Here is a 57,671-nt window from a genome sequence, read left to right on the forward strand (position 1 = left end):
AAATCAATAACGCCGCATATAAGCCTTTAAAACTCGCCCTTTGGGAATGCATGGGCAACATGATAACTGCACAAAATAAGCTTAATGTAGAACAACTATATCTACACTTATTTCGTTTGTTCTAATGTCGCCCATGTCATTCTAAGTGGGCAATTCTTTATGCGGATTGGTATAACAACAATAACCTCGAACAGCAACCTCAGAATAATAAAAGGATTTTGCATTGCATTTAGTTCAATTCTTAAAGAATGGCCTTTATTGGTTACTCGTCTTACTTTTCACTTTAGTACATGTAGTTTCAGTGCAAGCGGCCGATAATGAACAGTTCATTCAGGCGACACCCGAGTGGGTTGAAATTCGTCAACCCGAATTGTCAAAAGATATCCCTGTTGATGAGATAAGTAATGGCGTGTTTTACCATTTAATTGACTTGCAGTTCAAAGTTACTCAAACAGGAGAGCGAGCGATTTATTCGCGTTATGTTGAAGAGGTCATAAACCAAACAGGTGTTGACTATAATTCTCAGCTGAATTTGTCTTTCGACCCTAGTTATCAACAAGTTTGGTTAAACTCCTTGTACTTGATACGTGACGGGCAAAAAATTGATAAGCTCAACACTGCGAAAATTACGCAACTAAACAACGAGAATGAATTAAACGCACAGATATATCACGGAAACTTGACGCTAAATGTACTAATTGATGATTTACGTGAAGGCGATGTGCTTGATTACAGCTACTCCAGAGTAGGTGTAAACCCAATTTATCAAGGCGTTTTTTCGTATTCTCGTACGTTAAATTGGTCTGTGCCCGTTGCTGAGCAATACGTGAGAATATTGTGGGGCAAAAATAACCCTTTATTTGTTAGTGGACGCAATTTTGAACCCAATGTTAGCCAAACCCAGCTTGGGCAATTTCAGGAGTATAGTCTTTACGTAAACAACCCTGACACCATTAGGATCCCAAGCGAAACACCTAATTGGTATTCGCCATATAACACCGTTTATTTTACTGAACTTTCAAGTTGGAGGCAGGTAGTAGATTGGGCGCAACCGCTGTATCACGTTGATGAAATCGTTCCTGAGGTTCAAGCCGTAGCTAACGATATTAAAGCAAGTTATGGTACTAAAAGTGAACAAATTTCAGCGGCGTTAAAGTACGTGCAAAACGAGATAAGATACGTTGCCTTGCAAAATGGTATCAATTCTCATTTGCCAACACCTGCGAGTGAAACCTTGGCACTAAGGTATGGTGATTGCAAAGACAAGGCTATTTTATTTATTTCGATTCTTAAAGGGCTTGGCGTAAATGCGTATCCAGCATTGGTGGATACCGAAGAAACCTTGTTACTAAACGAAAAACCACCAGCGCAAAACCGTTTTGACCATGTGTTGGTGACACTTGAACACGATAACCAAAGGTATTGGTTAGACCCTACAATAAGGCGTCAGGAAGGTCAGTTAGACGCATTATATCAGCCTGACTACGGCTATGCGCTGATTCTCGCTGCTGATCAAACAGCGTTAACGTCAATGAAGCAAGCAACAGTTAACTCTTACTTGCATGTTAACGAGCAATATTCAATCCCTGCTATTGCTACCGAAGCGGTAGAATTTACAGTGGTCAGTGAGTACTTGGGTGATGAGGCGTTAGCCAAAAGAAATCAAATTGAAGAAAAAGGTCGTGCTAAATTAGCCAGAGATTACGAAGTCTTTTATCAAAAGCAATACCCTGAATTGAAAGCGACGTCTGAATTAACTGTGGTGAATAATGAAGATTCTGGTGTCTTGTCGTTAACTGAGCACTACTCAATTAATAACTTTTGGTCTAAAGAAGAGAAGGATTTTAGTGCCAGATTCTACCCAACCGATATCCGTAACGCAGTTTTCAAGCCTGAAGAAGTTACGCGAAATGCACCATTGCGTTTAACTTTTCCCGATAAAATCAAAATGGTAACGCAATTAACGTTTGCTGAAGATGGCTGGACGTTTGAAAATGAAACTTTCACGGAAGATAATGACTTTTTCTATTTTAAAAAGAATGTCGTTTTTGAAGGCAGCACGTTGACGCTAACGTATGACTATCAAGCCAAGGCCAATCACGTGCCCGTTGCTCAGATACAAGAGTACTTAGATGCACGCATCAGGCTTAGAGACGAAGCCTACTTTGGTATCATCAAATACGGAGATCATGAAGAAGTTGTTGCAAGCCCAAAAGAAAGTTTTAACTATTCGTCATGGGTTGAAATAGGTAGCGTTGTATTTTTATGCGCCATTGGTTTTATCATCATCAGTTGGCGTCTTGAATCAAACGCTCGTCCGAGATTTGAAGGTGCCAGCTATTATCCCATTTCCTTAGCCAAGTTCTTAACTTTATCAATTGCTACCTTTGGTTTTTATATTGCTTATTGGATGTATAGAAACTGGAAAGCCGTTAAGCAGCAACAAGGCTCGACTATTATGCCAATAGCGCGTGGCATATTTTCAGTATTTTGGTTTTATCCGCTATTTAACCAGCTAAAAACAGACAGCATGGCGCGGTTTGGCGACAATCGTGTAATGATGACTACGTTAGCCATCCTATTTGCTTTGGTTTACTTTGTTTTTGCTGTTGGTTCTAATTATGTAGATTCTATGGCGGTAAGCATGGTTTATTTGCTGCTTCCCTTACTGTTCATTCCCTTGGTTAGCTACATAAATTTAATTAATCAGTCTGCGCTTGAAGCTTACCGCTATAATTCGAAATGGCATTTGCGTCATATTGTTGCGATTATGGTTTATTTACCATTGCTGGTATTTACCTTAGCAGATGAGAGTTCGCTGTTGCCGAGTGATCAAGTGGTCACACAGGAACAAATTCTACAAGGTGATATTCAATTCTTACAACGCAAAAAGCTGATCCTGCCAAATGAAACCATTAACTATTTCTATAGTGACGCCATTTTTTCCGTACGTGATGACGGTAATGGCTTTACTGACAATCGCATCTTCTCGTATTGGCTGAATGAAGCGGATGAATTTCAAAGTGAAGTTGTTTCTTTCACTGAAGTAAAAGACATTAAAGTCGACTTTGCACCAAATGATAACGCGAACACTGTGATTACGGTGGTTAGAAAAGATGATTCTGAATTCATGTTATTTGTTGCACCACTTGAAGGTAAAGACAGACTATTTGTCAATAAGCTGAAAAGCTTGTGGCGAAAACAGAAGATGTCAGAGTCATAGTGGTTGCGAGCTGGAAGTATGAATTATATGTCTATGCTTTCAGCCGTCTTTTTCTCTTTTTCATATAAGCCGGCTTTTGGCTTGATTTGATGCCTTTTAAGGCAACGGGAAGTTGGTTAGACGCTAATGCAACTAATTCAGTTAATGTGTGAGTTAACGGTGTCATAAAGCCTTGATAATTGGCTTTTTGTTCACTAATTTGATTGAGCGTAGCTTCCCAGTGGGCGGTCATATCTGGTTTCGTGCACTGTTCCGGTAAGGCGGCAATCAGGCCTTTTCCTGCATCAGTGGCGTGAATCGATTTTCCTGCACGTTGTAAAAAGCCGCGTTTAAATAGAAGCTCTATGATATTCGCTCTGGTAGCTTCAGTGCCTAATCCATCTGTATCTTTTAACACGCTTTTAAGGTGTTTATCGGCGACATAACGGTTAATACCCGTCATTGCTGCCAGCAATGTTGCATCGGTAAATGCTTTTGGCGGTTGGGTGAGTTTTTCTAGCAATCGTCCCTGAATACAATGTAATACATCACCTTTGCTGACCTCTGGCAAAAAATCTGATGCTTCATTTTCTGAATCCTCATGTTCTTTGGACCTATGCTTGTTAAAGAGTTGCTTCCAACCAATTTGAACTGGAACGTTGGCTGTAGCAGTGAATAACCCTCCGGAAATCGTGAGCGATAATTTAGTATGGTTGTATGTGTAGGCAGGAAAAAATTGTGCAACATATTGGCGAGCAATAAGCTGATAAACGTTTTTCTCTAAATTATTCAGCGTTGCACTGTTGAGTGGTTTTTCCGTAGGAATTATGGCGTGGTGTGCGGTTACCTTGCTGTTATTCCATGCTTTGCTTTTAAGCGCTGCGTTAGCGCCAACTATTTCATCAGATATCGGTAGTTGTGCTGACGCTAGGTTAGCTAATATTGTACGTGCTTGCTCATGGTGTTCTAGCGGTAAATAACGGCAATCTGAGCGTGGATAAGTAATCAATTGATGCTTTTCATATAGGCTCTGACAAACGTCTAATACGAGTTTCGCATTCATCGACAATTGATTTGCTGCGGCGATTTGCAATGCAGACAAATTAAAAGGCAAGGGGGGATTTTGCTGCTTATTTTCCTTCTTTATATCAGTTACAGTTGCTGGCTGATCAGAGATGCGGCCAATAACATTTTCAGCGAGCTTTTTGTTGAGTACGCGACCATCTTCATCCATATACGGTTGACACGCTTCGCTGGGTTGCCACATAGCTGAAAACGTCTCGTTCGTCTTAGTTGTTACGTCAGCAGCCACTTGAAAATAAGGTTTTTCAACAAATTCAGCAATTTCTTTGTCACGATTTACTACAAGCCCCAGCACAGGCGTTTGCACTCTCCCTACCGATAGCACGCCAGAATAGCCAACTTTGTTGCCTTGTATCGTATAAGCTCTTGTTAAGTTAATGCCGTATAGCCAGTCTGCTCGGCTTCTGGCAAGTGCTGAAACAGAAAGCGGAACAAAGCTTAGGTTTGGTTTCAATTGATTTAAGGCACGCTTTACCGCAGGCGTGTTCAGGTCGCTTATAAGCAGACGCTGAATTTGTTTTTTCTTGGCGTCACTCACTTTGAGAAAATCGATGACTTCATCTATTAGCAATTGGCCTTCGCGGTCAGGGTCGCCCGCATGGATTATCTGGCTTGCTTGCTTAACCAGTTTTCGAATAACGCTAAGTTGGCTCTTGGTCTTGAACTTGGGTTTGAGTTGCCACGCTTGTGGAATGATTGGTAAGTGATCAAGTTGCCACTTCTTGTATTTTTCATCATATGCGTCTGGATCGGCTTGTTCTAGAATGTGTCCGATACACCAAGTGACGACATCACCGTTGCCAACTTCTATAAAGCCTTGTTGTTTTTTATGTGGTTTTGGCAGTGCAGCAGCGATGGCGCGCCCTAAACTAGGTTTTTCGGCGATATATACTTTCATTCAAATTTGCGTCAATAGATAGAACGACTAAGTGTAAAAGATAACTGTCTTTATATCCAGTGTTTAAGTGCTGGCGTTAATGTCAATCGCCACGCGTTGTTAATGAATCTTATAAGAAAAATAGTGACGCTAATAGAACGCAGATAGTAGAATATGTGCATCATTTACCAAAATAATTAAACGGCCATGACAATACTTTCGATGATTGTTGCACATGCGAACGATCGCATTATCGGTAAAGACAACGACATGCCTTGGCATTTGCCAGCGGATCTCGCTTACTTCAAAAAGACGACACTGGGTAAGCCAGTGGTGATGGGACGTAAAACCTATGAATCTATCGGCCGACCATTGCCTGGACGTCAAAACATCGTAATTTCTCGTGATCCTAATTATTACGCTGAAGGAATTGAGGTCGTTACTTCGGTAGACGCAGCGATTGTTAAAGCAGGCGATGTAGAAGAAGTGATGGTGATAGGCGGTGGTGCAATTTACGCCCATTGCTTACCTGCTGCTCAACGACTTTATATCACGCATATACAGGCAAGCATTGACGGAGATACGCAATTTCCTAGCTATGACTTAAATGAATGGCATAAAATCAACAGCGAGAGCTACAAGGCTGATGAAAAGAATGCCTATGACTTAGAGTTTGCGGTTTACGAAAAACGCTAGAAATAAATTACTCCATCGCGACATCGGCTAATAATTGTCTAAGAATTCCCCAAAATTTGTTTGCAACTTTTGGGGAACACTGATGAATTTCACTTCATTTACTCGCCTTTGGTTTTGTGTTTATACGTCGTAGGCACTTTTAGCTGATTCTGAAACGCTAGTCATTTATCGCTTTGGCTATGCGCCTTTCTTAATAATACTTTTTCGTTTGGCAAACCAATCGGTAAGCAATAAGCGAAATAACCAATAAAGCATTACTACGATTACTAGAAATATTGGTAAATTTTCGTCAATAAATTCGGGCCATTTTCCTGATGTATTGGCAACAAGTGAGAGAACCGCGCCTAACAGGGCGTAACACATGCGCCATAAGTGTCTGGCAATACGGTGAGCGCCAGAAATGCCTTTTTGTATAATCAATTTCAAATCAAGCATTGCGGCGAGCAATGCAATACTGCCAAATAGATAATACATTGTTGTCATAAAGCCGGCCGGTGACGTTGTTGCCACATAAAAGTATCTGGCGCATACGATGGTAATTGTAAAAAATGCGATAATTTCAAACTTTCCCGATTTCTTTTCTGGCCGACGGATGGTTACCCATGCGGTTGATACAAAGTAGATTGACGCAATAGCGATTACTGGGTCATCAGCCAAGTAAGTGGCACTTCCTGCCATCAAAATAAATGTAATAAAGAATGCGTTTCCGGTATTGCGATGTATTTTACTTCCTTTGCCTGATAACAACGCTCCGATACCAGACAGTAATACTAATGCACCTGCAAATATGTGAAAAGTTAGCATTATCAAACTCCTTTTAGTGTATATGTTAATTGATTGGCTTAATAAGAAGCCTGTGTGTTCAACTCTACAAAGCAACACGATAATTTTGAGTTGAGTAACTGTCAGCGCATGAACTTTGTATGCATTGCCACAGCACAATTTCGCGTTTGGCCAAGTAGTTGATAGATTATGGAAAGAATGTCTCAATTCAAAGGCCAGTTATGTGCTAACAATTTGCCAATTACGCTTCGCATGTGCCAACTACGTGTCAACTTTGAGTGAAATTTGTACAGTGATGGTTGGTTGATAGCCAAGATGTTGGTTTTACGAATTGAATTAACTATTTGATCAATACAAAGATTTGTCAGAGAAATTATCACTCTCCTGACTGGTTACTAAGGATGAATTAAATAGGCTCATATGCGGCAACAGTAATGATAACCAGGTTATCATATAGCTTTAGGGACGTAGGTTTGCTTTGGAGCTAACTGTTGATAAATATTGTTCTTTGGTATTAATACAGCTAAAGCAGAGTTTGCAGATTGAATAATCACCAAACAAAAATGCCGCAATAATAATTGCGGCATTTTTCGTATAGTGGATTGTAACTGGCGTTACAACTTAAACTCTTGCACTGATTGTTGCAGTTCTTCGGCCAATCTCGCGACTTCACTGCTTGACGAAGCCGTTTGCTGAGAGCCTGCAGTAGTTTGTTCGGCAATTGTCACAATTGACTCTAAGTTTTCGCTAATTTCATGTGCCACAACACTTTGTTCTTCTGCCGCGGTCGCAATTTGTGAAGAGCGATCGTAGGCTTCGTGTACGGCGTGGGTAATGGTTTCAAGCGCCTTATCGGCTTCTTCACTTTGCTCAACACAGTCTGATGCTTGTTTTTTACCGGTTTCCATTACAGCTACAGCTTTCTCAGCACCCGTTTGCAGTACTTCAATCATGTTCTGAATTTCTTGTGTAGACTCTTGAGTACGGCTGGCCAACGTTCTTACTTCATCAGCAACAACGGCAAAGCCACGGCCTTGTTCACCAGCACGTGCCGCCTCAATGGCTGCGTTTAGTGCTAGTAGGTTGGTTTGCTCTGCAATACCGCGAATTACATCCAAGATTCCACCAATAGAAGCACTGTCTTGTTGCAACTTATTGATAACCTGCGAAGCAGACTCAACTTCAGCGGCCAATTGTTCAATAGTGTTACGGTTACGGCTAGAGATAATCTTAATACGCTCTGCTTCGTCATCTGCTTGTTTGATTTCACCTAATGCATCGTTAGCACTTGAAAGTACGCTTTGTGAAGTGCTACTCATCTCTGTGGTTGCTGAAGCGGCTTGTTCAACTTGATTACGTTGTTCTTCAATTGCCGTTGTACTTTGAGCTGTTACCGCAGAAGTTTGCTCTGCAGCAGTTGCGAGCTGCGTTGAACGGCTCACAATGCTTTGAATTAAGCTACGTAGACTATCAATTAATAAATTACAGTTACGAGATAATTGTGCGAATTCGTCTTTACCACTTTCATCAAGTTTTCTTGATAGATCACCAGAGGCAACAACATTCAGCATATCGTTAACACGAGCAAGTGGACGAGTAATACTGATTAATGTGGCATAGGCTATACCTATTGCGATTAGGATGGATACTACTAATATCGACAGTGTTAACGTAGTACCTTCCGATACTGCAGACCTAACCAATTGAGAAGTAGTTGCGGATGTTTTATTCGCCAGCTCAACTTGTTTAGATAAGATCTCATTGGCTTTTTTAATGTTGTTATCTGTTTCTGTGAGTTCTTTCGTTGCATTAGCAATAGCGCTCAACTCACGGCTCTTATTGGTGAACATACTATTGTCACCAGACACTAGGCTTTCAACTTCGCTGAGTGATTCAACAATGTCTGACGCAATATCATCAACGCCATTCGCATTGAGTTCGTTCAACACTTCTTTGATTGAACGATTAAGTTCGTTCATTGTGTTAGTTAACTCTGTCTCAACAAGGCTAGCTGATTGAGGGTTTTTGATTTCTCTGTATTCAAAACCAAGCGTTACCATTGAATTTAGTAACGACTCAATCATTTCACTTAGGCTAACGGCACGTTGCAACTTAGAGCTCGCAAGGTCGTGATCGGCCATATCTAATAATATAGTCGCCGCGTCGTCTGCTTTTTCTTCTAACGTGTCAATTTTGTCAACAAGTGTCGCTTTTTGCTCGATGCTGGTGCGACGGCTTTCGATGACTTGGGTAATGTGTGTTTGCAGTAACGTAAATTCTTCATCTATTTTTCGTAGATTACCAATCAAGTTTGGCTCTTTTTGCACGATTGATTTTAGACTCTTTATTTCTGCTAAAAAGTCCTTCTCACTTGTTTTATAAGCACTTAAGTTACTTTCTAATGGCGCTAATTCACTTTGGTAATAAGCTCGCAAGGCTAGATTACCAATTTGGCTTAACTCCGTTGCCAGTTTATTACTTCCTTTCAAGGTTGGTATTGCTAGCTCACTCTGTTGCTGAGTAGATTCTTGAATCGTGCTTAAATTACTATAAGAAATTATGCTGGTTAAAATTAAAAGAATGGAAATAATGGTAAAACCACCAATTATTTTCGATGCTACAGTCAAATTCATTTAAACCACCAGTTTATTGTTTGAAATACGAAAAATAGACTAAATTCAATTGCTTCTAAGCGCTGTTTTAACTTTAGTCATAGCTTTAGTTATCGACAGATTGCACAAATGGTTTAGCCTTAACGCATAGTATAACAATCAATAACATATTTTCACCTTTAGTTATTGCTTTATCTTTGTTTTTTTATGCGCTGGCTCGACAAAGTACTGCTTGTCGTCCCATCTTAGCAATGTCAGGCTACCGCCCCACACGCAGCCAGTATCAAGTGGATAGGTGTTTGGTACAGGACAATTCCCCATGAGAGCCGCCCAATGGCCAAATATCCACTGATTGTTTTTAAGTACATCTGTACTTAAAAAGTACCAAGGTTTTATATTAGGAGGCGCTTCACTCGGTCCCTGCTTACAGGCGAATTCGAGTGTTAAATCATCATAACAATATCGCATACGCGTGAATGCATTGATGGTATAGCGAAACTTTTCAGTTTTCGTTCTAACTTGATGCCAATCGTTTGGCATCTCACCGTACATTCTTGATAACCATTTTACGAGATGTTTTGATTGTAACTTCTCTTCGGCAAATCTCGCGCTGGCAGTTGCTTCATCAATTGTCCATTGTGGTGCTATGCCTGCGTGCGACATATAGACATTTTCATTTGGCAATTTGCGTAACAGCGGCTGATGAACTAACCAATGTACAATACTTTCAAGCTCAGATGATGCCAATAGCGCTGAGAGTTTGTCTTGTTTCTTTTCAGGTTTTAAGCCATGAATGACTGACAATAAATGAAGGTCGTGATTTCCGAGAACGGATTTAACGCTGTCGCCAAGAGACATTAAATATTGTAGGGTTTCCAAAGATTGTGGCCCTCTGGCCACCATGTCTCCAGCTACCCAGAGTTCATCTGTTGCTGGTGAGAATGCCACTCGTTCCATTAACGCTCGTAATTCTGAGTAACACCCTTGAATGTCGCCAATAAAATAGGTGGCCATTATTTAGTTTAAAATTCCCGGTACCGCGAGCCTGAAAACGGGGATATGCACTTTATAACTTTGTTTTTCGGCGTCAATCATCAGGTAGTAGCCCTCCATAGTCCCTACAGGAGTTTCAAGTGCACAACCACTTGAATACTTATATTTCTTACCAGTAGCAATTAGTGGCTTTTCTCCAATGACACCTTCGCCTACGACGGTACTGATTTTGGCGTTACCGTCTGTGATAAGCCAATAACGTGATAGTAGCTGAAGGTCAAATTCACTTTGATTATCTATAGTGATGGTATAGCTGAAGATATAATGATCTTTATCGCCGTCTTGTTGCACGCCAATAAATTCAGTTTCCACTGTTACAATGACATCATCGTTATCGATAACCGCGCTATCATCCATGGTTATTGCTCTATCGGGTTCTTAGTTAAAAAGTTAGCTAAATCAATGTAGTTGTCAATGGACAAGTTTTCCGGACGCAAGCTTGCATCAATACCTAGCGCTTCAATATGCTCAACAGCTATGAGCTTCTTGAAAGTGTTGCGTATGGTTTTACGGCGTTGATTGAATGCCGTAAGACATACGGTATTTAAATCTTTTAATGACATCGCTGGCTTTGCTATTTCTTGCTTAGGGATTAGCCTGACAATAGCAGAGTCTACTTTAGGTGGTGGCTGAAATGCTTCAGGGCCGATTTCCATCACAGGCATAACCTGACATTGATACTGCGTCATTATCGACAAACGTCCATAGGCTTTACAGTTTGGGCCTGCCGCCATACGCTCTACGACTTCTTTTTGCAGCATGAAATGCATGTCTTGCACCTTGTCTTTAAAGGTTAGCAAGTGAAAGATGAGTGGCGTTGAAATGTTGTATGGCAAATTGCCGAAAATTCGTAATGGCTGCCCTTCGCGATATAGTTGACCGAAGTCAAACTTGAGAGCATCGACTTCATGTATTGTAAGCTTTGGCGCTAAGAAAGGATGATGACGCAAGCGTTCAGCGAGATCTCTATCTAATTCAACAACAGACAAGTTACCAGCGCGTTCAACTACTGGTTCTGTTAATGCGCCAAGTCCAGGGCCAATTTCTACCAGATTTTCATTAGGCTCTGGATTTATCGCATCTACAATTTGGCTGATAATTGCGTCATTGTGTAAAAAGTTTTGGCCAAAACGCTTTTTGGCTTGGTGACCCAAGTGAGAATTTTTACTCATAGTGTTTCAATAATATCGCATTATTTTGTTTGGTTATTGGCTAAATGGATCGCCGTATTAAGCGCTTCATAGAAGCTACCTGGATCCGCTTGATTGGTACCAGCCAAATCGAGAGCTGTGCCATGATCAACAGAGGTACGAATAAATGGCAGGCCAAGTGTAATATTAACTGATGAACCAAATCCTTTATATTTTAGTACAGGTAGCCCTTGATCGTGATACATGCTTAAAATTGCATCAGCTTGTGCTAAGTATTTCTCTTGAAATATGGTGTCTGCTGGAAGAGGCCCTATAAGGTTCATGCCTTCTGCGCGCAATTCGTCGAGCGCAGGGTTCATCACCTCAATTTCTTCTTTTCCTAAATGGCCATCTTCACCTGCATGTGGGTTAATTCCACAGATGTAAATACTCGGAGAGGCTATACCAAATTTAGTTCGCAAGTCTTGGTGGAGAATACGGGTAACTTTTTGTAATCGTTCAAAAGTAATCGCTTTTGAGACATATGCCAATGGTATGTGAGTGGTAACTAATGCCACTCTTAACCCTTCAGTTGCTAACATCATGACAACATCACTGCAGTTAGCTTGATGGGCAAAATATTCGGTGTGGCCGCTAAATGCGATGCCGGCTTGGTTGATCAATCCTTTGTGCACGGGACCGGTAACAATGGCGTCAAACTCACCGTTAATATTTTTCTCGCTTGCAATGCGCAAGGTTTCAACAACGTAATGCCCGTTGTCGACATTAAGTTCGCCAGCGATGCATTCACCGCCCAGTTCAACGGGTAAAATGGTCAAAGTACCCGCTGCTTGCGGTGTAGCGGGTTTACTTGAGTCATACTCCTGCAACTGGATGGGGAGACCTAACAATTTTGCGCGCTCGCGCATTAATTGTGGTGAAGCAACAACCACTAATTGCACTGGCCAAGCTTGTTGAGCTATAGCAATTGTTAAGTCCGGCCCGATACCTGCTGGTTCACCCGGTGTAATTACGACGCGCTTTATTGAACCCATTGTCAATTTACTCTACTACCTCGATGAAGGCTTGGTCGCGAATTTCTTTTAACCATCGTGCTTCTTCCATACCGTACTTACGACGATACAGTAATTGATAGGCTTTATTCTCATTCATTTGTTCGGTTGCGTCCAGCGTTCTGCGCCCTGTTAGTTGCACTAAATGCCAGCCAAAAGACGATCTAAACGGTTCGTGATATTTATCAACATCTAAACGTGCGAGTGCATCACTAAATGCTGGATCATATTTATTTGGATCAGCCCAGCCTAGGTCGCCGCCTCTTACAGCTGTCGGTCCATCTGAGTGTTCTTTTGCCAATTCTTCAAAATCTGCTTCGCCTGCTTCAAGCTGTCGTTTAAACTCTTTAAGCATTTCTTCGGCCTTGGCTTCACTTAGAATGATTGATGGTTTAATCAAAATATGACGTGAGCGGACTTCTTCAACTTCAACTACTTCTCTACCGCGAATATCTTGGACTTTCACGATGCTGAAACCTAAACCTGAACGAATAGGCCCTAGCACTGTGCCTTTATCTTTGCCGTCGATGATTTCAGAAAACAGCGTAGGTAATTCGTTGATACTTTTCCAACCTAAATCACCCCCTTCAAGTGCGTTAGCGCCACCCGATGAAGCAATGGCGATCTCTGCAAAATTGCCACCTTCATTAAGAAGTTCGATTACTCTGTCTGCACGCGTTTTTGCAGCGTTAATATCTGCTTGGGTTGGCTCAGCTGGAAATTCGATTAAGATGTGGCCTAAACGGTACTCTATGTCATCGCTTTTTTGTTCTTTCAACATCGACATTAAATTAGCAACTTCTTGCGGTGAAATGTAGATACGACGGCGCATAGCGTTTCGTTTAACTTCACCCGTAATTAGCTCTGTACGAACAGACTCGCGGTATTTTTCGTAGTCAATGCCTTGTGAAACAAGCGAAGCTCTGAAAGCTTCAATGCTCTGATTATTTCCTCTGGCCATATTATTAATGGTGTCATCAAGCTGAGCATCACCAACTTGAATGCCCATGCGCTCACCTAATTGCATGATTAGGTTGTCATTGATGAGCTTCTCTGTGACTTGAACACGCAATGCTTTATCTGACGGCAAGTTTTGATTATTCTGAGCCGCTTGTGCTTTGATATTTTTTAATAGCTCTTGAATTTCTGACTCAAGCACCACGCCACTATCGACAATTGCTGCTACACGGTCAAGTTCTACTTCTTCGGCAATTGTTATAGTATTCACTGCTAAAGCCGCTAATACAGCGAATATTTTAAATGTTTTGTTCATAAAACTTAGTTTCTATTTCTAGTTATTTAAATAGTATGGGCGTTTATAGCCGAATATACTGTCGTTAAACATATCTTGGGTACTAATAGATGACATATTACCGTTTAGCCCTTTGAAGACAAACTCTAACATGAAACCACTATCAAATTCATCGCGCTTTTCAATAGAAGATGTTTGATCATCTAAATTAGAGCTAATATGTCGATGGTAGGCAACACGTACCGCCCAACAACAACTTTCATATTGCAATCCCAAGTACGATTCTAAATTACGTTTTTCTTGCAAATCTTCAGTCACACGAGCAACTAACTGCCAATTTTCGTTAATAGCGATATTGCCCAAAATAGAGGCTTGCTCAAGTGTAGTACCTGAGACATCTTCACTGTATCGATGGTTCAATTGAATTGACTGATTATTTTCAAATTGGTAATCAAGCGTACTTTGACTGCGATTGGTATTGTTGTTTTTGGTATTGTATTGGATGTCGCTCGAAAACTGCCAATTTCTGCTTAGCCTAAATGCAACTTCCGAAGCGAGTACCGATTCGTCGGCTAATGCGCTGTCGCTTGCTGATTGGACATCATTGATGTCGTCGACATAAACAATACGACCTAGGCTGAGGCGGAAACGTTCGCTATTGTTTTCATCGAGAATGCGCGTGGTTATACCCCATGAATATTGATTGGCTTCGGCAATTCTGTCTAAGCCACTAAAACGACGGTCACGAAATAGGCCGGCAAAATCGTCTTGTAAGCTAGTGGTGTCGTATAGCCCGATATTGCTTTGATCTTTGTTTGGTATGTAAAGGTATTGTAGCTGTGGCTCTAGTGTTTGTGTGTAACCTGACTTCCAGTTACTCATGTCACGGTCAAAGTTAATTCCGCCATGCAATCTTATTTTAGGCAACGTACGGCTAACATCTTCTTCCAGTGAACTCATTGGTGCAATACGTTCTTGTTCATAATTTGTTTGTAGTAATCTGAATTCAGACGTTAAAAACCAGGCTGGTGTAGAAATAGGGAAAATGGCACCGGCTTCTACATGGTAGCGATTTGCCTCAGGCTGCGATAAATCATCAGTTTTAAATTGAGTAAGTTCAGAGTAAATATCAAACTGACCATTGGCGAATGGAATGTCGATAAATTTCGCCAATTCAATATGTGGCACTGTCTTATAACTTGATTGATGGTCACCGAGTACTTCAAAATCTTGCGCTTTGATGCTGGCCTGCCAATCCTCACCAAAATAGGCTAGCTCGCCAATTTGGTATAAATACGTGTCATTGGTATTGTATTGGCTACTGTCGAGGTCAATAAGGTAGTTATCATCACTAATCGTTGTGTAATCAACATGGGCGCGAAAGTTTTCAGAAAATGTCCCTGTATGTTCTAAGCGTACTAAATAGCGTGGATCATTATTACTAACGAGTTCTTTATCTTCATTGAGATATTCAATATTTAATTCGCCTGATTGTTCGCCACTTAAGTACCTGAATTCGGTATTAAGTTGTAAACCCCTTTTACTCATTAGTCTCGGCGTAATGGTGGCGTCCATGTTCTCGGCAATATTCCAGTAATACGGCACTTCTATTTCTAAGCCAGACTTTCCAGATGAACTAATGGTAGGGTAAAGGACACCAGATTTACGTTCATTGGTGACTGGAAAAGAGAAATACGGCACGTAAAGAATTGGCATACCAAACAATTCAAATCTAGCGTTGTAGGCTTCCCCGTGGTTTTCCTCCACTGAAATATTGATTTCGCTCGCTAACATTTGCCAGTCGGGCACTTCGCCATAACAAGTTGTAAAACTTGATTGTCTGAGGCTAATAACGCCGTCTGCGGAAACAAAGATTTCGCTAGCACTACCGTGCCCAGGATTATGGTTTAGCTGATAAGAACTGTCTAATAACTGTGTTGATTTTGACGCTTTACTGGCACTTAATTGCGAGGCAAAAATATTAATGCCTTTATTTTGAAAATGAATATTGCCATCGGCACTGATTTCTGAGGTGACTCTGTTCACCATTAGGCTGTCAGCGGTAATTGTTCTGTCTTTGCCAAATAGCTTTACTTCACCCGTAAAGTTGGCAATTTCATTTTTGATGGCATCGGCTGTATTGGAATAAATACGGTAGTCTTGTTTACTGTTTAGCGCTCGTTCAGGTGTAATGGTTGGATGAACTGGTACGGGACACACTAAGGTATTATCAGCAGATGATGTAGTTTCAACCGTGTCGTTAACATTGGTTGACTGCCCCAATACGGACCAAGGAAGTGCACTACATAATAAAAGTATCAAATGTTGACTGGAAAATGGCATCAAATGTCCGGAAAAGTCGAATTATTCAGCTATGAAAATTTTTTGCGTATTCTAACGCTTAATACCGCAATAATATAGCAATTTTATTTGAAGTGCGAATTGGTTATATTTAACGATTCTGTATAATTTGCGGGTGCGCAGTGAGCGCCATTTTTATTAAGACTTATTTTGAGGAAATGCATTGCTAGATTTGCGGCTTGATGCGCTTTTACAGTGGCTAAATAAACAATTTGATACAGATAATATCGACATCGAAGCACTTGATGGTGATGCTGGCTTTAGACGGTATTTTCGCATTCATGTGAATGGTAAGTGCTATATTGCGGTTGACGCGCCACCTGACACATGTAACAACCCCTCATTTGTCGACATAGCACAACGCATGCGCGCAGTTGGGGTGAAAACACCTGCAATTCATCATGTTGATAAGGATAAGGGGTGGTTTTGCCTTGAAGACTTTGGCAATGAGCTGTTAATTCAGTCTTTAAACGAGGCGTCACTTGCACCAGTTTATCAGGATGCGTTTGGCCCGTTGTTGCAGTTTTCTCGCATAGATACACAGCAACTACCATATTTTGACGAGGCGTTTATTGTTCGCGAATTGGACATTTTTTCTGAGTGGCTTTTAGATAAACATCTCGGTATTTCGCTAACTGCATTACAAGATAGCGCATGGCAACAATGTCAATCTTTGCTTGTAACATCGGCGCTGGCGCAACCACAACAATTCATGCACAGAGACTACCATAGCCGTAATATTATGCGCTGTGCTGACAGCTCGCTTGGTATCATAGATTTTCAAGATGCAGTGCTAGGGCCTATTACCTATGACATTGTCTCGTTACTGAAAGATTGTTATGTGAAATGGCCGCGACAACAGGTGCTCGATTTGTATAGCACTTATCTTGAGCAACTTGATAGTGAACTGGTGGCGAACTACAGCAAGCAGCAATGGATTAAGTGGTTTGATTTAATGGGGATGCAGCGCCACCTGAAAGCGAGTGGGATTTTTGCACGGTTGCATCATCGTGACAATAAATCGCACTATCTAAAAGATATTCCTTTAACGCTCTCTTATATTGTTGAAACAGCAGACTTGTACAGTGAGTTTGCATTTTTAAGTGAACTGATTAGCACTGAGGTGCTACCAAAAATACACCAAGTGGGTAGTAAGTGATGATAAAAGTCATGATTTTGGCCGCAGGGCGAGGCGAGCGCATGCGCCCGTTAACGGATAGCTGCCCTAAGCCAATGCTGAAAGTTAAGGGCATACCGCTGATTGAACACCATATTAATAAACTGGTTGCGCAAGGGCTTTGTGATATTGTGATTAACTGTGCTTGGTTAGGTGAACAGATTATTGATTATTTTGGTGATGGCAAACGTTGGGGCGCTCGCATTCAATATAGTGAAGAGCGAGACGGCGCCCTAGAAACCGCGGGCGGCATTGTCAACGCATTGCCAATAATAGGTGAGGGTGAGTACTTACTTGTTGTTAATGGTGATATTTATTGTGATTATGATTTTTCTACGCTGCCTAAAGTTGATGAGAATATCGATATCCATTTATGGTTGACCGACAATCCTGCACATAATTGCAGTGGAGATTTTTCATTGGTTAATGGCGAAGTGCTTCCTTTATGCCAGCAGGGTGATGCATTAACTTATAGCGGTATTAGCTTGTTTCGATTAGATTATTTCAAGCAACTAAAACAACAGCCAAAAATATTGCCTCTGGGGCCGTTATTACGGGAAGCGAGCGCACAAAGACGTGTGTCAGGAAGTAAACTAGCAGGGCAATGGACCGATGTGGGAACGCCAGAGCGCTTAGCTGCGTTAAATAAATAGCATCTGCTTGAGTGATAAATACAGACTAGAGACATAAAACGAAATGCGAATTTGGGGAAAGATATTTGGTTTCTTGTTTGGCTTCATGCTAACCAGAAACATTTTTGGCGGGTTACTCGGGCTGTGGCTTGGGCACTTCTTTGATAAAGGCACGGCAATCAATTTTGACGGTTTGTACCAAGGAAAAGAAGCCGATCGGCAAGCAGCCTTTTTCTACTGCACGTTCTCTGTTATGGGTTATGTCGCAAAAGCAAAAGGGCGGGTTACTGAACACGAAATAGCATTTGCTAATGCATATATGGATAGATTAGGACTGAGAGGAGAGTTACGTCGTGAAGCACAAGAGGCATTTCGCGATGGCAAAACTTCTGGCTTTCCACTGGAAGCGCGACTAGCAAAGTTTAAAGAAAGCTGCCGAGGCCGTAATGATTTATTACTGTTGTTTTTGGAAATTCAAATTCAAGTTGCCTTTGCTGACGGCAATCTTGAAAATATCGAACGAGAAGTTTTACACAAAATAGCTGGTTCGCTTGGCTTTTCGGCACGGGAGCTTGATCAACTGTTTGACATGATCATAGCAGGTGCCAAATTTCATCAACACCAAGGACAAGGCGCAGCCTCTCCAGAAAGCAGTGAAAAGCAGATTTCTCGTGCCTATCGTTTACTGGGAGTGAAAGCTTCTGACAGTGACAAAGACATCAAAAAAGCTTATCGCAAATTAATGGCGCAACATCACCCAGACAAATTGGTTGCTAAAGGCTTACCTAAACAAATGATGGAACAGGCAAAACAAAAGGCGCAAGACATTCAATCAGCCTATGAAATGGTGCAGGCCGCGAGAAAGTAGCTGGGTTGATGTGGAGCGTCGCATTTGCTTAATAAATGGCGCGCGTTGAATGCGCGCTTTTGCTTAACTATTAGGTGAACCATAAAATCTTGTTATTCACCGATGTCTACGCTCATAACTAACACATTGATACCTTTATAATTGACGCGCTCAATAGGCTTAAACCCGTGATTTAAATACAAGCCACCGGTTAAATCTTCTGTTTGTAGGTATAACTTTTCCACGCCTATTTTATGCGCTAATGATAGTATCTTTTTTACAAGTTTTGAGGCAACGCCGTGCCCTCTGGCTTGTTTAGTCACGTAAACGCCCCCAAGCCAATATTCATACTCAGGGTATAAGTCCATCTCTCTTATTTTTAGCTGTGCAGAGCCAACTAGGTTGCCGTCAATTTTTCCGGTGATAAGAATAGGGGCAACGTCACGATTGACAGCTGCTGATACTTTTTCAACGATTTCATTGAAAGTAAAACGCCCGCTGTCACTACACCATTCATCGAAATACCATTTAGCTACAGTGTTTACTGATGATGGATCATCGGCAAGTAATGAAATGTCCATTTTTCTCCTTAGATGTATCGACGCTAATATACAGCGAAAAACAGCTAAATAAAATTAGCTAACAAGGGGCAGATACCAACTGTTATTTGCTTTTTTAAATGACTGGCAACAACTCAATTTATCTAGCGAAGTGGAACTGTGCCAAGCTTTAACAGTCCCGTATTTCATTGGCTTTTGATAGACACTAGTCTCGTAATTGAGCTGTTATAGCGTCTTGAATTGATTTTTCGTATTCATCATCACTAACCAAATCAAGGCATAATTCTTTCGTGCAATAAGAAACAAACTTGATTGGTTTATTCTCTGTATTTTTAGCCGTCAATTCATAAAGTGTATAAGACTTAAACTGGCTTTCATTAACTACAACATCAGTTGAATCTTTTTTAAATTCAGTGGCCAAATCAACATTATTCAAACGGAAATTATAGAAATACATTGTATTTTGAGAGTCTCTGCAAGCGTATAGAATTGAAAACTCTTTAGATTGTATATCAGCCCTTGCTACACAACTGCTTGATAGCACTAATTCATCAGGAAGAATATGTACAACAACTCCATTTTTGCTAAATGCAGACACTTGAAAAGTAACTAATAGAACTAATATGCTTAAAAATTTCATTGATCCATCCTTTGTATTTATAACGTTTAAAAATTGGAAAATCATAGGCTCCACTGCTATTACGCGGCAAGGCTATGATGTTATTTCTGTATTCATTACCTTGTTGTGTTCATCAACTCTCTGCTTCGAATATAGGTAAAACGCCTCGGCATCTGCTAATTCAGATTCAGGAAATATAAATGCATTTGCTGTATCAATAAAAAGCATAACCAAACCATGAGATCTCACAATTCTTTTAAATAGGAACCATGAGTGTTCTGAAGTATAACCGTCTGATTTAGCGATTATAGATTCATCAGTTAGCCTAAAATAATGCGTACCACAAAATGAACCTTCAATATCTGGTGCAAATGAGGCAAGTAGTACACGAGGTCGATTAATTAAGTGGTTAACAATAATTAGTAAAAAAAGAACACATACAGTTATTGCTGTAGGCCAGTGAAATGAGCTAATGGTGTCAACTGTAGCCATCACAATAACAACCCCTAAAAACCAAACCACTGCATTTATTAGCGTTAACCACCAACCACTATAGTACTTTCTCGGAGCCTCTGAGCCTAAAAATGATTGATAAGATTCCCAGTCCTTTACAGATAATTTGATTTTTACTTCCATACTTTCCTTTGAATACAACGCCAGCATATGTGGCGTTAAAATACTTTGCTAAAACTAGCGGTTCACGTGTAAAAGCCATTTGCTTTCGTCCATTAAGTTGTCTTGTAAGTAGCTACTTTACTCTATTAAATTAACCAACTGATTTTTTGTTAGAGAACCACTTTTTCTAACTAACTCATCACCATTTTTAAACACTAAAACGGTTGGCAAACCTCTTACACCATATAATTTGCTTAAGGTAGAGTTGAGTGACACATCAACTTTAATTACCGTCAGTTTATCAGAGTACTCTTGTGCAATAGTGCTAATAGTTTTATCCATTAATAAACAAGGTCCGCACCACTCGGCCCAAAAGTCGACCAAAACAACGCTATTATCTGCAACTATTTGTTTAAGTTCATTATCTGAACGTACGTTAATAGGTTCACCTAAAGCAGGGGGCTTTTTATTGAGTTTTTTGGAAAGAGCAGATATTGGCCATTTTCCTATTGCTATAAAATTAGTGACAACTAAAGCAATGAGCAATATCATCCAACCTAAAACTTTCACAGGGAATAAATAGACTGATGTGTTTTCGATGAACTCTTCTAAGCTATTCAACTTTCCTGTTATTTTATTTCCTAGACTCAATTGAAACTCCTATAGGGGTAAAGCCTCAATCAGAGGCAAAAAGTTGTTCGCTAAAATTAGCGAAGAATGAACAAAAGCCAACTGTTTTGTTAATCTTGAGCACTTTGTTAGGTTTTATCCTTCACCTTAATGAACTGCCGACTGAATAACGTACCAGATTCCGTTTTTCTTATATATGCCAAGTTCAATCACTGCATCCCGCTTTTCATAGATACCTTTCCAAACGAACCTGAAAATATCTAAGCTTTCGAATCTAGAATTCCTTAACGCACCAAGAAACTCGTAGTCTGTATTCATGCCGTTCCTTTCACGCATACATTTGATGTCATCTAAAAACTGCTCTTTTGAAAAGTTAACAAGGTACTTTTCTTCGTAACGCTTTGTATATAACTCGAAGTTCTTCGTGTTATCTGCTTCCAGTATTTCATTTAAATATTTTTCAGCAATTGCTAGTTCTTCAGAAGAATCAGTCATACTTTTATCCTTGTGTTCGATTTGCTTTTCTCCATGTCTACCATCACACTTTTTTGCCTAACGCTAGCATACGTAGCGTTATAATGCTTGGCTAAAATCAGTAAGGTATGAACGCAAGCCAAGTGTTTTGCGTTCAATACCTAATGCTCATGTATGGACAGTTAATCGCCAAGCTTAAAATCTAGTTGTACTGCAATCATCTTTTGAACTACAGGTTTACCATTTACAACTTGAGGCTCATATTTCCATTTAGAAACAGCCAAAATTGCTTGCTTACTAAATACGTTTTCTGGAATTTCATCAACAACTTTAATGTTGGCTGTTTCTCCACTTTCATTAATATCAAATGATAATTTTACGTACCCTTCAACCTTATCGCGCGCAGCTTGAATAGGATACTTTGGATTGACTCGTTCGATAATTTGAGTTTGAGCGTTGTTATATTTCACTTCTTCTGAACATGCAGTGATAAAAAGTGTAGATAATAGAACTAATGTTAAAAGCTTCATAAAACCTCTTTGTAATGCTAATGTTTTAATATGGAGTGGGAGTTGTTTGCGTGTTCCTGTCCAACTTTTTGGGCGAACACAAAAATTTACTTGCTAGCTTTAAACACACTTAGCAATTGTTGATAAAGCATCTTTCCAAGCCGTCCCAGAATCAAAGTTTTCAACCAACCCGTCTTTAGTGCTTTGACCTATAAATGCTCCCATGCCATGTTCAATCATATAAGTTGGCTGGTATGCTGGTGCTCCTAAGGTCGTTAGGCTCCTACAAATAGCAGTACTATTAGTAGTGATAGTGCTAAGCGCCGCTTGCAGTTTATCCAATACTTCTTTGGGTTGGACACCAAACAAATTCATACGCAGCACACTAATCGCTTGGTGTGCAGTTTTATCGGACACACGTTTAGTGTCAAAAAAGCCATAAGACATACCAGCAAAATATAGTTCGGCAGCACTCGAATAGTCGCTTTTGGTTAAGCAGCTATTTAGTCCAGTAAATATATCAACTGGGTTGTGTTTATTAGTTAATTCATCTACTGAAACACATCCGGCAGGTTTGGGAGACTTTAAATTACCAGTCGCCTCATAATTTGAGATATTACTTTTTGACGTGGAATTGCAGGCTGACAGTAACAGAGCAGAGACGGTAGCCAATATTATTTTTCTATCCATGAGCTAGAAGCCCTCCTTTAAAGCTAACGCTTCAATATTGTGTGACGTAGTTTGGTAATTTTATTGCGCTGTTTGTAACTAAGAATGACAAACTATGGCGAATCACGATTCATTCTTTTGATATATCTTAGCTGTGCCGCATAATTGCATCAGTTATTGCCCAAACGACAAAGGCAACTCCAACGATTGCCTTACCCACTTTAAGCTTGTAATTAGATTGCTTTGCTGTCGACCAAAAGAACAAACTTGTTGGTACTATTACGCCAAAATAGTAAATACCTGGGGCAATTGTACCAATAGAATAATGATTAGCGTAAAACAGAAAGAACATCGCTACGATGCACCCAATAGTAAATAAACCAGATGCAGACTCTGTGAACTCTATAAATCGTTCTACTTTACTTGATGATAATGAACTCAAAATGTACTCCTTTACTTGAGTTTTATTGATGTAGCTAACGCTTCAATAATGTGCGAGTGTAGTTTGACAATTTTAATGCGCTGTTTGCAACTAAAAATGACAAACTATGGCGAATCACGATTAGTTTTCTTGTTAGCTGCCGCCGACTCAATAGTGATAACGACACGAAATGATTGTTAAATAAGTATCAGACACAGCATATACCAAGCGATGTGTTTCATCGATACGCCTAGACCAGAAACCAGATAAATTCTCTTTTAACGGTTCTGGCTTACCAATACCCTCAAATGGGGCGCGTTTTGTATCATTTATCAATTTATTAATTCGTTTTAATGTTTTTTTATCTTGTCCTTGCCAGTAGACATAATCGTTCCAAGCTTCATCTGTCCATGCAAGCTGCCTACTCATCAATTATATCTCGTTCTATTGCTCTACCTGATTTGTATTGTTCAATTGATTTAGCTAAATGAGCAGCATTGGCTGGAGATTTTAGCAAATGAACCGTTTCCATTAAGCTATTAAAATGCTCTAAAGACATTACTACCGCGTCTTCAGCATCCCTACGAGTAATAACAGTATGATCTACATCATTGACTACTTGATCTAATACAGATTTAAGACTATTTCTAGCTTCTGTGAATGAAACCACTCTCATACATCACCTTTGACATGTACTATAAATAAGACAAGTATAGTTTGGTTTTATGATGTGTCCAATATATTGGACATGTATGTGTTTTGAAAGACAGCTAACGCTTCAATAATGTGTGAGTGTAGTTTGACAATTTTATTGTGCTGTTTGCAACTAAAAATGACAAACTACAGCGAATCACGGTTCATTCTCTTGTTTGCTGAATTTTACTCTTTGCCAATATCTTTAGATGATCTACTTTTTACAATACCTATAGAGAGCAAAGCCACAGAAAATACAAGAAATATCACAGCCCCGACAATATCTTGCTCAAATATATTAAAAACTACGCCTAGTGAAATTACTAAAGATGCCCAATAGTATATGTTTGATTTTGATGAAGAGCTTTCCCCCTCTGGCAGAATAGTTGTCACTGTTAAAATTTAACCAGTTATGGGCGGTAAATAGAGTAATAATGCCTCGTTATTCACAAGAAAGAAAAGAAGCTATATTAAAAAAGCTACTACCACCACATTCATTATCTGTAGCGAAAGTTGCAAAAGAAGAAGGTATCAGTGAGCAAACATTGTATTATTGGCGCAAAGTATTAAGAAATTCAGGAAATGTTGTGCCAGATTCAAAGTCTACTTCTGTGCAGTGGTCAGCTCAAACTAAATTAGCAATTGTCGCTGAAACTTATTCGATGACGGAAAATGAGTTAAGCCAATATTGTCGAGAAAAAGGATTATATCCTGACCAAATAAAAGAGTGGCGCAACGAATGTATGTTGGGCTTCAAATCAACTAAAGAACAACAGGCTGAAGCTAAAAAACAAGCCAGAGCTGACAAACAAGAAATCAAAGAACTTAAGAAAGAGCTGCGCCATAAAGAGAAAGCGTTGGCAGAAACAGCAGCTTTACTGGTACTAAGAAAAAAGCTCAGAGCCTTTTACGGGGAAGAATCAGAGGAAGATTGACCTCAACTGATGAAAGGCAAACATTAATCACTTTAATTCAAGCTGCTTGGCAGAATGGCTGTCGGTTAGAGCAAGCCTGTAATGAAGCTGAAATCGATTTACGGACTTATCGTCGCTGGTACAGAAACGGTAAAATACTGGAAGATAAGCGGCCAATATCTTTACGACCAGCGCCAGTTAACAGATTAACAGAGCAGGAACGACAAACGATTATCGATATCAGTAATCAACCAGAATATGCTAATTTGCCACCCACTCACAACTTGAGCCTAAAATTAACTGGACACATAAAATGAAACCAGCCTCCTTGAGTAGCGCCTTGATTGGGTTAACCGATAAATGTCTAGTGCCCCTGCTTTATCAAAAGGACGAGAGGCAAGGCAGGCCGTGATGAGATCACAATAAGAGAGCCTCTATATGTGTTTGCCGTAAGCAACTTGCTTAACGACCACATCGACAGACGAAGTAAACGAGCTTGCTTATTGATTTAACCTTGCCCGTCACTGACTTGAAACGGGCAAAAAAAACACTATTGCTTATTGACAGAGTTACGGCTCATATGTGTTAGGTGTTTTGAAACCTTTGAATTAGATATATACCACCAACGATTGTGCCGAAGGGAACACTTAACAAAATAATGATAGATACTGGCAATGCAATTTTATGAACAGCTTCATTTTGCTTTAATAGATATATCCCACAAAGCAACGCTAGAAAATTAATAGCCAACAATATACTGCTTAACAAAAAAATTGAAGTTGGTAATGATTGAATACTAGGAATTTGTGTTACACCAAATATATAAGCAAATAAAAATGCTAAAACTGCACACGCTCCATAAATGGTAAGTCCAATACCAGAAACCTTAAATTGATTATCCATACTTCTAATTTACCTCCATCCTTTAGAAACACCTAACGCTTTAATAATAGGCAGAAAATTATAGGCTACACTGCCGCCCCGCGGCAAGCCTATGATTTTATGCCCTTATTGATTGACTTATGTTTACATTTTATATATGTGCAATTAATCCATTACTTATAGAGTGAACTATGCTTGTAAAAATATAAGCTTTGTTTTCGCCGTATTTTTTATGTTGCTTGTTATAGCAGTGCGCCAAGATAAGCCCAACAACAAAAGTATAAGTAAGAGTATACCAACCTGCGCCTTCTCGGAATAAATGATAAGAAGAAAACAACAAAGCACTTATAAGAATAAAGTAATAATTAGTTATCTTTACTTTTTTACATATACGAAAGACTATTACACAAAAAATTAATGTTTCAAATAATGGAGCGAAAATAATAGGTGAAATTAGGGTTTCTAAGTTTTTAATAACATTTTGATTTCTAAAAACTAAAGAGTATGACCATTGCTCCGACACCATGGTATTGTGAATAAATATATAGGAAGCTTTTATTATTTTAGTTGTAATAAAAGCTAACAAAGCATAAAACGGCAATTCCTTTATGAGTATACCTCGATAGTTGAGCATAACTTCCTTGTAAACATAACGCCCCAATAGTAAGTGAACCAAGTGCTGGCGGGCGATTTGCTCAGCAAATGGCATGACATGCCTTGGTGAATCTGATTTATTGGCTTGTTAGAAGTTTTTTACACCATGTAGTTACACAATGAACACTTCCACTCACCGAATTTACGAAAGTTCTGAGGTAACTCACTTAAGTAAATAGCTTTAAATTTAGTTGTACAATTTGGACAAGTTGGTTTATCCGGATCAATTTTGGCCGTTACCCCAAAATTAGAGTTACCCGATTCACAATTCGATTTCCACTTTTGAATTGCGCCATTCAAAGCAGGATCCATAGACCAAGTAGCAGAACTAAAGTCGACTTCATGTACAAAGGCATTCATAACACCGCGATCAAATACACCGCGAGAAACACCTTGGTGATGAAACATAATAATTGGAATACCTTTAGAGTAAGCTAAAGCTGCTTCGATATGGTTCCATTCAGTAGGTAGAACAAGTTCAGCTTCAATTTCAGAGTCTTTTATTTTTCCTTCTGAAATGACTAATTGAGGGTAACCAAGAACAATAGCTCCTTCGCACTCATCCATGATCTCAATAACTTCATCAAGAGGAGCTTTACTAGGGTAATCACTACTTCCAAGAGTTCTAGGTGTTAAACCCAAATTACTCAATGACGTTAAAAAAACTTCTAGGCCTGCGTCAAATTCAGGAGAAACCCACGTAGGCCGACTTACGAATATTTGCACAAAACTCTCCTAAACTTCTAACAATTTAATCAGAGGAGTCATGCCTGTTTTACTTCCAACGGCGTTTCCTCTTTATCTACTTGGCGTATTAATACCAAATTATCAAACATCATACTAGATAATGTGTACAGCTTTTTGAATTGAATAGAAAAAAAGGGTGCAGATTGGCATTATTCCTGATTTCTTGACTTGGGAGGAAAGTCGATGGGTCTGTGTATTTTTACAGTTTAATTTGGATGGATGATGAAGACGAAAAGGGATGGTGAACAACAGTTCCTTGTTGGTGGTTGCTAAGGTAGCACTACCACCCGATAGAGCGTAGCCAGCCTTTAATTTCTTTAATCATTATCTCATTAGGATAATAACCTGTAGTGACATTATGCAGCTCACGTTGGCGATAGCCCGGTGTGAGTTCTTGTGTGGTTAACTTGCGGCGTAGTTTGGCAGTATTAGCCACTAAGTAATTGTCACGCTTTAAATGTAAGTCCAGAATTGGCACGTTGGATTGTGAAATTTGTTGTGCGCCATTCGATGCAATTTCATCGGTAATGCCATAGGCGCTCAGCATTATCATAGCAGCGGGAGCTTCTAGTGATCCGTCATTAATTAATTCAGGTAACAATAGAGCATGGTTGCCTTGCGAAAGCACGACAATAACGCCAGGGTGGCGCTTAGCTTGTTCGTATAGCTGCTCTAATAATGCCACTAGAAATGTTTTGTAGGACGTTAATACTTCAGTGTTGTCTGTTGTTCTTTGTTGCGCGTCAATGGCAACAGATGGAAAGTTTTGTGGAGCGTTAGGTGGCGTAACAGCAATAGTTGTCCATCCTATGGCTGGTAGTTGCTTACGTAGGTAATTTATTGCATGTGGATTAGTTAGCGCTTGTTGCCAGTCAGGCAAAAGGATCATTGTGCCTTTATTTTGCGGCGTTTCGTGGGTGGCTGTTGTGATCTTAAAGCTTTGAGTTTGCACTAAAATGTCGGTAAGTTGTTCAGTAGTGAGGTAGTGGCTGAGATCGCTTTTTTGTTGTTCCAGTTCATCAACGGGGGCCACAATTTCTGGGCGGTTGGCTGAACTACTGTCTTGTGTTGTTGTCGGTTCTGTCGTTTTATCTTCTGATTGTTGAGTCAGAGGGTCTACTTTAGTCGCTTCTTCGTTAGCCGTTTGTTCGTTTGCGGTTTCATTTTGTTGTTCTTGCTGTGCAAATAGTGTGGTTGTTGACAGGCACAACCAACTTATCACTAAAATAATGCGCAACATAACACTCATATAAATTTGTTCACTCTGACCAACTCAAACACACTACGCTATCGGCAAATAATTGATTTACTTTAGTCAATACTAAACGGGCACGGTGCTTTGAACTGAATGTCCTGCTTAGTCACCGGATGGTTAATACGCAAGTTGAGTGCATGTAATTGCAATCGTTCACTGAGCTCTAGCGCTTGATCATGCGCGTATAAGCGGTCGCCAAGAATAGGGTGTCCTAAATGTAACATGTGCACACGTAATTGGTGCGAACGTCCGGTAATTGGTGTTAATTCAACAGTTGATGACTCACCATTGGTGTTTAACACTCGATAGTGTGTAAGGGATTTTTTACCATGCTGAAAGTCGACTTTTTGCTTCGGACGATTTGGCCAGTCGCAAATAAGTGGCACGTCAACTTCACCACTTGATTCTTTGGGCGTACCGTATATGCGTGCAACGTATGATTTTTGGGTTTGTCGCTTTTCAAACTGGCGGCTAATGTCAACATGAGCGGCTTTATTTAACGCCATTAGTAAAATACCTGACGTTGCCATGTCGAGCCGATGAACGATGGTTGCCGTTGGCAGCACGCGTTGTACGCGGTGCTGCAAACAGTCTTGATGCTCAGGAAGCCTGCCAGGTACGGTGAGTAGGCCGCTCGGTTTGTTTAACACAACGAGGTCATCATCTTGGTATACAATTTCCAAATAAGGAGACATAGGTGGACGATAGATGAAATCGGGATTGGCGGCCATATGCTCTCCTAGTTACTCACTACGATGAGTCGAATCGCTTCGAACTTTAACTGTGCTTTGTCAATGTAATGACGTAATTGCTCTTGTTGATGTTCGATAAAATCGATTTCATCCTGACGTACACTTGGGTTGATTTTTTGTAGTGCAGATAAACGTTTATGTTCATCACTCAATGCTTTGTGCATGTTGTTTGTTGCTGATTGCTGGATACTTTCAACGTGCGAATTCGCGTGAGTTTCTGCTTTTTCTACTAATGGTGCTACTTGTTCTTTCAGTGCTTTAACCAATTGCAAAGCAACTTGCTTTTTCACTGGAGATAATTGCTTATCTAGTACTTCGGCACTTACTTTGTCTGCCAGATTATTCCCATTTTTGTCTACTAATATGCGAATTGGTGTAGTTGGCAAGTAACGACCTAGTTGTAGCGCTTTTGGAGCCATCGCTTCGAGGGTGAAAATACATTCAATAAAGAACGTGCCTGCTGGTAACGCAGGGTTTTTCAATAGTCCAATGCTGGCGTTACCCGTATCGTCACTGAGTACCAAATCCATTGCGCCTGTGACCATTGGGTGATCCCAGGTTATAAGGTGGTAGTTTTCACACGCAAGTGCTGTATGACGATCAAAGGTAATCGTTGTGCCATCTTCTGGCAAACACGGGAAATTGGCACTTAGCATATGCTCTGTGGGTTGCAGTGCAATGGCGTTATCTGACTTATCGTCTTGCTGAATACCAAATACGTCAAGCAACTGGAACATAAATTGTGGCAATTCAATACTGCAGTCTTGTGCTTCAATTTGTTTAACGATGGCTTGCGCCTTGCCTTGTCCAGACGAGTTAAGTTCAAGCAATTTATCACGGCCAGATTCTAAATCAGCTTTAATTGACAAATGGGCTTGATGACAAGCGTCAATAAAGGTTGAAATGTCCTCTTTACTTGGCGTCTGAGCGTAAAATAGCTTAGCTAACTCTGCTGAGAACTGTTCATACACCGCGCGACCCGTTATACAAGTGTGCTCGAATGCTTGTAAGCTGTCTTGATACCAGTTGAACAATATTTGCTGTGCGCTGTATTCAAAGTAAGGTACATGGATTTTAATCGTTTCCGTTTGACCAATACGATCAAGGCGTCCAATACGTTGTTCCAATAAATCTGGATTGCTTGGTAGATCAAACAGTACCATGTGATGAGCAAATTGGAAGTTACGGCCTTCACTGCCAATTTCAGAACAAAGTAATACTTGAGCACTTTCTTCTTCTTGAGCAAAGTAGGCGGCTGATTTATCGCGTTCGAAGATGCTCATTCCTTCGTGGAAAACGGCAGCACGAATGCCTTCTTTTGTGCGTAAAGCCGCTTCCAAATCAATCGCAGTTTGTGCGTGCGCACAAATAACTAAAACTTTTTCCCGACCAAGTGTTTTTAATAACTGGATTAAGTGGTTAACGCGAGGGTCAATATCCACCCATGATGCATTGCTATTAAGCTGAAATAACACTTCAGGCGTATGAATGAGAGGTGCCCGTTTATGTGTCGCAATTTCATCGGCTGATAATGCCGCTAATTCCGTTTTCAAACTGTCAATAATGTCGTCGTATTCCGCTGGCATTGGTAAAGGTTCGGCATGTAGCTGACGCTCAGGGAAACCTTTGATGGTATTTCGGCTATTACGGAATAAAATTCGGCCAGTACCATGACGATCAAGAAGTTGTGACAAAACTGACTTGCGTGCGGTTGCCTGTTGCTCACCATCTTTACTGTTTGCTTGTACCAGTAAATCAACGATATCACTCTCTTTTAACAAATCAGTTAACGTAGCGAGTTGGCTGTCAGATAATATTTCATTACTTACTAACGTATTGGCGGCATCGGCCACTTCAGCATAGTGCGTTTCTTCGTCGATAAACTTTTGATAGTCGAAAAAACGATCAGAGTCGAGTAGGCGTAAACGGGCAAAATGGCTTTCATGACCTAATTGGTCAGGCGTCGCCGTAAGAAGTAAAACCCCTGGAATGACTCGCGATAATTGTTCAATGCATTGATATTCAATACTCGCATTGTCAACTTGCCAGTTTAAATGATGAGCCTCATCAACCACCATGAGATCCCATTCTTCTTCAATCAGCGCTTCATACCATTCTGGATTCTTGGTAACAAAATCCAAATTAACTAGTACTAATTGCTCAGTGCTGAAAGGGTTTTCTTGATCACTTTCCTGACAACGTTCCTCATCAAATATGCTGAACTGCAAGTTGAATCGACGCAGCATTTCCACTAACCACTGATGCATTAATGATTCAGGCACGATAATTAACACACGCTGTGCACGGCCAGTAACGAGTTGTTGATGAATAATAAGGCCGGCTTCAATGGTTTTACCTAAACCAACTTCGTCGGCAAGCAGTACACGTGGTGCAAATCGAGAGCCGACTTCTTCTGCAATATAAAGCTGATGAGGAATTAAACTAACGCGGCCACCTGTTAAGCCTGTTAGCTCTGATTGTTGTTGATTGAACTGATGCTCAATACAATCTTTACGTAGTTTAAACCAGTCTAATCGATCTACTTGACCATTAAGCAATCTGTCATGGGGCTTATTGAACTTGATGAAGTGGTCAATCATCACTTCTTTTAATTCGGTACTTTCGCCGTTGTCTTGACGCACACCTTGATAACTAACAACGCCGTCGTTGTCGATAACGCTGGAAATTTTTAACGTCCAGCCTTCATGGCTCGGAATAATGTCTCCTTCGTTGAAAATCACGCGGGTCAGTGGTGCATTGGCAATGGCGTATTGGCGGATATCACCAGTAGCAGTAAACATAATAGTTACGAATCTGTTTTCTACTGTGGTAACTGTTCCTAATCCTTGATCTGATTCACCATCACTAATCCAACGTTGCCCGGGGCGGAATGACATATAAAAACTCCGAAGTCTTCTGTTTATTTATACCAATTGAATTAAGTAGCTATTTCACTTGGTTTAGGGTCAAAAAAAGGGCGCTATGTTACCGTTAATCATAGATGCGATCATCAAAAATTTCTGAAAATTTATTTGTTGGTGGCAAATGGCGCGGACATATCATTGAAATCGTTCGATAGCTACGCAGAATAAATGATTTGCAGCGTAATTTAGGAGAGTTAACGCATTAGGGGAAACTCCCATACTGCCACAGAATTATGGGCCGAAAAAGCAATTTTTGGCGATATGCTAATATTAATAATGAAAGTACAAAACGTACTTGTAAGCAGCAGTAATTGCTGTACAGTGGTCATATACCAAGTTGTAAAAGTTGGTATTAACTTCACTCAAGGAGGCCTGTTTTTCAGAATTGATAGACGCTAGTACAAATGCTTGAGTTGGGGTTTGCGCTAATAAAAAAAGATTCCGTTCAAGTTACTTGATATTAACGATTGGTTTTACGTTGTTTCGAATGGAATTATGTATATGAATGAAAACAGAATTACTTATATTTTAGACACGAATATTCTACTTCACGACCCCCTCGCTTTTCTCTCCTTTAAAGAACATGATGTTGTCATACCCATGACTGTCCTAGAAGAATTAGACCTAATTAAAGATAGGCATAAAGATGTTAGTCGTGATGCGCGCGTAGCAATTCGTGCGTTAGAAGATGCATTAGTCAATGCGACACCCGAGCAAGTACTCGCGGGCGTGCCCTTACCCAATAGCGGCGAAGGTCATGTCAGCGGTTGTTTGTCGATATTCAATGATTATAAATTAGAGCCCGCTGTGGGTAAGTTGTCGTTCAATGAGAATGATAACCGCATTATCAACAGTGCCATTCATATTCAAAATGCCAGTCGTGGCAAAAAAGTTGTGCTTGTCACTAAAGACATCAATATGCGGCTCAAAGCTAAAGGCGCGGGCCTTAATCATGTGGAAGACTATCGTACCGACCAGCTCATCGACGATATTCGCTTCCTCACTAAAGGCTATCATAAATTTGAAGGTGATTTTTGGCAGCAAGTTAAAAGTTGTGAAACCGAAACCGAAGGCAGAAATACCACGCACCATATTGAAAAATTATCCTTGCCCACAACTTATATCAATGAATATTTGATTGATGAAGGCGAACATTTTGCCGGAAAAGTTGTAGGGTGGGACGACGATAAATTGGCAATTGTTGATTTGAGTAGAGAGCGCTTGATGGCGAAACAAGCGTGGGGCATTCACCCGAAAAACATCTACCAAGGCATGGCAATGGATGCATTGCTCGATCCCGACATTGATCTTGTGGTGTTAACGGGCCCCGCTGGTAGCGGTAAAACCTTACTGGCGTTAGCGTCAGCGTTAGAGCAAGTGGTGGAACGTGGCTTATACGACAAAATTATAGTCACCCGTAGTACACCAGAAATTGCCGAATCAATTGGCTTTTTGCCGGGAACGGAAGAAGAAAAGATGGCACCTTGGTTAGCGGCAATTACTGACTCTTTGGAAGTGTTGCACAAGCAAGATGAAAACATGAATGGCAGTATGAATTACATCATGGAAAAGGCGAACATTCAGTTTAAGTCGGTCAATTTCATGCGAGGGCGCAGTATCCAAAACGCGTTTGTTTTGCTCGACGAATGTCAAAACCTTACGGCATCGCAGCTCAAAACAATTATTACCCGCTGCGGTGAAGGCACCAAACTGATTTGCTCAGGCAACCTAGCACAAATTGACAGCAACTACTTAACGGCACTTACATCGGGGTTAACTTATATTGTGGAACGCTTTAAAGACTTCCCCGGCAGTGCAACGATCAACCTCAATGGTGTGGTACGTAGCCGATTAGCATCGTTTGCGGAAGAGAATTTGTAAAAAGCAGATAGGCAACCTAAGTATTGGCAGGCTCATCTGCCAATACTATTGGGCAACATTGACTATTCTTAAAAGCCTATTGGGTTTTTGAATACTTTTTCAGTACCTGTACATAATCATTTCTGTACAGGTAAGCTTGCCTGCTTTCATTATTTGAACTTTACACTCATAACGTAATCACCTTGCGGAATTATTTCACTATATTTTGTTGTCTTAGTTAATGAGCAACTAACGTACTTATATATAATGGTATTTTTGGTTTCTTTCATTCGCAATATAAACGCAATGTTTATTAATTGATTATCGTTTTTAATCCTTCTAACTTTCAAAACAATTCTCGCTTCTGTTAAACCTAAATTAGTCATTAAGGTGGATGCAGAACTTTTTAACAATCAAAAAAAGGAAACGTAATTATGCGTAAATTGAATGCAGAAGAAGTAAGTAATGTTAGTGGTGGAGTTGCAAGTCCGTGGTATTGGGTAGGTTATGCTGTAGGGGCTGCATTGAATGCGCTTGAAAAGTCAGGAAGTCAGTCTGTTAAGTGGCGATATAAGGAAGTGATGAATGGCGGTGCAGCAGACTAAAGCCTGAGACCATACAAAGAAGGAAACTGAATATATGAAAGAATTAAAAGAAAGTGAACTACGTGAAGTTAATGGTGGCGTGGCAATTTCGGTAGCTATTGCTGCATGGACAATCCTCATTTGTGGTAAAGATCAATTAACCGCAATAGGAAAAGACATTGGTAATGGCTTGTATGACGGACTTCATGGCTAAGTAAAATCATACATTTGTAATGAGCTAATTAGCGCTAATTATAACTAGCGATTGATTTATAGCAGGTAAATAGGCTTTTGATCATTCTAGTTTTGCAATGAATGTTTGTATGAAAACTACTTTAGAATGAGCTTACGTACGGCCAAGTTAATAATTGGAAATTATCCAGATGAAAAATTTTACGAAAGTGTTTAAAGAGCAAACTTTTGTGGTGAAGCTAGGAATAGTTGTATGCGCGATAACATCTTTCATGCTATTGGTTCACAATATACACCTGTGGCTTTTTGTTAACTAGCTAGTACCAAGTCAATACACTGGCGGCTAATCCGCCAATGTTCTGCTGATTTGTTCAATACTATCTCTGTTTTTCATGAATACCGTTACCAAGCTGGGATCGAACGATTTACCCGCCTGTTCTTCGATAAAGGCGACTGCTTTTTCGATTGGCCAAGCGTCCTTGTAAGGTCTGACGGTTGTAAGTGCGTCAAAGACGTCTGCAATTGCGGTGATACGGCCTTCAATAGGGATTGATTCACCTTTAAGTTTATTTGGGTAGCCTGAACCATCCCATTTTTCATGATGTGTAACCGCGATAGATTTTGCCATTTGAATTAACGGTGAGTCGTGTGGGCCAACTAGCACTTCTGGGTAGGTGGTGTGATTGTTCATTACCTCACGTTCTTCATCGGTCAATCGGGCAGGTTTCAGTAAAATGCTGTCGGGAATGCCTATTTTTCCTATGTCGTGCAAAGGTGCCGTTAGTTCAATCATCTCGCAAATTTCATCTGGCAGTGCCAGTCCTTTAGCCAACACTTTCGCATATTGGCCAACGCGTTGCACGTGTTTGCCTGTTTCGTTGTCTCTTAGTTCGCCCGCAGTGGCCAAACTGTTGATCAACGCTCTAATTGAATAGTTTAGCTCTTGTGTTCGTTGATTAACTTGCTTTTCCAACAAAAATTCATTCTGCTCATGGAGTAAGTAGGATTTTCTAATCTTCAATAGATTTCTGACTCTGTGTTCAACCTCAACTTGATCGATAGGTTTGTTTAAGAAGTCGTTTGCACCGCTTGCCAGTGCATCATTTCGTGTATTTACGCCTTCGCAGCCAGTAATGATAAGAATGGGCAGTTGATCAGGTTCGAATTGTTGCCTGACAATAGCCATCACATCAAAACCATTCATATGTGGCATTTCTATATCTAACACAAGTAAGTCTACTTGTTGTTCTTTAATCGTTGGAGCGACCTTTCGAGGGTCTGTTAGGGTAATAACTTTGGCACCAACTTGGTCTTCGATGAGTTTAGTTAGTAGTAAGGCATTAGTAATCGAGTCGTCGCATACAAGTACGTTTAGGTCGGTAATGTTATCCATATTAATCACTCTCTCATGAGTTTCCTGTCAAAGCGTTTCCTTTACTTCTGAGCAGCACATTGCTCAGTGGATGAGTCGTGTACTGTTTGAAAATTATAGCCAATGCTTGGTGGATTTGAGAAATACCGCGGAGGAAATTTTACCAATTTTGATTGTGCTACAGCTGTGGGATTGGGTACTGTGGGGCGATAGTCTTGAATTATAAGATGTTTTGACGCCCCTGAACTTTACGCAGGGACGTCACAAAATATTACAAATGTACTAAGAATGTGCTGCTATGGTTGCAAGTTGACTGATTAAAAACTTGCCTGAAAGCTGAGTTCTGCTGTGCGTTCAGCACCCATCCAACAATTATTGATATCGTAGCAGGCACCAACATAAGTCTTGTCGCTTAGATTACTTACGCTAAAGGCGACTGTCATATCCGATATCAAGCTGGAATTCGTCGCAATGTCATACGAAGCGACTAAATCAACTAAGGTATAACTTGGCACTGTGTCGGTATTATATTGGTCAAGCTGCGTTTCTCCTACATAACGTGCACCAAGGCCAACCATAAGGCCGTTCAGATTACCTGCATCGAAGTAATAATTCGCCCATACAGAGGCTGTTTGATCTGCTACCCAAACTGGCGTTTTGCCAACGAGTAGTGGGTCAAGCTCATTCTCTGTTATTTCCATGTCAAGATTGGTGTAGTTGGCAACTAAGGTTAAGTTATCGGTTAAGTTGGCATTCAACTCGAGTTCAAAGCCTTTGGATTCAATTTCTCCCGTTTGTGTTTTCTTTGCAAAATCTTGGGTATTCACTACGACATTCTCTTTGGTTAATACAAAGTAGGCGCCGTTAAAGGTGATATTACCGTCATTACTCTGGTATTTAACACCAGCTTCAATTTGATCGGCAGTGGTTGGCTTAAACGCTTTGCCCGTTTCAGCATCTGTACCAGATACTGGCTCGAAAGACTCAGAGTAGTTAGCGTAAACACGATAACCTGAATCGAAAGTATACATGGCGGCTATGCGGCCACTAAATTTGCTTTGGTCGATATTGGTTTCACCACCGTACTCTGTGCCTGCATAGTTATTGTCAGCAATATCACTGCTATCAAATTGATCGTATCGTCCATTAATGACAAATAAGAGTTTGCCAACAGAAATTTCGTCTTGTAGATAAAAGCCTGCTTGTTTTTGCTTGATGGAATGCATTTCTTGATAAAAATCGACCGGTAGCATGGCAGGATCTATTTGCGCATAGTCAGGATCAGATAAGTCGATGGTTGGTGTAGCTGTGCCTAAGGTATCGCGGTAGCTCACATCGGAATTTGATTTTTGGTAGTCGAAACCCAAGAGTAGGTGATGTGTTGTGTTACCTACGCTAAGCTTGGCTGATAGTTGATTGTCAACGGTGAACCCTTCGATGGCTTCGTCAGTTTCATAAGCTGAGCGAATGAGTGTTGTTTTATCAGCGGCTAATCCGTAGTTGTACATATTGCGTTGCAGGGCATTTGCATCGGTATAGCGGAAGTTCTGTAAGAAAGACCATTCATTATTGAATGTGTGTACATACTTATAGCCAAGCATTGTGACTTCACGATCAAATTCGTTCCAGTTTTTGTCGCCAGCATAGGCGTTGGCATCGAGTTTACCGTATGGCGCTGTATATAATGTACCAACTGCAGGCAACGGCGTAGAAGGAACCATTTCTGGGTCATTTTGATAATAGAGGTTGACCGTTAAGTAGTTTTTGTCGTTTATTTCCCAGCTCACAGAGGGAGCAATGGTGAAACGCGATGTTTCCGTGGTAGCCTGCTGCCCGTCACGTTGCTTACCTAACATGATTAAACGGTAGTTCGTGTTATCAGAAATTGCCCCTGTTGAGTCAACACCTAACTCTAGCAAGTTGTCAGAACCAACAGTTAATCGTGTTGTGGTGCTTTGTATGCTTTGCGGTGATTTAGCCACTTGATTCACCATGCCGCCCGGCGGCACTAAGCCATAAAGCGATGATGCTGGTCCTTTCAATACTTCAACTGCTTCGGTGGCAAAAGCGTCAACTTGCGGGTAAAGATTCCAAGCATTATTGGTTAATAAGGGCAATCCGTCGTAGAAACTCTGATACGTATCAAAGCCACGAATATTGTACTGGTCAAAGATAGTGATTGTTGAGCGACTTTCTGAAGTAACACCCGATACATAACGGAGTGCTTTGGCGACCGTGTCAGCCTGACGCATCTTGAGTAATTCCTGATCGACAACAGAAACACTCATTGGTGAATCCACCGCTTTGAGACTAGATTTAGTCGCCGTGCTGCGATAGTTCAGTGTATTCGTTACTTCAATGTGTTCTAGATTTTCATTGCTGACATCGTTTGATAATGCGTTGACTGAAAAGCCTAGAGCGATTGTGACGAGGCTCAATGAAAATGGTAGCTGGCGTGCGAAAGACTTCATTTTATTCCTGTATAAACTAATGGTTGGGTTAAATGCGAATGATAACAGTTGTTATTTGTGTTTGTATAGGGGTTTTAGGATAGTACAATTAATTTTTTGTTTTGATGTAAGAGGTTTTGAAGAAAATGAAGAATATGATTAATGTTGTACTGAGCAGCCTTTTAAAAACGAGGCTACTCAGTTGAAAGACTGTTAACTTACTGAACCGTGCGGTTCAGCGTTAATAGCCAACTGTTTACCCAAGCGCTTTCTTCGTGACAGTTGGCGCTTGCGTTGTCTTTGATACCAAAGGTAGAACCCGGTAATTGACAGCAGCACAGGCGACGCGCCAAGTACACACCACAAAATGCGGGAAGTGATGCCTGCAAATGTGCCAAAGTGCAGCGCTCTAAAACTGTCGAGTGCTTTGGTGCCTAAACCCTGTTCTCGAATATCCCATTTCACGACAAAGTCACCGGTTAACCGATTATAGGTAGCGCCGCTGGTATAATCACTCATCAGTGGATTGCCTGTTGGTACGGCACCATAAAATGAAATATCGTGCCCCGGTTCGTAGGGGAAAACAACATAGGTGATGTTAAATCCGTCAATGCGGTTGAGGACATCGCTACTGAGACGATTAAATGAAACATCGTTATCATAACGACGCTCATTGAGAGTATAGGTACGATGCTGCTCGGCATCCTCTACTTCGTGTAAAAACTCTGCCATGTTCCAGTATCCGCCAGTAAAAGCAAGAATGATGAGAACTGGCGCTGAAATTACACCGATCATTTTATGAAAATCTGAGAAAAATACGATCAATTGCTTGTCCCAGCGCAATGTGAAAAAGCGTTGCCAGAACTTTCGGTAAATAATTAGCCCAGAAATTCCTAAGAATAAGAAAATAAGCGCAAAAATAAAGCCAAGCATGATGCCTGCTTCGTGCAGTAAAAAAGTGTAATGTAATTCGACTAGCCAATCAGTTAGGTAATGATTCAATGGAACTGGCTCGCTTAGTGTCTTTCCGGTATATGGATTTAGGTACACCTTGTACCAATCAAAGGTACCTCTTTTGATCACATAAATGGCATCTGACGTTTGCTTATCATCAAACACTTCCCATGTGCCCATCTCAAAATCAGGCAGTTGTTGGTATATATTTTGGAGCAAAGCGTCGAAATCTTTACGTTGGTTGATCGTAGTCGAAACCTGTGCGCTTTCGGGCATTAACCAACTATCTATTTCTGGCTTAAATACGATAATGCTCCCAGTAATGCTGATGATTAATATGGGGATCATTGCGAATAGGGCAGCCCAAGAGTGTAGTTTGAATAGCTGTTTTCTGTTCATTTTATCTTTAACTGTTGGTGGTTTACTGTGCTGTTTGTGATGCGTTAACATCATACATGAATATTGTTGCTAATGATAATGATTCTTTATTGCGATTGGGGGCGGTTATTGGTGTGGTTATATGATTAAGTTTTCTCTCGCGATTATGCGTTCGAATCGCGTTTTTTGATCTTGCCTTGGACAAGTAACACAAAGATTTTCAGGATCATTTAAATAATGCAAACAGCAGGTCTTACGGTCTAGCATGAGTCGCGATGCGTTGTGTTTCGTTGTTATCGTCATTAAATCGCTGGTACCGGATAAGCCTAAAGCATCTAACCAAGTAATTGCCCATGTTTTGATTTGCCTTTGCGAGCAACTGACCATTACTTGAGGAAGTAACATCAATCCACTGAGCGTGCAATCGGCAACAAGTCCATAGGCGGTTCTACGCGGCACTTTGGTGATCGAACTAAGTTCATTAAACAGGCTATCTATTAACTTACGCAGTCGCGTAGCGGTGTACATTATGTTGCCGTTTAACGTGTCTTGAGATTTAATTGGATTTGATGATGTGCCGACTTGGTAACCGTAAACGCTTCCCTGTTTAACACTTTGCCTTAGCGTTGCCGTATCAATTATAACGTCAAGCGCATGAACTGAAATAATTGCTAAATAGACAGGTTGCCAGAATAATTGCCGCCAAGTATGAATAGCAGCATAGGCTTTACCCGCATGAGGAAATGAGGAAAGGCATTGGTCGTGCAAAGACTTTAAGATTTGATGGTTACCAATGTTGGTCAATATATCGTGTAAATGTTGTGATTCATCGTAGGCTAGGGCTTTATTTAACTTTGGCGAAACAGCATACAAAATACGTGGGTATTTATGAGAACAAGATTCGGCTGGTGTTGTCATTATTTAATACTCGATGTGTTTAACATTGACAAAATTAAGCGCCAACCAAGCAATTTTTTGCATTGCTTGGTTGGCGTGAACTAAAAACGCTATTAATCTGCGGTTGCGACTAACTTACGTGAGGCTATACAGCGGTATTGCGCGATAGGATTAACCAGTGTTCCGGCAAACTTTAGATTTTTGGCAGGATCTGCAAGGTCGATCATTTGCTGGTTGTTACCTAGTTGCAGGCGATTCAAACATGACAAGGTAAATTCGTTCGCAAATAAATCATGCTTATCAAACACAGGCTGTAGTTGTGGGTGGCGTTGTTGATATACATGAATGCAACCAGCGACTAATGCCCAAAAATTTTTTTCACTAAAGTCAGTATGTTCTACGAGAATCGCAGACAAGTATCGGAAAATGCAATCAAATACATCGGTAAATATCGATAGTATTTCCAATTCTTCTGGTACGGTAACTGAGATACGCTGTACCTCATCAGGAAGTTGGATGTCTGAATTTAATATGGCGATTTCTTCACCTATATCTTTCATGATCACTTTCACGGGCACGTCGTTTTCCATCACCATAATGATATTTTCACCGTGCGGCATGAACACTAACTTGTGTTGATAAAAAAAGTGAATTAAGGGCGTCAAATACGCGTTGAAATATTGCATTAACCACTTATCAGTGCTTAACCCTGATTGCGCGATGAGTTCAACGAGTAATGCTTTGCCTTGTGTGTCTATGTGTAGTAAAGATGCCATCGTCATTAGCTTTTGATTAGGCTCTAACTTTGGTAAAGGACTTTCGCGCCATAATGCGGCGAGCATTTTTTTGTAAGGACTGTCGCCTATTTCTTCGCGTTCATAATAGGGATTGCTATAGCCAATTGCGGCGACTTCACGAATAATACTAAAGCCATTGGCTTGTATAAACGTATCATTTTGAACGAGTTGTAACAGCCAATCGTTGATAGCGGGGGTAGAGCGCATATAGTACGAAGATAATCCACGCATAAATCCCATATTCAGCACTGATAAAGCAGTTTTTACATAATGTTTATGTGGGAAGCTGGTATTGAAAAATGTGCGAATAGATTGCTGGGCTTGGTAGTCATCTTCACTATAACCTAAACAAATCAGATCGCTACAGGCGATGTCAGCTGCAAATATGCTGGCAAGCTTGTTGAACCATTGCCAAGGGTGCACTGGCATCAGCAAATAATCACTGGGATTAAGTCCTTTTTCCTTGATAAGACATTCAAATTTATCAATTAGCGTACGGTCAAACTCAGTTGCTAGGAGCTGTTCATATGTAAGATCATTCGACAACGCTATATGTGTGCGTCGCTTGTGTGCAGCCAGATAAATGAGTTTGATAGGTGCTCCAGTTTCAGGGGCAAAGTTCAAGTAATCAATCGCGTCAAAACCGATGCGGCCATTATTAGCAATAAATGAAGGATGACCTTCGTTCATAGCTGCTTCTATTTGTTGATAACTGGCCTGTGTCAGTGCAGCCGCTGACAGATTGCTTTTCGTATATTTATAAGCACTGCTATACAGCGTACTGGAAATTTCTTCCATGTAGGTAGGGAGCTTGTCCTTATCAATACCGAGAGTATGACAAAATTCGATGATGAACTTTATGGAATCGAGCGGTTGTTCTTTGTTGCTTTCAAGTTTTTTGATGGAATGTTCGTCAATAAGCCAGTGATTTAGCTCCAAAACTTTCGCTCTAAAGCGATATTCAATATCGCCTTTGTCGGTGAGCAAAGTATAGTGATTCCCGCTTTCGCTACTAACAGTGAGTACTGGGGTAAAAATACGTTCGTGTGACAGTTCAGCCAGACACTTTTTCACGTGTAGGCGGTTTACTCGTTGCCAGATATCAGAACGAATAGTCTTGGTTGCCATGCTCGGAGAGGTAAGTAGCGCTTCTGAATTTGTTAGCATTTGCATGATTCGATGTTCCTTTTGTGTCGCGTCAATAAACTGCTCACGGGTACAAAATCCCAAGTAGGCGATCTTCTCACCCAGTTGAATTTTCTTTTCGTGATGAAAACCTGCCCGTTTATTTAGTTGGTGAATTTTGTGATTGCGGTGATCGGGTTCGACGACGACCCGCTTGATGGTGTCATCGTCGAACATAAACTGCATCACGGTCGAAAAAATGTGAAAAGTGAAGTTACTAATTGGATGCTCTGCGGGGGCGATCAGAATATGCATGCCAATATCACCGTCTTTAACATTGTAATGCTCACCAACTTCGTCGTGTTTTGGTTCATAGCGTTCAATAAGAAAAGTCGGTATGTCGTCAACTAAGCCGATAAAACACTCGGTGCTCGTGTTTGCTTCGAGGTTGAGATAAAAGTCATGTACCTGATCCTGAGATTGTCCAGTCATACCCCAAAAATGCGCATAGTCTTGATTCACCCATTGGTGGATATAAGGAGAGTCTATATTTAATGCGATTCGTCTAATATCAACTTGCCCGATATTGGGAACGTGCTTCGAGAATTTCACTGCGCTCTCCAATAAGTTTTGTGGCATTTGTCCGACGCTACATAGGTGTTGGTCAAAACTAGTTTCATTGATGTGATGTTCACTTGATTGACGCCTCCTGCGCTATATTGCTGGAAGTTGGCGTAGCAAATTGCTGAAACGCAATGCGTGACTCTATGGGGTAATGCTCTACGCCAGTTAACTCTCGTATTAGATAGGAATTACGGTAAGCTGCCATGCCAAGGTCAGGAGTAACAAAGCCATGAGTGTGCAATTCAGCGTTTTGAACAAAAATTTGCTTACCTGTTTTGTCGATACTGTAATTGCGGTTTACATGAAATCGACCGCTGTCGTCCCACAAAACTTGTCCACTTATGCCTTGTAAGAATTCGGGTAACTGGTATTGATACCCTGTTGCCATTACCAAACCATGAGTAGTTAGTTGGTGGTGTTGACCTTGTTCAACTTGGTGCAAACTCAGCGTAATTTCACCTGACTGTTGGTGAAGGTGAGCTTGTGTAAGTTCATTATTGGTCAGCAGCTTGACGTTAACTTTTTCATTTAGGTTTTTGATGTAAAGCAGGTCGTAAATATCGTTTATTAGGCTGGCGTTTATCCCTTTGTATAAATGTTTTTGTTGAGCAATCAATTGATCACGTTTTGCTAGCGGCAAGTGATAAAAATAATCAACATATTCTGGCGAGGTCATTTCTAGTGTGAGTTTGCTGTATTCAAGCGGAAAAAAGCGTGGAGAGCGAGTCACCCAATTCAGTTGATAATCGTAAACGTCAATTTCTTGCAACAAATCATAGAAGATCTCTGCAGCACTTTGGCCACTACCGACGATGGTGATCGACGACTTAGACTGCAAAACGCGTTTGTCGCTTAAATAGCTGGATGAATGACTAACAGAGCAAGGTAAATCTGTAATCGCTTCCGGCAAATAAGGGCTGGGTCCTGTGCCTAACACTAATTTTTTTGCATGATAGACTGACATGTTGCCTGTACTGGTGTTAACGGCTTCTACTGCATATAGCTGAGTAGCTTCGTCAAACGTTATCTGCTGTACCTCTGTACTAAAGCGAATAGTTGATAATTGCTTCGTTGCCCACTGGCAATATTGATTATATTCCTGACGCATCAAAAAGAAGCTTTCTTTAATATAAAAGGAATAAATGCGACCTTGTTGTTTTATATAGTTCAAAAAGCTCAGTGGGTGGGTTGGATCGGCAAGAGTGACCAAATCCGACATGAAAGGCGTTTGTAAGTGTGTTCCTTCAATCATCATCCCTGGATGCCAGTTAAACCCGTCGTTTTTTTCTAAAAAAATACCGTTTAGATTGTCGAGCGGCTCGGTTAAACAGGCTAACCCTAAGTTGAATGGTCCTAGTCCTATCGCCAGAAAGTCGTATATTTTGTTGTCCATGTTATTTTTCATATGCATCTCTTGATATGTTTCCATTGCGACAGGGCTAACCTTGTAAATGTACGTTGAAAAACTGGCGACCATATTTCTTGATCAACTGCAAGATTTCTTCTAAATGGTTAATCGTTGTTTCTGGATTAAGCAGTGTGAATTTCAAGTAGCGCTTTTCATGTACTTTTGTACTGGCTAATACAGCTTCTCCCGAGCGAAAAATTGCCTTGCGAATGTGCTCGTTTGCTTTGTCGATTTGTTCATCATTAACAATGGTTGATGGAATGAATCGAAAAACGAGCGTACTCAATTCAGGTTCATGTAACACTTCTATTTCTTCATCTTGCTTAAAGCGGTAGTAAGCCTGTGATGCGACTGCAATGACTTGCTCAAATAATAGTCCAATGCTGTCGCTGCCCATTATGCGCAGTGTGAGCCAAAGTTTGAGCGCATCAAAGCGTCGGGTGGTTTGGATGCTTTTGTCTACAAGGTTTGGTGTGCCGTCCTGTCGTTGACTCAGTGGGTTAAGGTACTCGGCATGATGGGTGACAACAGATAAATCACGCTTGTCTTTAACAAAAAAAGCGCCACAGCTGACAGGCTGGAAGAAGGACTTGTGATAATCTATCGTAACTGAATTGGCACGTTCGAGACCATGTAGTTTATGGCGATAGTTTTCAGTAGTGAGCAAGCCACATCCGTAGGCTGCGTCCGCATGTAACCAAAGACCGTATTTTTCACATAAGTCTGCGATTTGATTGATGGGGTCGATACTGCCAAAGTCTGTTGTGCCCGAAGTCGCAACAACAGCGATTGGGATCAGCCCTTGCTTTAAGGTAATGATAATACTGCGTTCGAGTTGCTCGCTATCCATTTTGTAACGAGAATCAACAGCTACTGGTACAACTGCGTCATAACCTAAACCTAATATTGCCGCTGATTTCTGTACACTAAAATGGCTGATTTCAGAGGTGAAGATACGAAACTTATGTGCATCTTGAGGAAGGCCATTTGTTTTAACAACATACTGATCACGGTCTCGACAAAACGCATCACGGGCGAGCAGTAAGGCCATTAAGTTAGATTGCGTACCGCCACTGGTAAAGATACCATCGGCATTTTCGCCAAAGCCAATGCGCTTCGCCGTCCAATCAATTAGGCTCTGTTCAATCAGAGTACCACCAACACTTTGATCCCAAGTATCGAGCGAAGAGTTTAATGAGGATAAAATTAATTCAGCTAAGATAGCAGGATAGACAATAGGGCAGTTCAAGTGGGCGACATATTTAGGGTGATGAAAGTACACCGCGTCATTGAAATATAAAGTTGTTAGCTCTTCGAGTGCTTCTGCAACATTTTCAACAGGTTTCTCCAAGTTGATGTGGTCAAACAGCGGTGTAAGCTCTTGGGGAGACACGCCAGAACAAGGTTTTTCAACCTTAGAAATTATGTTTACTACGGTTGTTAATCCCTGCGTAATGCTTTGCTTGTATTCCGACAGATTTAGTTGATTGAATACAAATTGCTGAGGTTGTGTTAATGCTAAAGTATCTTGTTGTCTAATTGCGGGCGAAATGTCCGTGGGCTGCATCTTGATTCTCCTTACCTAACTATTGCGATTGCGTTGCCATGTAATCGATGAAAGTTTAATTATAATAATGATAATCATTCTCATTTGCATCAATAAAGTTGATTTATTTATCATAAATTTGTTATTTGCTGAAAAATAAGAAAAAAATATCGTGGCATGCCGTTGTTCATTTGAGATACATCGTTGCTACTCTGAAAATTTTGAACAAGATGTTTTTTAGGAGGTTATAGCCCCTTTTCGGGAATGCACCGCTATAGGTTTTATTGCACTATGAGCCGGAAAGTTTAAGACATTGGGAATTTCATGAAGGCAAAGCAAAACGCAAATTTGGCGATTGAAGAATCATTTGACGTCAGCCAGCATCCTCATCGACGCTATAACCCGCTCACGGGCGAGTGGGTGCTGTTATCTCCGCATCGCGCATTGCGTCCGTGGCAAGGGCAAATTGAATCAGTGGATGAAGGTACACACATTGCACATGATCCAAGCTGCTACCTGTGTGCAGGTAATCAACGTATTAGCGGTGAAGTGAATCCTGAATATGACACCACATTTGTCTTTCAAAACGATTTTGCTGCACTTAAGCCTGATACACCGCATGTCACTATTGATGATCCTCTTTTCGGTCTGCAATCAACCCGGGGTGAGAGTCGTGTGATTTGCTTTTCGCCAGATCACGGTAGGAGTTTACCTGAGCTAAGTTTGGATGAAATTACCGTTGTGATAAACACGTGGCAGGATGAATATCGCAGCCTAGGTGAACGCTATTTGTGGGTTCAAGTGTTTGAGAACAAAGGAGCTGTAATGGGCTGCTCGAATCCACATCCTCATGGGCAAATTTGGGCACAAGACCAATTGCCAACTTTAGTGCAGAACAAACAAAATAACTTCAGCGAATACTATCGTCAGTACAACAATAGTTTGTTAGGAGACTATATCCATAGAGAACTAACGATAGACGAGCGTATTGTAGTGAGTAATGACGACTGGTTAGTCGTCGTTCCGTATTGGGCTGCGTGGCCGTTTGAAACACTTTTATTGCCACGATTTAATGTGCAGCGTATGACCGAACTTAGTGGTGCACAACAACGGTCTTTGGCTGATATTATTCAACAAATTACGATTAGATACGACAACCTATTCCATTGCTCATTTCCGTATTCTATGGGGTGGCATGGTGCGCCATTCGACGGCCAAGATCACCCGGAATGGACACTACACGCGCACTTTTTCCCACCTTTGCTGCGAAGTGCTAGCATAAAGAAATTTATGGTAGGTTATGAAATGCTGGCAGAAGCACAGCGTGATATCACACCTGAACAAGCAGCGATTAGACTGAAAAATTTATCTTCAATCCATTATAAGCAGCGGTAATGAATATGTATGAGTTAACTTTTTTAAAACAGGAATTTTATCAGGCATATTCTTGTGAGCCTCAAGTCGTCGCCTATGCGCCTGGTCGTGTAAATTTAATTGGTGATCATACTGATTACAATGATGGTTGGGTGCTCCCTGCTGCGGTTAATTTTGGTACCCATGTTTTGGCAAATCCTCGAAATGACCGCCAAATTCGGGTCATCGCAAAAGATTACAACGATGAAAGTGTTTGTTTTGATCTGGCGTCGATTAGCTTTAATCAACAGGTGCCGTGGAGCAATTATGTGGCGGGTGTACTAAACGAGCTGATGATCGCAGGGATCGAGATAAATGGTGCAGATCTTTGGGTATGTGGCAATGTGCCGCAGGGCGCAGGGTTGAGTTCTTCTGCTTCATTTGAAATTGCGGTAGTTAAGGCTTTTTCTTTACTATTTAATTTCGATATTAGCGGTGAACTGGCAGCTAAAATCGGACAACGTGCTGAGAACAGGTTCGTTGGTTGCAATTGTGGCATTATGGATCAGTTTATTTCTGCGCTAGGCCGACAAGGGCAGGCTATGCTACTCGACTGTCGGGAGTTATCTTATCAATATGCCAGCATTCCTAATGATATGGCGATTATGATTGTTAACTCTAATGTGAAACGTGAGTTGGTCGACAGCGAATACAACATAAGACGCCAGCAATGTGAACAAGTCGCTAAGTTTTTTAATAAGAAAGCGTTGCGTGAGGTATCACTTGCCGACCTTGAGCAAGCGCAAGCCGACCTTGAGCCTCAACTGTTTCGTCGCGCCTGGCATGTCGTCAGCGAAAATGCACGTACTTTGCGTGCTTATACCGCATTAAACAATCATGACATTCACACATTAAGTCAGCTAATGGCTGATTCGCATGCGTCACTGCGCAATGATTTTGAAGTAACGACACCTGAACTCGATTTGTTGGTCGAAATATTATCAGCAGTATTGGGAGAAAACGGCGGGGCACGCATGACGGGCGGTGGTTTTGGTGGATGCGTGGTGGCGTTAGTACCGACATCAATGGTTGATGTTGCGACTGCCGCTGTCGAGACGCAATATCCTGAAAAAACTGGCATTACACCTGATATCTATTTGTGTACCGCTGAAACAGGCGCTTTTACCGCCTAACGTGCGGTTACCAACAAAGCGATTTTACGCCGAACATTAACAATAACAACAGAGATAACACCGATGCTTCACACTGTCGATATTTCACTATTTATTGCCTACGTGTCAGGGCTCCTTATTGTCGCGTTATGGATTTCTCGCAACGAGGCTAACCACGAGCGCAATACTGAGGATTATTTTTTAGCGAGTAAAGCGTTGCCGTGGTGGGCGATAGGCGCATCACTTATTGCGTCTAATATTTCCGCTGAACAGATTATTGGCATGTCTGGCTCGGGCTTTGCGATTGGCTTGGCGATAGCCTCTTATGAATGGATGGCGGCGTTAACGTTAATTGTGGTCGGCAAATATCTATTGCCCGTATTTCTCAAGAATCAAATATATACCATGCCGCAATATTTGGAGCAGCGCTTTGACAACCGCGTGAAAACGGTTTTAGCGCTGTTCTGGCTGCTTGTTTATATATTCGTTAACTTAACAGCGGTACTGTGGCTTGGTGGATTGGCGATTGAAACTGTCGCTGGCGTTAATTGGATGTTTGGTATGGTGTTTCTGGCGGTGTTTTCTATCGCTTATTCGCTATACGGTGGTTTAAAGGCCGTTGCCTATACCGATATTTTACAAGTCGTACTACTCGTCTTGGGCGGGCTATTATTGAGTTATCTCGCGTTAGATAAAGTTGCTAATGGCGAGGGCGTTATTGCGGGCTTTACTGTATTGACCACGCAACTGCCTGGGCATTTCGATATGATTTTGTCTAGCGATAACCCGAATTATAAGGATTTACCGGGCATTTCAGTGCTCATTGGCGGAATGTTGGTGATGAATTTTAGTTATTGGGGCTTCAACCAATACATCATTCAACGGGCGCTGGCGGCAAAAAGTGTGAATGAAGCGCAAAAAGGCATTGCGTTTGCCGCATATCTCAAACTATTGATGCCGGTGATAGTGGTGTTGCCGGGGATTGCGGCGGTGCTGTTGTATCCAGATTTAACTAAGCCTGATCAAGCTTATCCGTCGATGATGTCGCTAATGCCTGTTGGTATCAAAGGGATTGTATTTGCTGCGCTGGTGGCGGCAATTGTCTCTTCACTCGCTTCAATGACCAATAGTATTTCAACTATCTTTACGATGGATATTTATCGACAGTTTCAGCCACAGCGTAGCCAACACCACTATGTATTTATCGGGCGTGTCGCGACCTTGGTAAGCTTGATCATTGCTTTATTTATGGCAGAGCCATTGTTAGGCAAATTTGAGCAAGCATTTCAATATATTCAAGAGTTTACGGGGGTGTTTACACCAGGCATTACGGTGATTTTTATCATGGGTATGTTTTGGAAAAAAACGACATCCAAGGGAGCGTTGTCTGCGGCGCTGGGGTCGGCTATTTTCTCGCTGGCATTACGATTCTTCTGGCCTGAGCTACCATTCATGGACCGCATTGGTTTAGTTTTTGTACTTTGTATGCTGCTAACGGTGATTGTGTCACTCAACAGCAAATCTAGCAGCGTAGACAGTAGCGTAGATTTGTCAGAAATTACTTTTTCAACGTCGAAAGGCTTTAATCGGGCAGCACTTGGTGTGTCGGTAATTCTCATCTTCTTATATGGCATATGGTGGTAATAGCCCATCAGATTATTTTCAGAGGAAAAGCGATGAATATTTTAGTGACAGGTGGTGCAGGTTACATTGGCTCGCATACTTGTGTGGAACTATTGAATGCGGGCCACAATGTGATTGCATTGGATAATTTTTCTAACTCGTCCCCTAAAGCATTAGAGCGAGTGATGACTATCACGAATAAACCTTTGGTGGTCATTGAGGCTGACATTCGCGATCCTGATGCCTTAGACAAGGTTTTTAATGAACACGCGATAGACGCAGTAATGCACTTTGCTGGCTTGAAGGCGGTTGGGGAATCAACGGAAATTCCACTCACATACTATGACAACAACGTCAATGGTACACGAGTGCTCATGACTGTGATGGCTGAATATGACGTTAATTGTTTCGTTTTTTCTTCATCTGCAACAGTTTATGGTGATCCTGATAGTGTGCCTATTGCTGAAGACTTTCCGCTTAGAACGACTAATCCGTATGGACAAACAAAGTTGGTGGTAGAGCAGATGTGCCGTGAGGTTACACAGGCAAACAAGCGATTGTCGGCGATCTTGCTGCGTTATTTTAATCCGGTAGGGGCACACCCAAGTGGCTTGATTGGTGAAGATCCCAAAGGTATTCCGAATAACTTAATGCCGTTTATTGCGCAGGTTGCTGTAGGTAAACGCAGCCAGCTCTCGGTATTCGGCAATGACTATGACACACATGATGGCACCGGCGTGCGCGATTATATTCATGTTGTCGATTTAGCGAAAGGCCATGTAAAAGCGTTAGAAAAACTACATCAGGAAACTGGTTGCCACGCATTTAATTTGGGCAGTGGACGTGGTTATTCTGTCCTTGAAATGGTCGCGGCATTTGCTAAGGCATCAAGTAGACCCATTGAATATAAGATTGAAAAACGCCGAGCTGGGGACATTGCGCAATGTTACGCCAGTGCTCAGTTGGCTAAACAAGTGCTGGGGTGGCAAACAGAGTTAACTATTGAAGATATGGTGCAAGATACCTGGCATTGGCAAAGTAACAATCCAGATGGTTATGTATCATAGCATGGCACCGTTAGATGCCAGTTTGGCAGTGCAAAGTTACCTACTTCGTAACCAAAATGGTATGGAAGTGCGCTTGCTAGACTACGGCGCGCGCGTAAGTTCAATACGTTTTCCAGTCAATGGTTCTTTAGAAGAGCTAACACTTGCTTACGAAAGTGCTGAGCAATTCATAGACGATCCTTTTTATCTCGGTGCTACGGTAGGTCGGGTGAGTAATCGTATTGCACAGGGGCGTTTTACCCTTAATGGCCAGCAATATCAGGCGGTGCAAAACAATGGAGAACATTGCTTGCACGGTGGTTCGCAAGGCTTTTCTTATAAGCATTGGCAGCTGGCGCATCAGGACATTATTGCGAATAAACTCACCTTTTCGTTGCTCTCTGAAGCTGGAGAGCAAGGATTTCCCGGTGAGTTACTGGCGAAGGTGAGTTATCAACTTACCGAAGATAATCAATTGATGATTGCGTTTCAGGCGACAACAGATCAAGACACCCCTGTAAGCCTGTGCAATCACTGCTACTTTCATCTTGGCGAAACGAATATCAATGATCTTGATTTGCAACTCAATAGCCATTTTTACCTTCCAACTGACAACACAGGTATACCGATAGAGCCACCGCAAAGTACAAAAAACACTGACTTTTGCTTTTCGCAGCAACGGGCAATTGGTCAAGCTATTGAGCGTGCGACATCGTCACAAATAGGCGATGCAAATGGTTATGACCACTGCTATGTATTGGCACATTCAAACGTGAACAAAAATCGACTGGCGGAGCCTGTTGCGATTCTCCGTGGCCGCACAAATGGCATTACGATGCAGTTATACACAGATCAACCGGGACTGCAGTTATACTCCGGGCAGTACCTCAATCATCCTTTTCAGCCGTTGCAGGCGGTGTGTTTAGAAGCCCAAGGCATTCCAAATGCAATTAATAGTGGAAATGAAGACTTGCGCAATGAAGCGATATTACGAAAAGAGAAACAATATTGCGCTAAGGTGATTTACCAGTTTAGTCGTAGTGATTGATACTCAATAGACACGCGCTAATATTATTCAATCCACAACCAGTCTATTTGCGGCGGATGCGTGCCGTTCTTGAAGGTGACGTTGATCAGGATATCATCCTCCGTGCCACTGTATTTCGCGGAATACAATAACATTGGGTTAGTGTCGCGTTTGAGTGCCGCTAAAAATGATTTTGATTGTAATTTGCCGAGTTGTGGTGCGATTTCTTTGTGCGCGCGGGCGAAGCTCTCTTCAGTGACTTTTTCTGCAAGTTCGTTTGTGATGATTGCGGCATAGTCGCGATAATTTCCTTCCTGATGGGCAACCAGTGCTTTATCGACGACAGGGGTTAGTAATTTAAGCGCGTTTTCGCTAGTAGTGGCAAATGAGCCGAAGTAGTCCATTTTCTTCTCCTTTATGCGTAAAGTAACTAGCACATGTCAATCTCTTTATAACTACAGCATGGCACATTCACATAGACTAATTCAACACGAGTTAGTTTGGCTGCATAATTTTTAATGTTTGACCAATTTGCACCACATTCGACGTCAGATTATTGGTGTCTTTTAGGTGATTTACCGTCACTTTATAACGTTGCGCAACAACAGACAGAGATTCACCGCGTTTTATCTTGTGTTCAATCACTCTTGGCTTCGACGCGATTAATGAATTTTGTGGTGGATTACGAGTGAAATAATTATTTACCGCATTATCTATCGCCTTGGCAAGCTTGCGTTGATGATTAGGGCTATTAAGGTTTTTCTCATCATAAGGGTTAGAAATAAAACCCGTTTCAATTAACACCGAAGGAATATCCGCGGCTTTGAGCACTGCTAAACTCAAACCTTCAGGCTTTTTCTTATGCAGCTTTGTCACTGTTTTTAGCTCTTTAAGCACATCGGTGGCGAACTCGTAGCTGCTTTTCATGGTATGTTCTTTTTTCATGTCAGCCAATGTAATGGCTAAGTTTGTATCTTTGGTCTTTTTGATCGTTTCACCAGCGCCTCCTAACAATTCAGACTCTTTCTGCCGGTTCGCTATGAGGCGAGAAAATTCTGAATTGGCTCTGCGCGGTGATTGCACTAAAACCGACGCACCACGTGGTTTTGAGGAAGTGAATGCGTCTGCGTGGATTGAAATAAGCAAGTCAGCTTTGTGTTCACGAGCAACTTTAGGTTTACGATCATGACTCACATAATAATCGCCGGTGCGGATCATCACGGCTTTCATGCCCTGACGCTTATTAATCATTTTTGCTAATTTTTTGGCAATAGCCAAGGTGACTCTTTTTTCGTAACTGCCTTTATAGCCAATTGAGCCAGGATCTTCACCTCCATGGCCAGCAACTATGGCGACAACAATATCGCGCATTGCATCGTCATCGGCTTGTGAAACTGTGTTTTTTCTCTCTTTGTCGTGAAGATCTACGACCAAGCGGTTACCGTATTGTCCAACAGGGTCTAGCGGAAAAACCGTTAGCTGGTAATTATCGGCCAACTCCAAAACGACACGGGTCGAACCACTATTTTTAGGCGTACTGGTGCGAATTCTTTTTATTCGATGATCGTCTTTCACAAGGTTTTTAAAGGATACGAGAGATTTACTGTCGTAAAAATCAATCACTAACCGTTGTGGAGAAGATAAGCTAAAGTATTTGTAATTGGGTTTTTCGCTGAGATCAAAAACAACCCGCGTACTTTCAGGGGCTGGCCACACACGCACACTGTCTATACTGTTGCTCGCATATGTCGCCATGCAAATCATCAGTGTGAAAAAGGCGAATACGGATTTGAATATACGCAAAATATTTTTCTTATTTTTGTAATTGGTATTCAACTCAAGCCCTTAGGTCATCATAAGTTACTATAATGCCAATTGATTTATCGACGAATATTTTCTTGATTAGACTACTGAATATATCTTCTTTAGTCACTGAAATCATTAATATCAAACTAACGCTTTGGCCTCAACCGCTAATTTGTAAATGAATTCAACAGGTAAGAAATGAGAATAAATTTGTATTAACAATAAGTCATGAAGTGATCAAAGAGAAGATGACAGCAACGGGGCTGTCATCGGTGTTACTATTCACACATATCTAATGCTTGTTCGCGTGCTGAGCAGGCGAGAAATGCTTCGGGGGTAATACCGACGTAATTGCCGTTACTCACCACTTTGCCTTGGATGATGTCTTTGTACCAAGTCATCCATGGGTAAGTATATTGGTAAGCGCCAGCCGCGTGTACAACTTCGTTATTATGTGCTGGCATTGTATAGCCGCGGCCTTTGAAGAATCCATTGCCGTTTACTTCAGCTACAGCGTGTAACCACTCGTGAATAAACATGCCAGGATCGCGTTCATCTTGTTTAGAATAGTTGATGGCGTTTACTATGTTGTCCCAGTAACGAATGGTGACGTAGGGGGCTTCAACAGACAAGGCATCGTAGTCAAACCAGCCTATGCCTCTAAACTGCCCTAAATAGCAACTTTGCTCTGTTGCACCACCAGCCTCTGTTAAAACATCGCCGCCGCGAAAGAATGTGACAATAAAGTCATAATCGCCCTTATTAATGTTATGCAGTGTTAAGTAAGGTTCGAGTTCGGTAGGTGTCAATAACGATTCATGGTTTAACGTGACAACTTCTTCATTGATATCAATGCGATCATACGTCCAGTCGACGGTGTTGAAGCTATATCCTTGAAGCCGCTGTTCAAAGCTCCACTCCAAAAACGCAAATCCTGCATCAAGTTGTTCTGTCGTGTATTCACTGATACATTGTTTGTCTGGTGCTTGAACGCGGTTAACCCCTATGAATAGAGCTTTCCAGTTTTTTGGTGTCTGAAGGTCATCATGGGTTAAATTGAATGTAGAGCCATTGCTGCTTTCACTCACTATCAGTGATTTTTTCAAGTAACCTTGCGTCTGATTTAGGCCAATGCCTATCGTATGTTCACCTGATTCAACAGCGATTTCTGCGGGCGTGGTCTTGCCTGTATATTGTCCATTAAGATATATATCAGCTAAGATATATATCAGCGTCTGATTCAGGTGCTGATACGGTGATCATAATGGCATCGTTACCTATATCTGGTACTTGTGGTGCTGCTTGGTTGTTGCCACTTTCACCACCGCCACCACAACCTGTAATGAATAGGCCGATAATGGCGATAAGTGAAAAATGCGTAATTTTGGAACTGTTCATATGAAGTGCCATTTTTTCTGGGTAAATGAGATAGTTTATAAGTGCTGACGATCTATATTAGGAGAAAAGGGGCCCGCTTCAGAGAGGCTGCGGGCCAATGAGTTTAGCGTATCTATAAACACAAAATGGTTTAGGTGATACAGCTTTTCCCCAAACTAAATCGCGCTAAAAATTAAAGCGGATACCAGCGCGGTAATTACGTCCCCAACTTGATATGTAATCAACGTGTCCTTTGTCGCCGTTTAAGTAACGCACGTAGTCAGGGTCGAGTAAGTTGTTTGCGTCGAACGTGACCGTGATGTTTTCGCTGATCTCGTAACTTGCTTGGAAATCCAATTGTTTCCATTCATCCACTTCCAATGTCTCGCGTACATAACCGCCCACTTGATTTGACCAGTAACTTTGCGTACCTAAGCTGTACTCATCACGATAGTTGTATGCAAGAGTAATTGTTAAGCCATGTTGTTCGTAAAAGCCGACCAAGTTGTATTGATGTTTCGACAAACCGACAAATGGTAATTGCACACACTCTGAAACACAGTCACCTTCCTCGTTAAAATTGCCAGAATACTCACCTGACTCACTGTTGTTGTAGGTATAGTTTGCTGAGATACCAAAGCCTGCTAGATAGTCAGGTAAGAACTCATCAAAGGTTTGCAGCCAGTTAACTTCGTAGCCGCGAATGGTTGATGCCTTGTTCTTATCATTTTCTGGGCGAGTCACTTCAAACTCAACGCCTGCGACTTGTTCAAGGTTTGACTGGTAGGAAACAAAACCATGTAAATCTTTGTAGAAAGTGGCGAAGTTCAACGTGCCACTGTCGCTGTAATACCACTCGATTGTTGTATCTAATTGGTCAGCATAGTATGGCTCTAAACCCGGATCATTTTCGTACATGTAGTTCTTAGGAGGTGAACTACTTTCGTCCTGCCAGATTGAGGTAACCGGAGATAGATTGGTTAACGGTGGGCGAGAAATGGCCTGCGATAGCCCTAATCTGAAGACTAGGTTGTCAGTAAGTTCCAACTTACCGTTGAAGCTTGGCAGCCACTTATCGTAGTCACCGGTGAATTCAACAAACAAAGAACCTTCTTTAGCAGCGTCAGTTAATAACCTATCTTGGTCAAAAGCAATGCGTGCGGGGTCTTGCGAATAGCCCCAAGAGCTGACATCAGTACGAACATAACGTAAACCTGTGTTAATCATCCAAGGCATACCCGCGATTTCATCTTCTAAAACTAGCTCTGCATACGCATGTAGCGTTTCTTCTTTTACGCCATAGGTATTACCGCCTTGTAAACTCGGGCGTAAGGTGAGGTTTTCATCAAACGCTTCTGCGTCGAGTCCGCGTAGATAAGCAAATAGGTTATCTATGTCAATGCCGCCCCACGATTGCGGCACATTTGCACTGGTGTTACCCATGAAATTACTAAAGTTACCGGCGACGATAACACCATCAGGCAAAGGCCCCCAAAGTGGGTTACCGTTGATGTTGACCATTTCACTTTCTGGTGCATCGATAATACCTGGGTTTTCTCCGTTGCGTATGGCGTAAGCGCTGGCGTTATTTTGGTTCCAATATGTCTTACCCTTGTCTTGCATGTTATAGCCAGCACCAAACAATACTGATTTGACTATGCCGTCGTTAGGTTCGTAGGTGCCGTCGAATAGCATGTTGGCTGTTTTGTCTTTGACTTTGTCGCCATCAATGCGGTTGTACCAAGCACCATAATCCAAATTTTCATCCAGTACGGTACCGCCAAAGTCAATGTCTGGCACTTGCGTACCGTTGTCCCAGTTGATGTTTAAGGTATCAATTGCTGTACGCACAACTATCCAGCTAACGCCAGCAGACTTATCTTCTGCTTCAGAATAGGCGGCATCAAAATTAAACGTGAAGTTGTCATAGAGGTAGTTAACGTTTAAGCCCACTTGAAAGGCATCACTATTTCTCGGGTGTTGA

At 41.3% G+C, this 57,671-nt stretch carries 52 protein-coding genes (1 of these 52 running past the window's edge); 15 read left to right on the top strand and 37 right to left on the bottom strand.

What is annotated here, in order from left to right; translation table 11 throughout:
* Positions 1-223 precede the first annotated feature (223 nt).
* Positions 224-3,223: a DUF3857 domain-containing protein gene (locus tag ACSLUK_RS00005; RefSeq protein ID WP_448546429.1), complete on the top strand. Its 3,000-nt coding sequence runs from the start codon at positions 224-226 to the stop codon at positions 3,221-3,223.
* Between the two features lie 31 nt (positions 3,224-3,254).
* Here the strand turns inward: ACSLUK_RS00005 and ACSLUK_RS00010 are convergent, their stop codons facing one another.
* Positions 3,255-5,183, bottom strand: coding sequence for a DNA topoisomerase III (locus tag ACSLUK_RS00010; protein WP_448546430.1), 1,929 nt, complete (start codon positions 5,181-5,183; stop codon positions 3,255-3,257).
* Positions 5,184-5,369: 186 nt separating this feature from the next.
* Here ACSLUK_RS00010 and folA point away from each other — a divergent pair, with 186 nt between their 5' ends.
* On the top strand, positions 5,370-5,858 hold the full coding sequence (gene folA / locus ACSLUK_RS00015) for a type 3 dihydrofolate reductase (protein WP_448546431.1): 489 nt from the start codon (positions 5,370-5,372) through the stop codon (positions 5,856-5,858).
* A gap of 177 nt (positions 5,859-6,035) precedes the next feature.
* On the opposite strand, the gene ACSLUK_RS00020 is transcribed toward folA, so the two are convergent.
* The 8 genes from ACSLUK_RS00020 to lptD form a co-directional block, all read right to left on the bottom strand.
* Positions 6,036-6,662, bottom strand: coding sequence for a hypothetical protein (locus ACSLUK_RS00020; protein WP_448546432.1), 627 nt, complete (start codon positions 6,660-6,662; stop codon positions 6,036-6,038).
* A 593-nt stretch (positions 6,663-7,255) separates the two neighbouring features.
* Positions 7,256-9,274 carry a methyl-accepting chemotaxis protein gene (locus ACSLUK_RS00025; RefSeq protein WP_448546433.1) on the bottom strand — a complete coding sequence of 673 codons (2,019 nt, stop codon included), beginning with the start codon at positions 9,272-9,274 and terminating at the stop codon, positions 7,256-7,258.
* Between the two features lie 162 nt (positions 9,275-9,436).
* Positions 9,437-10,267 carry a symmetrical bis(5'-nucleosyl)-tetraphosphatase gene (locus ACSLUK_RS00030; protein WP_448546434.1) on the bottom strand — a complete coding sequence of 277 codons (831 nt, stop codon included), beginning with the start codon at positions 10,265-10,267 and terminating at the stop codon, positions 9,437-9,439.
* A 3-nt stretch (positions 10,268-10,270) separates the two neighbouring features.
* A complete protein-coding gene (gene apaG, locus ACSLUK_RS00035) occupies positions 10,271-10,663 on the bottom strand; it encodes a Co2+/Mg2+ efflux facilitator ApaG/CorD (protein ID WP_448546435.1) in 393 nt (130 codons plus the stop codon).
* A gap of 2 nt (positions 10,664-10,665) precedes the next feature.
* The gene (rsmA, locus tag ACSLUK_RS00040) at positions 10,666-11,478 is read right to left on the bottom strand and encodes a 16S rRNA (adenine(1518)-N(6)/adenine(1519)-N(6))-dimethyltransferase RsmA (RefSeq protein WP_448546436.1); all 813 of its coding nucleotides are present in this window, start codon (positions 11,476-11,478) and stop codon (positions 10,666-10,668) included.
* A gap of 20 nt (positions 11,479-11,498) precedes the next feature.
* Positions 11,499-12,491 (bottom strand): 4-hydroxythreonine-4-phosphate dehydrogenase PdxA, encoded by a 993-nt coding sequence (gene pdxA, locus ACSLUK_RS00045; RefSeq protein WP_448546437.1) that lies wholly within the window; start codon positions 12,489-12,491, stop codon positions 11,499-11,501.
* 7 nt (positions 12,492-12,498) lie between these two features.
* Positions 12,499-13,782: a peptidylprolyl isomerase SurA gene (gene surA / locus ACSLUK_RS00050; RefSeq protein WP_448546438.1), complete on the bottom strand. Its 1,284-nt coding sequence runs from the start codon at positions 13,780-13,782 to the stop codon at positions 12,499-12,501.
* An 18-nt stretch (positions 13,783-13,800) separates the two neighbouring features.
* A complete protein-coding gene (lptD, locus tag ACSLUK_RS00055; RefSeq protein ID WP_448546439.1) occupies positions 13,801-16,104 on the bottom strand; it encodes an LPS-assembly protein LptD in 2,304 nt (767 codons plus the stop codon).
* A 181-nt stretch (positions 16,105-16,285) separates the two neighbouring features.
* On the opposite strand from lptD, the gene ACSLUK_RS00060 reads away from it, so the two are divergent.
* The 3 genes from ACSLUK_RS00060 to djlA are packed head-to-tail and all read left to right on the top strand — an operon-like array spanning position 16,286 to position 18,799.
* A complete protein-coding gene (locus tag ACSLUK_RS00060; RefSeq protein ID WP_448546440.1) occupies positions 16,286-17,281 on the top strand; it encodes an aminoglycoside phosphotransferase family protein in 996 nt (331 codons plus the stop codon).
* Between the two features lie 2 nt (positions 17,282-17,283).
* Positions 17,284-17,952, top strand: a complete 669-nt coding sequence (murU, locus tag ACSLUK_RS00065; protein WP_448546896.1) for an N-acetylmuramate alpha-1-phosphate uridylyltransferase MurU — start codon at positions 17,284-17,286, stop codon at positions 17,950-17,952.
* 43 nt (positions 17,953-17,995) lie between these two features.
* Positions 17,996-18,799: a co-chaperone DjlA gene (gene djlA, locus ACSLUK_RS00070; RefSeq protein WP_448546441.1), complete on the top strand. Its 804-nt coding sequence runs from the start codon at positions 17,996-17,998 to the stop codon at positions 18,797-18,799.
* Between the two features lie 92 nt (positions 18,800-18,891).
* Here the strand turns inward: djlA and ACSLUK_RS00075 are convergent, their stop codons facing one another.
* The 10 genes from ACSLUK_RS00075 to ACSLUK_RS00120 all read right to left on the bottom strand — a co-directional run bounded on the left by ACSLUK_RS00075 (position 18,892) and on the right by ACSLUK_RS00120 (position 23,951).
* Positions 18,892-19,359, bottom strand: a complete 468-nt coding sequence (locus tag ACSLUK_RS00075) for a GNAT family N-acetyltransferase (RefSeq protein ID WP_448546442.1) — start codon at positions 19,357-19,359, stop codon at positions 18,892-18,894.
* A 184-nt stretch (positions 19,360-19,543) separates the two neighbouring features.
* On the bottom strand, positions 19,544-19,978 hold the full coding sequence (locus ACSLUK_RS00080) for a hypothetical protein (protein ID WP_448546443.1): 435 nt from the start codon (positions 19,976-19,978) through the stop codon (positions 19,544-19,546).
* Between the two features lie 72 nt (positions 19,979-20,050).
* Complete coding sequence (locus ACSLUK_RS00085; protein ID WP_448546444.1) at positions 20,051-20,593, bottom strand: YcxB family protein; 543 nt, start codon at positions 20,591-20,593, stop codon at positions 20,051-20,053.
* 117 nt (positions 20,594-20,710) lie between these two features.
* Positions 20,711-21,223 (bottom strand): thioredoxin family protein, encoded by a 513-nt coding sequence (locus ACSLUK_RS00090; protein ID WP_448546445.1) that lies wholly within the window; start codon positions 21,221-21,223, stop codon positions 20,711-20,713.
* Positions 21,224-21,349: 126 nt separating this feature from the next.
* Complete coding sequence (locus ACSLUK_RS00095) at positions 21,350-21,697, bottom strand: hypothetical protein (RefSeq protein ID WP_448546446.1); 348 nt, start codon at positions 21,695-21,697, stop codon at positions 21,350-21,352.
* A gap of 161 nt (positions 21,698-21,858) precedes the next feature.
* A complete protein-coding gene (locus tag ACSLUK_RS00100) occupies positions 21,859-22,206 on the bottom strand; it encodes an energy transducer TonB (RefSeq protein WP_448546447.1) in 348 nt (115 codons plus the stop codon).
* A gap of 99 nt (positions 22,207-22,305) precedes the next feature.
* Positions 22,306-22,875 (bottom strand): hypothetical protein, encoded by a 570-nt coding sequence (locus tag ACSLUK_RS00105; RefSeq protein WP_448546448.1) that lies wholly within the window; start codon positions 22,873-22,875, stop codon positions 22,306-22,308.
* A 127-nt stretch (positions 22,876-23,002) separates the two neighbouring features.
* Positions 23,003-23,296 (bottom strand): hypothetical protein, encoded by a 294-nt coding sequence (locus tag ACSLUK_RS00110; RefSeq protein WP_448546449.1) that lies wholly within the window; start codon positions 23,294-23,296, stop codon positions 23,003-23,005.
* 147 nt (positions 23,297-23,443) lie between these two features.
* Positions 23,444-23,704 carry a Txe/YoeB family addiction module toxin gene (locus tag ACSLUK_RS00115; protein ID WP_448546450.1) on the bottom strand — a complete coding sequence of 87 codons (261 nt, stop codon included), beginning with the start codon at positions 23,702-23,704 and terminating at the stop codon, positions 23,444-23,446.
* Positions 23,697-23,951 carry a type II toxin-antitoxin system Phd/YefM family antitoxin gene (locus ACSLUK_RS00120; RefSeq protein ID WP_448546451.1) on the bottom strand — a complete coding sequence of 85 codons (255 nt, stop codon included), beginning with the start codon at positions 23,949-23,951 and terminating at the stop codon, positions 23,697-23,699. The genes ACSLUK_RS00115 and ACSLUK_RS00120 overlap by 8 nt, the downstream gene beginning before the upstream one ends.
* Positions 23,952-24,402: 451 nt before the next feature.
* Here ACSLUK_RS00120 and ACSLUK_RS00125 point away from each other — a divergent pair, with 451 nt between their 5' ends.
* Positions 24,403-24,903 carry a transposase gene (locus ACSLUK_RS00125; protein WP_448546452.1) on the top strand — a complete coding sequence of 167 codons (501 nt, stop codon included), beginning with the start codon at positions 24,403-24,405 and terminating at the stop codon, positions 24,901-24,903.
* Positions 24,900-25,199: a hypothetical protein gene (locus ACSLUK_RS00130; protein ID WP_448546453.1), complete on the top strand. Its 300-nt coding sequence runs from the start codon at positions 24,900-24,902 to the stop codon at positions 25,197-25,199. Before ACSLUK_RS00125 ends, ACSLUK_RS00130 begins: the two co-directional genes overlap by 4 nt.
* A 268-nt stretch (positions 25,200-25,467) precedes the next feature.
* Here the strand turns inward: ACSLUK_RS00130 and ACSLUK_RS00135 are convergent, their stop codons facing one another.
* From ACSLUK_RS00135 to rapA, 6 genes are all read right to left on the bottom strand, one after another.
* Positions 25,468-25,785: a hypothetical protein gene (locus ACSLUK_RS00135; RefSeq protein WP_448546454.1), complete on the bottom strand. Its 318-nt coding sequence runs from the start codon at positions 25,783-25,785 to the stop codon at positions 25,468-25,470.
* 130 nt (positions 25,786-25,915) lie between these two features.
* The gene (locus ACSLUK_RS00140; protein ID WP_448546455.1) at positions 25,916-26,473 is read right to left on the bottom strand and encodes a CPBP family glutamic-type intramembrane protease; all 558 of its coding nucleotides are present in this window, start codon (positions 26,471-26,473) and stop codon (positions 25,916-25,918) included.
* Positions 26,474-26,517: 44 nt separating this feature from the next.
* A complete protein-coding gene (locus ACSLUK_RS00145) occupies positions 26,518-27,144 on the bottom strand; it encodes a hypothetical protein (RefSeq protein WP_448546456.1) in 627 nt (208 codons plus the stop codon).
* A gap of 301 nt (positions 27,145-27,445) precedes the next feature.
* Positions 27,446-28,414 carry a DUF3530 family protein gene (locus tag ACSLUK_RS00150; RefSeq protein ID WP_448546457.1) on the bottom strand — a complete coding sequence of 323 codons (969 nt, stop codon included), beginning with the start codon at positions 28,412-28,414 and terminating at the stop codon, positions 27,446-27,448.
* A 62-nt stretch (positions 28,415-28,476) separates the two neighbouring features.
* Positions 28,477-29,151 (bottom strand): bifunctional tRNA pseudouridine(32) synthase/23S rRNA pseudouridine(746) synthase RluA, encoded by a 675-nt coding sequence (rluA, locus tag ACSLUK_RS00155; protein ID WP_448546458.1) that lies wholly within the window; start codon positions 29,149-29,151, stop codon positions 28,477-28,479.
* Positions 29,152-29,159: 8 nt separating this feature from the next.
* Positions 29,160-32,069, bottom strand: a complete 2,910-nt coding sequence (gene rapA, locus ACSLUK_RS00160; protein ID WP_448546459.1) for an RNA polymerase-associated protein RapA — start codon at positions 32,067-32,069, stop codon at positions 29,160-29,162.
* Between the two features lie 528 nt (positions 32,070-32,597).
* Between rapA and ACSLUK_RS00165 the strand changes: the two genes are divergently transcribed.
* The 3 genes from ACSLUK_RS00165 to ACSLUK_RS00175 all read left to right on the top strand — a co-directional run bounded on the left by ACSLUK_RS00165 (position 32,598) and on the right by ACSLUK_RS00175 (position 34,754).
* Complete coding sequence (locus ACSLUK_RS00165; protein WP_448546460.1) at positions 32,598-33,977, top strand: PhoH family protein; 1,380 nt, start codon at positions 32,598-32,600, stop codon at positions 33,975-33,977.
* 413 nt (positions 33,978-34,390) lie between these two features.
* Positions 34,391-34,561: a hypothetical protein gene (locus ACSLUK_RS00170; RefSeq protein ID WP_448546461.1), complete on the top strand. Its 171-nt coding sequence runs from the start codon at positions 34,391-34,393 to the stop codon at positions 34,559-34,561.
* Between the two features lie 34 nt (positions 34,562-34,595).
* A complete protein-coding gene (locus tag ACSLUK_RS00175; protein WP_448546462.1) occupies positions 34,596-34,754 on the top strand; it encodes a class IIb bacteriocin, lactobin A/cerein 7B family in 159 nt (52 codons plus the stop codon).
* Between the two features lie 321 nt (positions 34,755-35,075).
* On the opposite strand, the gene ACSLUK_RS00180 is transcribed toward ACSLUK_RS00175, so the two are convergent.
* From ACSLUK_RS00180 to ACSLUK_RS00210, 7 genes are all read right to left on the bottom strand, one after another.
* On the bottom strand, positions 35,076-36,125 hold the full coding sequence (locus ACSLUK_RS00180) for an HD domain-containing phosphohydrolase (protein ID WP_448546463.1): 1,050 nt from the start codon (positions 36,123-36,125) through the stop codon (positions 35,076-35,078).
* Positions 36,126-36,421: 296 nt separating this feature from the next.
* Positions 36,422-38,575 carry a TonB-dependent siderophore receptor gene (locus ACSLUK_RS00185; protein ID WP_448546464.1) on the bottom strand — a complete coding sequence of 718 codons (2,154 nt, stop codon included), beginning with the start codon at positions 38,573-38,575 and terminating at the stop codon, positions 36,422-36,424.
* Between the two features lie 192 nt (positions 38,576-38,767).
* Positions 38,768-39,961, bottom strand: coding sequence for a PepSY-associated TM helix domain-containing protein (locus tag ACSLUK_RS00190; protein ID WP_448546465.1), 1,194 nt, complete (start codon positions 39,959-39,961; stop codon positions 38,768-38,770).
* Positions 39,962-40,024: 63 nt separating this feature from the next.
* A complete protein-coding gene (locus tag ACSLUK_RS00195; protein WP_448546466.1) occupies positions 40,025-40,804 on the bottom strand; it encodes a siderophore ferric iron reductase in 780 nt (259 codons plus the stop codon).
* Positions 40,805-40,896: 92 nt separating this feature from the next.
* Complete coding sequence (locus tag ACSLUK_RS00200; RefSeq protein WP_448546467.1) at positions 40,897-43,317, bottom strand: GNAT family N-acetyltransferase; 2,421 nt, start codon at positions 43,315-43,317, stop codon at positions 40,897-40,899.
* Positions 43,318-43,396: 79 nt separating this feature from the next.
* Positions 43,397-44,734, bottom strand: a complete 1,338-nt coding sequence (locus ACSLUK_RS00205; RefSeq protein ID WP_448546468.1) for a lysine N(6)-hydroxylase/L-ornithine N(5)-oxygenase family protein — start codon at positions 44,732-44,734, stop codon at positions 43,397-43,399.
* Positions 44,735-44,768: 34 nt separating this feature from the next.
* The gene (locus ACSLUK_RS00210) at positions 44,769-46,304 is read right to left on the bottom strand and encodes a pyridoxal phosphate-dependent decarboxylase family protein (RefSeq protein WP_448546469.1); all 1,536 of its coding nucleotides are present in this window, start codon (positions 46,302-46,304) and stop codon (positions 44,769-44,771) included.
* 303 nt (positions 46,305-46,607) lie between these two features.
* Here ACSLUK_RS00210 and ACSLUK_RS00215 point away from each other — a divergent pair, with 303 nt between their 5' ends.
* The 5 genes from ACSLUK_RS00215 to ACSLUK_RS00235 all read left to right on the top strand — a co-directional run bounded on the left by ACSLUK_RS00215 (position 46,608) and on the right by ACSLUK_RS00235 (position 52,525).
* Positions 46,608-47,678 carry a UDP-glucose--hexose-1-phosphate uridylyltransferase gene (locus tag ACSLUK_RS00215; protein WP_448546470.1) on the top strand — a complete coding sequence of 357 codons (1,071 nt, stop codon included), beginning with the start codon at positions 46,608-46,610 and terminating at the stop codon, positions 47,676-47,678.
* Positions 47,678-48,829, top strand: coding sequence for a galactokinase (gene galK, locus ACSLUK_RS00220; RefSeq protein ID WP_448546471.1), 1,152 nt, complete (start codon positions 47,678-47,680; stop codon positions 48,827-48,829). Before ACSLUK_RS00215 ends, galK begins: the two co-directional genes overlap by 1 nt.
* Before the next feature lie 63 nt (positions 48,830-48,892).
* Positions 48,893-50,452: a sodium/sugar symporter gene (locus ACSLUK_RS00225; RefSeq protein WP_448546472.1), complete on the top strand. Its 1,560-nt coding sequence runs from the start codon at positions 48,893-48,895 to the stop codon at positions 50,450-50,452.
* Positions 50,453-50,484: 32 nt separating this feature from the next.
* Positions 50,485-51,498, top strand: coding sequence for a UDP-glucose 4-epimerase GalE (galE, locus tag ACSLUK_RS00230; RefSeq protein ID WP_448546473.1), 1,014 nt, complete (start codon positions 50,485-50,487; stop codon positions 51,496-51,498).
* Positions 51,482-52,525, top strand: coding sequence for an aldose epimerase family protein (locus ACSLUK_RS00235; RefSeq protein WP_448546474.1), 1,044 nt, complete (start codon positions 51,482-51,484; stop codon positions 52,523-52,525). Before galE ends, ACSLUK_RS00235 begins: the two co-directional genes overlap by 17 nt.
* Before the next feature lie 23 nt (positions 52,526-52,548).
* Here the strand turns inward: ACSLUK_RS00235 and ACSLUK_RS00240 are convergent, their stop codons facing one another.
* The 5 genes from ACSLUK_RS00240 to ACSLUK_RS00260 all read right to left on the bottom strand — a co-directional run.
* Positions 52,549-52,908, bottom strand: coding sequence for a hypothetical protein (locus tag ACSLUK_RS00240; protein ID WP_448546475.1), 360 nt, complete (start codon positions 52,906-52,908; stop codon positions 52,549-52,551).
* Positions 52,909-52,999: 91 nt separating this feature from the next.
* Positions 53,000-54,307 (bottom strand): N-acetylmuramoyl-L-alanine amidase, encoded by a 1,308-nt coding sequence (locus tag ACSLUK_RS00245; protein ID WP_448546476.1) that lies wholly within the window; start codon positions 54,305-54,307, stop codon positions 53,000-53,002.
* A 281-nt stretch (positions 54,308-54,588) separates the two neighbouring features.
* Entirely contained in the window at positions 54,589-55,416 is an 828-nt protein-coding gene (locus tag ACSLUK_RS00250; protein WP_448546477.1) for a hypothetical protein, read from the bottom strand.
* Positions 55,417-55,522: 106 nt separating this feature from the next.
* Entirely contained in the window at positions 55,523-55,708 is a 186-nt protein-coding gene (locus ACSLUK_RS00255; protein ID WP_448546478.1) for a hypothetical protein, read from the bottom strand.
* 165 nt (positions 55,709-55,873) lie between these two features.
* On the bottom strand, positions 55,874-57,671 hold the 3' portion of the coding sequence (locus tag ACSLUK_RS00260; protein ID WP_448546479.1) for a TonB-dependent receptor. It continues 1,031 nt past the right edge of the window; only the last 1,798 of its 2,829 coding nucleotides appear in the window; its start codon lies beyond the right edge, outside the window; it ends in the stop codon at positions 55,874-55,876.

The organism is Thalassotalea fusca, from assembly GCF_053485835.1.

Coding starts and splice junctions, on each gene's coding strand:
- pdxA (WP_448546437.1), bottom strand. CDS start 12,491: ATGGGTTCAATAAAGCGCGTCGTAATTACACCGGGTGAACCAGCAGGT.
- ACSLUK_RS00010 (WP_448546430.1), bottom strand. CDS start 5,183: ATGAAAGTATATATCGCCGAAAAACCTAGTTTAGGGCGCGCCATCGCT.
- folA (WP_448546431.1), top strand. CDS start 5,370: ATGACAATACTTTCGATGATTGTTGCACATGCGAACGATCGCATTATC.
- ACSLUK_RS00075 (WP_448546442.1), bottom strand. CDS start 19,359: ATGGACATTTCATTACTTGCCGATGATCCATCATCAGTAAACACTGTA.
- ACSLUK_RS00100 (WP_448546447.1), bottom strand. CDS start 22,206: ATGAAGCTTTTAACATTAGTTCTATTATCTACACTTTTTATCACTGCA.
- rapA (WP_448546459.1), bottom strand. CDS start 32,069: ATGTCATTCCGCCCCGGGCAACGTTGGATTAGTGATGGTGAATCAGAT.
- rluA (WP_448546458.1), bottom strand. CDS start 29,151: ATGGCCGCCAATCCCGATTTCATCTATCGTCCACCTATGTCTCCTTAT.
- ACSLUK_RS00210 (WP_448546469.1), bottom strand. CDS start 46,304: ATGCAGCCCACGGACATTTCGCCCGCAATTAGACAACAAGATACTTTA.
- ACSLUK_RS00085 (WP_448546444.1), bottom strand. CDS start 20,593: ATGGAAGTAAAAATCAAATTATCTGTAAAGGACTGGGAATCTTATCAA.
- ACSLUK_RS00120 (WP_448546451.1), bottom strand. CDS start 23,951: ATGAGAGTGGTTTCATTCACAGAAGCTAGAAATAGTCTTAAATCTGTA.
- ACSLUK_RS00105 (WP_448546448.1), bottom strand. CDS start 22,875: ATGGATAGAAAAATAATATTGGCTACCGTCTCTGCTCTGTTACTGTCA.
- ACSLUK_RS00150 (WP_448546457.1), bottom strand. CDS start 28,414: ATGAGTGTTATGTTGCGCATTATTTTAGTGATAAGTTGGTTGTGCCTG.
- lptD (WP_448546439.1), bottom strand. CDS start 16,104: ATGCCATTTTCCAGTCAACATTTGATACTTTTATTATGTAGTGCACTT.
- ACSLUK_RS00205 (WP_448546468.1), bottom strand. CDS start 44,734: ATGAAAAATAACATGGACAACAAAATATACGACTTTCTGGCGATAGGA.
- ACSLUK_RS00020 (WP_448546432.1), bottom strand. CDS start 6,662: ATGCTAACTTTTCACATATTTGCAGGTGCATTAGTATTACTGTCTGGT.
- ACSLUK_RS00125 (WP_448546452.1), top strand. CDS start 24,403: ATGCCTCGTTATTCACAAGAAAGAAAAGAAGCTATATTAAAAAAGCTA.
- ACSLUK_RS00025 (WP_448546433.1), bottom strand. CDS start 9,274: ATGAATTTGACTGTAGCATCGAAAATAATTGGTGGTTTTACCATTATT.
- galE (WP_448546473.1), top strand. CDS start 50,485: ATGAATATTTTAGTGACAGGTGGTGCAGGTTACATTGGCTCGCATACT.
- ACSLUK_RS00135 (WP_448546454.1), bottom strand. CDS start 25,785: ATGGATAATCAATTTAAGGTTTCTGGTATTGGACTTACCATTTATGGA.
- ACSLUK_RS00235 (WP_448546474.1), top strand. CDS start 51,482: ATGGTTATGTATCATAGCATGGCACCGTTAGATGCCAGTTTGGCAGTG.
- ACSLUK_RS00180 (WP_448546463.1), bottom strand. CDS start 36,125: ATGGATAACATTACCGACCTAAACGTACTTGTATGCGACGACTCGATT.
- apaG (WP_448546435.1), bottom strand. CDS start 10,663: ATGGATGATAGCGCGGTTATCGATAACGATGATGTCATTGTAACAGTG.
- ACSLUK_RS00165 (WP_448546460.1), top strand. CDS start 32,598: ATGAATGAAAACAGAATTACTTATATTTTAGACACGAATATTCTACTT.
- ACSLUK_RS00225 (WP_448546472.1), top strand. CDS start 48,893: ATGCTTCACACTGTCGATATTTCACTATTTATTGCCTACGTGTCAGGG.
- ACSLUK_RS00115 (WP_448546450.1), bottom strand. CDS start 23,704: ATGAGTAGGCAGCTTGCATGGACAGATGAAGCTTGGAACGATTATGTC.
- ACSLUK_RS00170 (WP_448546461.1), top strand. CDS start 34,391: ATGCGTAAATTGAATGCAGAAGAAGTAAGTAATGTTAGTGGTGGAGTT.
- rsmA (WP_448546436.1), bottom strand. CDS start 11,478: ATGAGTAAAAATTCTCACTTGGGTCACCAAGCCAAAAAGCGTTTTGGC.
- ACSLUK_RS00030 (WP_448546434.1), bottom strand. CDS start 10,267: ATGGCCACCTATTTTATTGGCGACATTCAAGGGTGTTACTCAGAATTA.
- ACSLUK_RS00175 (WP_448546462.1), top strand. CDS start 34,596: ATGAAAGAATTAAAAGAAAGTGAACTACGTGAAGTTAATGGTGGCGTG.
- ACSLUK_RS00240 (WP_448546475.1), bottom strand. CDS start 52,908: ATGGACTACTTCGGCTCATTTGCCACTACTAGCGAAAACGCGCTTAAA.
- ACSLUK_RS00215 (WP_448546470.1), top strand. CDS start 46,608: ATGAAGGCAAAGCAAAACGCAAATTTGGCGATTGAAGAATCATTTGAC.
- ACSLUK_RS00095 (WP_448546446.1), bottom strand. CDS start 21,697: ATGACTGATTCTTCTGAAGAACTAGCAATTGCTGAAAAATATTTAAAT.
- ACSLUK_RS00195 (WP_448546466.1), bottom strand. CDS start 40,804: ATGACAACACCAGCCGAATCTTGTTCTCATAAATACCCACGTATTTTG.
- ACSLUK_RS00080 (WP_448546443.1), bottom strand. CDS start 19,978: ATGAAATTTTTAAGCATATTAGTTCTATTAGTTACTTTTCAAGTGTCT.
- ACSLUK_RS00190 (WP_448546465.1), bottom strand. CDS start 39,961: ATGATGTTAACGCATCACAAACAGCACAGTAAACCACCAACAGTTAAA.
- ACSLUK_RS00255 (WP_448546478.1), bottom strand. CDS start 55,708: ATGAACAGTTCCAAAATTACGCATTTTTCACTTATCGCCATTATCGGC.
- ACSLUK_RS00140 (WP_448546455.1), bottom strand. CDS start 26,473: ATGCCATTTGCTGAGCAAATCGCCCGCCAGCACTTGGTTCACTTACTA.
- galK (WP_448546471.1), top strand. CDS start 47,678: ATGAATATGTATGAGTTAACTTTTTTAAAACAGGAATTTTATCAGGCA.
- ACSLUK_RS00185 (WP_448546464.1), bottom strand. CDS start 38,575: ATGAAGTCTTTCGCACGCCAGCTACCATTTTCATTGAGCCTCGTCACA.
- surA (WP_448546438.1), bottom strand. CDS start 13,782: ATGAACAAAACATTTAAAATATTCGCTGTATTAGCGGCTTTAGCAGTG.
- djlA (WP_448546441.1), top strand. CDS start 17,996: ATGCGAATTTGGGGAAAGATATTTGGTTTCTTGTTTGGCTTCATGCTA.